The sequence below is a fragment of the Achromobacter sp. UMC46 genome, assembly GCF_014170335.1.
Lineage (GTDB): Bacteria > Pseudomonadota > Gammaproteobacteria > Burkholderiales > Burkholderiaceae_B > Achromobacter.
On sequence record NZ_LZZS01000006.1, the window covers coordinates 57,275 to 114,945 of the forward strand.

Annotated in this window: 49 protein-coding genes and 6 pseudogenes (1 of these 55 cut by a window edge); 33 read left to right on the forward strand and 22 right to left on the reverse strand. The window is 65.2% G+C overall.

Translation table 11 applies throughout. The features are described 5' to 3' along the window. Window positions 1-238: 238 nt before the first annotated feature. The 3 genes from A9973_RS11120 (at window position 239) to A9973_RS11130 (ending at window position 1,638) form a co-directional block, all read left to right on the forward strand. A complete protein-coding gene (locus tag A9973_RS11120; RefSeq protein ID WP_183013846.1) occupies window positions 239-748 on the forward strand; it encodes a DUF1993 family protein in 510 nt (169 codons plus the stop codon). 62 nt (window positions 749-810) lie between these two features. Continuing rightward, window positions 811-1,104 carry a hypothetical protein gene (locus A9973_RS11125; protein WP_220805463.1) on the forward strand — a complete coding sequence of 98 codons (294 nt, stop codon included), beginning with the start codon at window positions 811-813 and terminating at the stop codon, window positions 1,102-1,104. An 87-nt stretch (window positions 1,105-1,191) separates the two neighbouring features. Continuing rightward, a complete protein-coding gene (locus tag A9973_RS11130; RefSeq protein WP_183013847.1) occupies window positions 1,192-1,638 on the forward strand; it encodes an SRPBCC family protein in 447 nt (148 codons plus the stop codon). Window positions 1,639-1,744: 106 nt separating this feature from the next. Here the strand turns inward: A9973_RS11130 and A9973_RS11135 are convergent, their stop codons facing one another. Further along, entirely contained in the window at window positions 1,745-2,566 is an 822-nt protein-coding gene (locus tag A9973_RS11135) for an IclR family transcriptional regulator C-terminal domain-containing protein (RefSeq protein WP_183013848.1), read from the reverse strand. A 174-nt stretch (window positions 2,567-2,740) separates the two neighbouring features. Between A9973_RS11135 and A9973_RS11140 the strand changes: the two genes are divergently transcribed. Genes A9973_RS11140 through A9973_RS11175 form a run of 8 tightly spaced genes read left to right on the forward strand, consistent with a single transcriptional unit; the run spans window position 2,741 to window position 11,048 of the window. After that, the gene (locus A9973_RS11140; RefSeq protein WP_183013849.1) at window positions 2,741-3,724 is read left to right on the forward strand and encodes a tripartite tricarboxylate transporter substrate binding protein; all 984 of its coding nucleotides are present in this window, start codon (window positions 2,741-2,743) and stop codon (window positions 3,722-3,724) included. 46 nt (window positions 3,725-3,770) lie between these two features. Further along, on the forward strand, window positions 3,771-4,673 hold the full coding sequence (locus A9973_RS11145; protein WP_183013850.1) for an SDR family oxidoreductase: 903 nt from the start codon (window positions 3,771-3,773) through the stop codon (window positions 4,671-4,673). Window positions 4,674-4,681: 8 nt separating this feature from the next. Further along, window positions 4,682-5,557: a MaoC/PaaZ C-terminal domain-containing protein gene (locus tag A9973_RS11150; protein ID WP_183013851.1), complete on the forward strand. Its 876-nt coding sequence runs from the start codon at window positions 4,682-4,684 to the stop codon at window positions 5,555-5,557. Between the two features lie 19 nt (window positions 5,558-5,576). Beyond that, window positions 5,577-7,118 (forward strand): AMP-binding protein, encoded by a 1,542-nt coding sequence (locus tag A9973_RS11155; RefSeq protein ID WP_183013852.1) that lies wholly within the window; start codon window positions 5,577-5,579, stop codon window positions 7,116-7,118. 13 nt (window positions 7,119-7,131) lie between these two features. After that, entirely contained in the window at window positions 7,132-8,292 is a 1,161-nt protein-coding gene (locus A9973_RS11160; RefSeq protein WP_220805464.1) for an acyl-CoA dehydrogenase family protein, read from the forward strand. Between the two features lie 19 nt (window positions 8,293-8,311). After that, window positions 8,312-9,472, forward strand: a complete 1,161-nt coding sequence (locus tag A9973_RS11165; RefSeq protein ID WP_183013853.1) for an acetyl-CoA acetyltransferase — start codon at window positions 8,312-8,314, stop codon at window positions 9,470-9,472. Between the two features lie 2 nt (window positions 9,473-9,474). Next, on the forward strand, window positions 9,475-9,930 hold the full coding sequence (locus A9973_RS11170) for a Zn-ribbon domain-containing OB-fold protein (protein WP_183013854.1): 456 nt from the start codon (window positions 9,475-9,477) through the stop codon (window positions 9,928-9,930). Window positions 9,931-9,932: 2 nt separating this feature from the next. Next, entirely contained in the window at window positions 9,933-11,048 is a 1,116-nt protein-coding gene (locus tag A9973_RS11175; RefSeq protein WP_370539483.1) for a CaiB/BaiF CoA transferase family protein, read from the forward strand. A gap of 100 nt (window positions 11,049-11,148) precedes the next feature. Here A9973_RS11175 and A9973_RS11180 read toward each other — a convergent pair whose 3' ends face one another. Continuing rightward, window positions 11,149-11,733, reverse strand: a complete 585-nt coding sequence (locus A9973_RS11180; protein WP_183013856.1) for a YceI family protein — start codon at window positions 11,731-11,733, stop codon at window positions 11,149-11,151. Between the two features lie 130 nt (window positions 11,734-11,863). Then, window positions 11,864-12,631 carry a class II aldolase/adducin family protein gene (locus A9973_RS11185; RefSeq protein ID WP_183013857.1) on the reverse strand — a complete coding sequence of 256 codons (768 nt, stop codon included), beginning with the start codon at window positions 12,629-12,631 and terminating at the stop codon, window positions 11,864-11,866. Window positions 12,632-12,840: 209 nt separating this feature from the next. Between A9973_RS11185 and A9973_RS11190 the strand changes: the two genes are divergently transcribed. Both A9973_RS11190 and A9973_RS11195 read left to right on the forward strand, forming a co-directional pair. Continuing rightward, window positions 12,841-13,500 (forward strand): glutathione S-transferase family protein, encoded by a 660-nt coding sequence (locus tag A9973_RS11190; RefSeq protein WP_183013858.1) that lies wholly within the window; start codon window positions 12,841-12,843, stop codon window positions 13,498-13,500. A gap of 7 nt (window positions 13,501-13,507) precedes the next feature. Then, entirely contained in the window at window positions 13,508-15,241 is a 1,734-nt protein-coding gene (locus A9973_RS11195) for an alpha/beta-hydrolase family protein (RefSeq protein ID WP_183013859.1), read from the forward strand. Here A9973_RS11195 and A9973_RS11200 read toward each other — a convergent pair whose 3' ends face one another. Both A9973_RS11200 and argH read right to left on the reverse strand, forming a co-directional pair. Next, complete coding sequence (locus A9973_RS11200) at window positions 15,242-16,225, reverse strand: tripartite tricarboxylate transporter substrate binding protein (protein WP_183013860.1); 984 nt, start codon at window positions 16,223-16,225, stop codon at window positions 15,242-15,244. Between the two features lie 33 nt (window positions 16,226-16,258). Next, entirely contained in the window at window positions 16,259-17,791 is a 1,533-nt protein-coding gene (gene argH, locus A9973_RS11205; protein WP_183013861.1) for an argininosuccinate lyase, read from the reverse strand. Window positions 17,792-17,916: 125 nt separating this feature from the next. Here argH and A9973_RS11210 point away from each other — a divergent pair, with 125 nt between their 5' ends. The 3 genes from A9973_RS11210 (at window position 17,917) to A9973_RS11220 (ending at window position 21,778) form a co-directional block, all read left to right on the forward strand. Then, window positions 17,917-18,816 carry a LysR substrate-binding domain-containing protein gene (locus A9973_RS11210; protein ID WP_183013862.1) on the forward strand — a complete coding sequence of 300 codons (900 nt, stop codon included), beginning with the start codon at window positions 17,917-17,919 and terminating at the stop codon, window positions 18,814-18,816. Further along, window positions 18,813-19,529 carry a hypothetical protein gene (locus A9973_RS11215; RefSeq protein ID WP_183013863.1) on the forward strand — a complete coding sequence of 239 codons (717 nt, stop codon included), beginning with the start codon at window positions 18,813-18,815 and terminating at the stop codon, window positions 19,527-19,529. The genes A9973_RS11210 and A9973_RS11215 overlap by 4 nt, the downstream gene beginning before the upstream one ends. 179 nt (window positions 19,530-19,708) lie before the next feature. Further along, complete coding sequence (locus A9973_RS11220; RefSeq protein ID WP_255469122.1) at window positions 19,709-21,778, forward strand: PIG-L family deacetylase; 2,070 nt, start codon at window positions 19,709-19,711, stop codon at window positions 21,776-21,778. Between the two features lies 1 nt (window position 21,779). On the opposite strand, the gene A9973_RS11225 is transcribed toward A9973_RS11220, so the two are convergent. From A9973_RS11225 to A9973_RS11235, 3 genes are all read right to left on the reverse strand, one after another. After that, on the reverse strand, window positions 21,780-22,388 hold the full coding sequence (locus tag A9973_RS11225; protein ID WP_183013865.1) for a LysE family translocator: 609 nt from the start codon (window positions 22,386-22,388) through the stop codon (window positions 21,780-21,782). 128 nt (window positions 22,389-22,516) lie between these two features. Next, complete coding sequence (locus A9973_RS11230; RefSeq protein WP_183013866.1) at window positions 22,517-23,500, reverse strand: tripartite tricarboxylate transporter substrate-binding protein; 984 nt, start codon at window positions 23,498-23,500, stop codon at window positions 22,517-22,519. Window positions 23,501-23,577: 77 nt separating this feature from the next. After that, window positions 23,578-25,491, reverse strand: coding sequence for an alkyl/aryl-sulfatase (locus A9973_RS11235; protein WP_183013867.1), 1,914 nt, complete (start codon window positions 25,489-25,491; stop codon window positions 23,578-23,580). Between the two features lie 131 nt (window positions 25,492-25,622). Here A9973_RS11235 and A9973_RS11240 point away from each other — a divergent pair, with 131 nt between their 5' ends. From A9973_RS11240 to A9973_RS11255, 4 genes are all read left to right on the forward strand, one after another. Continuing rightward, window positions 25,623-26,585 carry a LysR family transcriptional regulator gene (locus A9973_RS11240; RefSeq protein ID WP_183013868.1) on the forward strand — a complete coding sequence of 321 codons (963 nt, stop codon included), beginning with the start codon at window positions 25,623-25,625 and terminating at the stop codon, window positions 26,583-26,585. A gap of 159 nt (window positions 26,586-26,744) precedes the next feature. Then, the gene (locus A9973_RS11245) at window positions 26,745-26,927 is read left to right on the forward strand and encodes a hypothetical protein (protein WP_183013869.1); all 183 of its coding nucleotides are present in this window, start codon (window positions 26,745-26,747) and stop codon (window positions 26,925-26,927) included. Between the two features lie 105 nt (window positions 26,928-27,032). After that, window positions 27,033-28,178, forward strand: coding sequence for a calcium:proton antiporter (locus A9973_RS11250; RefSeq protein WP_183013870.1), 1,146 nt, complete (start codon window positions 27,033-27,035; stop codon window positions 28,176-28,178). A 159-nt stretch (window positions 28,179-28,337) separates the two neighbouring features. Then, window positions 28,338-29,633, forward strand: a complete 1,296-nt coding sequence (locus A9973_RS11255) for a serine hydroxymethyltransferase (protein WP_183013871.1) — start codon at window positions 28,338-28,340, stop codon at window positions 29,631-29,633. Between the two features lie 33 nt (window positions 29,634-29,666). On the opposite strand, the gene A9973_RS11260 is transcribed toward A9973_RS11255, so the two are convergent. Both A9973_RS11260 and A9973_RS31125 read right to left on the reverse strand, forming a co-directional pair. Continuing rightward, window positions 29,667-30,017, reverse strand: coding sequence for a glycine zipper 2TM domain-containing protein (locus A9973_RS11260; protein ID WP_183013872.1), 351 nt, complete (start codon window positions 30,015-30,017; stop codon window positions 29,667-29,669). A 161-nt stretch (window positions 30,018-30,178) separates the two neighbouring features. Further along, entirely contained in the window at window positions 30,179-30,475 is a 297-nt protein-coding gene (locus tag A9973_RS31125; protein ID WP_255469123.1) for a hypothetical protein, read from the reverse strand. 406 nt (window positions 30,476-30,881) lie between these two features. On the opposite strand from A9973_RS31125, the gene A9973_RS11270 reads away from it, so the two are divergent. Continuing rightward, window positions 30,882-31,364, forward strand: coding sequence for a response regulator (locus A9973_RS11270; RefSeq protein WP_255469124.1), 483 nt, complete (start codon window positions 30,882-30,884; stop codon window positions 31,362-31,364). Between the two features lie 4 nt (window positions 31,365-31,368). On the opposite strand, the gene A9973_RS11275 is transcribed toward A9973_RS11270, so the two are convergent. Together A9973_RS11275 and A9973_RS11280 are read right to left on the reverse strand one after the other, a co-directional pair. Further along, a complete protein-coding gene (locus A9973_RS11275) occupies window positions 31,369-32,691 on the reverse strand; it encodes a hypothetical protein (protein WP_183013873.1) in 1,323 nt (440 codons plus the stop codon). Continuing rightward, window positions 32,688-33,737, reverse strand: a complete 1,050-nt coding sequence (locus A9973_RS11280; protein WP_183013874.1) for a hypothetical protein — start codon at window positions 33,735-33,737, stop codon at window positions 32,688-32,690. The genes A9973_RS11275 and A9973_RS11280 overlap by 4 nt, the downstream gene beginning before the upstream one ends. Before the next feature lie 486 nt (window positions 33,738-34,223). Here A9973_RS11280 and A9973_RS11285 point away from each other — a divergent pair, with 486 nt between their 5' ends. The 9 genes and pseudogenes from A9973_RS11285 (at window position 34,224) to A9973_RS11325 (ending at window position 41,737) form a co-directional block, all read left to right on the forward strand. Further along, window positions 34,224-36,737: a class I tRNA ligase family protein gene (locus tag A9973_RS11285; RefSeq protein ID WP_183013875.1), complete on the forward strand. Its 2,514-nt coding sequence runs from the start codon at window positions 34,224-34,226 to the stop codon at window positions 36,735-36,737. An 89-nt stretch (window positions 36,738-36,826) separates the two neighbouring features. Continuing rightward, window positions 36,827-37,024, forward strand: a pseudogene (locus A9973_RS11290) (modulator protein); the annotation flags it as partial. Window positions 37,025-37,192: 168 nt separating this feature from the next. Continuing rightward, a complete protein-coding gene (locus A9973_RS11295) occupies window positions 37,193-37,780 on the forward strand; it encodes a TetR/AcrR family transcriptional regulator (protein ID WP_183013876.1) in 588 nt (195 codons plus the stop codon). Between the two features lie 96 nt (window positions 37,781-37,876). Continuing rightward, window positions 37,877-38,371 carry a hypothetical protein gene (locus A9973_RS11300; protein ID WP_183013877.1) on the forward strand — a complete coding sequence of 165 codons (495 nt, stop codon included), beginning with the start codon at window positions 37,877-37,879 and terminating at the stop codon, window positions 38,369-38,371. Continuing rightward, window positions 38,368-38,736, forward strand: coding sequence for a hypothetical protein (locus A9973_RS11305; protein WP_183013878.1), 369 nt, complete (start codon window positions 38,368-38,370; stop codon window positions 38,734-38,736). Before A9973_RS11300 ends, A9973_RS11305 begins: the two co-directional genes overlap by 4 nt. 97 nt (window positions 38,737-38,833) lie before the next feature. Continuing rightward, on the forward strand, window positions 38,834-39,280 hold the full coding sequence (locus tag A9973_RS11310) for a YMGG-like glycine zipper-containing protein (RefSeq protein WP_183013879.1): 447 nt from the start codon (window positions 38,834-38,836) through the stop codon (window positions 39,278-39,280). 78 nt (window positions 39,281-39,358) lie between these two features. Next, window positions 39,359-39,889, forward strand: coding sequence for a GbsR/MarR family transcriptional regulator (locus A9973_RS11315; protein WP_183013880.1), 531 nt, complete (start codon window positions 39,359-39,361; stop codon window positions 39,887-39,889). Between the two features lie 121 nt (window positions 39,890-40,010). Then, window positions 40,011-41,267 (forward strand): SDR family oxidoreductase, encoded by a 1,257-nt coding sequence (locus tag A9973_RS11320; protein ID WP_183013881.1) that lies wholly within the window; start codon window positions 40,011-40,013, stop codon window positions 41,265-41,267. Beyond that, window positions 41,264-41,737: a DUF2269 domain-containing protein gene (locus tag A9973_RS11325; protein ID WP_183013882.1), complete on the forward strand. Its 474-nt coding sequence runs from the start codon at window positions 41,264-41,266 to the stop codon at window positions 41,735-41,737. Before A9973_RS11320 ends, A9973_RS11325 begins: the two co-directional genes overlap by 4 nt. 44 nt (window positions 41,738-41,781) lie before the next feature. On the opposite strand, the gene A9973_RS11330 is transcribed toward A9973_RS11325, so the two are convergent. Beyond that, complete coding sequence (locus tag A9973_RS11330; protein WP_183013883.1) at window positions 41,782-43,065, reverse strand: pyridoxal phosphate-dependent aminotransferase; 1,284 nt, start codon at window positions 43,063-43,065, stop codon at window positions 41,782-41,784. 229 nt (window positions 43,066-43,294) lie between these two features. On the opposite strand from A9973_RS11330, the pseudogene A9973_RS31130 reads away from it, so the two are divergent. Beyond that, window positions 43,295-43,483, forward strand: a pseudogene (locus tag A9973_RS31130) (hydrolase); the annotation flags it as partial. A 29-nt stretch (window positions 43,484-43,512) separates the two neighbouring features. Here the strand turns inward: A9973_RS31130 and A9973_RS11340 are convergent. Both A9973_RS11340 and A9973_RS11345 read right to left on the reverse strand, forming a co-directional pair. Beyond that, window positions 43,513-48,897, reverse strand: coding sequence for an autotransporter domain-containing protein (locus A9973_RS11340; protein ID WP_370539481.1), 5,385 nt, complete (start codon window positions 48,895-48,897; stop codon window positions 43,513-43,515). A 771-nt stretch (window positions 48,898-49,668) separates the two neighbouring features. Then, complete coding sequence (locus A9973_RS11345) at window positions 49,669-52,509, reverse strand: autotransporter outer membrane beta-barrel domain-containing protein (protein WP_255469125.1); 2,841 nt, start codon at window positions 52,507-52,509, stop codon at window positions 49,669-49,671. Window positions 52,510-52,765: 256 nt separating this feature from the next. On the opposite strand from A9973_RS11345, the pseudogene A9973_RS11350 reads away from it, so the two are divergent. Then, window positions 52,766-52,993: pseudogene (locus tag A9973_RS11350) on the forward strand (transposase); the annotation flags it as partial. Window positions 52,994-53,100: 107 nt separating this feature from the next. Here A9973_RS11350 and A9973_RS11355 read toward each other — a convergent pair. Beyond that, window positions 53,101-54,042 carry a LysR family transcriptional regulator gene (locus tag A9973_RS11355; RefSeq protein ID WP_183013885.1) on the reverse strand — a complete coding sequence of 314 codons (942 nt, stop codon included), beginning with the start codon at window positions 54,040-54,042 and terminating at the stop codon, window positions 53,101-53,103. Window positions 54,043-54,182: 140 nt separating this feature from the next. Here A9973_RS11355 and A9973_RS11360 point away from each other — a divergent pair, with 140 nt between their 5' ends. Next, entirely contained in the window at window positions 54,183-55,409 is a 1,227-nt protein-coding gene (locus A9973_RS11360; RefSeq protein WP_183013886.1) for an FAD-dependent monooxygenase, read from the forward strand. Window positions 55,410-55,442: 33 nt separating this feature from the next. Here A9973_RS11360 and A9973_RS11365 read toward each other — a convergent pair. From A9973_RS11365 to A9973_RS11390, 6 genes and pseudogenes are all read right to left on the reverse strand, one after another. After that, window positions 55,443-55,640, reverse strand: a pseudogene (locus A9973_RS11365) (chromate resistance protein ChrB domain-containing protein); the annotation flags it as partial. Then, window positions 55,613-55,828: pseudogene (locus A9973_RS11370) on the reverse strand (chromate transporter); the annotation flags it as partial. The pseudogenes A9973_RS11365 and A9973_RS11370, both read right to left, overlap by 28 nt. 163 nt (window positions 55,829-55,991) lie before the next feature. Beyond that, the gene (locus A9973_RS11375; RefSeq protein WP_183013887.1) at window positions 55,992-56,387 is read right to left on the reverse strand and encodes a hypothetical protein; all 396 of its coding nucleotides are present in this window, start codon (window positions 56,385-56,387) and stop codon (window positions 55,992-55,994) included. 25 nt (window positions 56,388-56,412) lie between these two features. Next, window positions 56,413-56,976: a hypothetical protein gene (locus tag A9973_RS11380; RefSeq protein ID WP_183013888.1), complete on the reverse strand. Its 564-nt coding sequence runs from the start codon at window positions 56,974-56,976 to the stop codon at window positions 56,413-56,415. A gap of 121 nt (window positions 56,977-57,097) precedes the next feature. Further along, the gene (locus A9973_RS11385) at window positions 57,098-57,256 is read right to left on the reverse strand and encodes an autotransporter outer membrane beta-barrel domain-containing protein (protein ID WP_370539484.1); all 159 of its coding nucleotides are present in this window, start codon (window positions 57,254-57,256) and stop codon (window positions 57,098-57,100) included. 104 nt (window positions 57,257-57,360) lie between these two features. Next, window positions 57,361-57,671 (reverse strand): annotated as a pseudogene (locus tag A9973_RS11390) (carotenoid oxygenase family protein); its annotated part runs 34 nt beyond the window's last position; the annotation flags it as partial.

Consider the following 57,671-nt stretch of genomic DNA (forward strand, 5'->3'; position numbering starts at 1 on the left):
TACATTCTGGCAATTTTGTTCCGCAGCCGGCCCCGCACCGCATAGCGGGCCGAGCGGGATGGCACCGCCGTCACTTTCACGCCGATCCGGGCGGTCATCGCGCGCTGCAGGTCAGGCAGGATCACCCCTGACCGCAGGAATCCTGCAAGCCGCCATCCTGTCGTCAATTGCTGGTAGTCTTGGGCCCAGCCGCGCGGGGCCACCCCGCGCCCGCCTCACCCATTCCGCGAGCCCCCCTATGACCACTCCCCTGTACGACGCATCTGTCCCTGTCATCAAGCAAATGCTGTCCGCCCTGTCGGACGTGCTGAAAAAGGCCGAAGCCCACGCCACCGACAAGAACATCGACCCGTCCGCCTATCTGGGCGCGCGCCTGTTCCCGGACATGTTCCCGCTGTCGCGCCAGGTGCAGATCGCCGCCGACTTCGCCAAGGGTATCGCGTCCCGCCTGGCTGGCGCGGAAGTGCCGTCCTGGCCGGATGGCGAACCGACGTTCGCCGAACTGCAGGCCCTGATCGCCAAGACCCTGGCGCATGTCGGTTCGTTCAAGCCGGAACAGTTCGAACAAAGCGCGTCCCTGGAAATCGTGCTGCGCCCGGGCACGCCGAAAGAAAAGAAGCTGTCGGGCAGCGCCTACCTGCTGCACTACGGCCTGCCGCAGTTCTTCTTCCACGTGACGACGTCCTACGCGATCCTGCGCCACAACGGCATCGAAGTCGGCAAGCGCGACTACATGGGCGCGTATTGATGCGACATCGGTGCGTGCGGGCCTGACCCCGCACAATTGAAGAAGGCCGCGGCGCTGTTGCCGTGGCCGATCAGGTGATGGCCTCGGGCGATGCCGCCGAACGCGCGCAGAGGGTCAAAGGGGCACACGCCCGCCGCGAACGGGATGCGGCGATCCGGACGGTCTTTGCCGACCCTGGCACACGGCACCATGAAGCGGTGGCAGAGGCCGAGCTTGATATCGACTACGCAGGATCTCCCATCGTCATGGGCGATCCGCACGAAGCGCTTTGGCCGGGCCAGCGGCTGCCTGATCAGATTCCCCTGCAAGGGCATGCCGAAGCGTTGTCGGCGTACGTCGGGCGGTTACAGAATTAGGGGTTTCTCCTGATCCCTGAGCTGTCGATTCCGGTATCGTCTGTTCGTCGTATCCATACCACCCACTCTATTGAAGGCGGATACACCATGACTACCGGAACCACTACCTTCCACCGCGTCCTGCGCGCCTCCCCCGACCGCGTCTACCGCGCTTTCCTTGAAGCCGACGCCATTGCGAAATGGCTGCCCCCTTACGGGTTCACCTGCCAGGTCCACCAGCTGGACGCCAAAGTGGGCGGCCGCCACAAGATGTCGTTCCGCAACTTCTCGACCGGCACCAGCATGGGCTTCGGCGGCGAATACCTGGAACTGGTCCCGTCCGAAAAGATCCGCTACACGGACCAGTTCGACGACGCGAACCTGCCCGGCCAGATGCAGACCACGATCACCTTGCGCAAGGTCGCCTGCGGCACCGACATCAGCATCGTGCAAGAAGGCATCCCTGCCGTCATCCCGCCCGAAATGTGCTACCTGGGCTGGCAGGAATCGCTGGCGCAGCTGGCGAAACTGGTCGAACCCGAAATCCCCGACTGATCCGGCCCGGCGGCGCTGCGCCTGCAAGCCAACCGCAACTTCGACCTGACGGACGGCCTGGGCAACCGCATGGAAAGTACCTGACTAGCGGGAAGCCCGTGCAAGGCTACGAGGCGCTGCGGCTGCCGGCTCGCGTGACGGGACGATTCGAAGGGCCGAGAAACGCGGGCGCCAGACCCGACAATTGTTGGGCGGCAGCGCGCAGTGCGGGCAGGATCGTCTTGATGGCGTCTTCCTGCGACATGTCGCCAGAAAGCAGATTGGCGCTGATGGCCGCCACGACATTGTTCTGCTCGTCGCGCACCGGCACGGCCAGGCCGCACACGTGCTGGTCGAATTCGCCGTCGACCCACGCATAGCCCTCGCGCAGCACCGTCTCCAGCTCGGACCGCAGCGCCGCCTTGCTGTCCACCGTGCGCGCGGTGATGGTGCCCAGCTCCGTCCCGTCTACGTAGTGGTTCAGGAATTCCTCGCTCTGGAACGCCAGCAAGGCGCGCCCCGGCGCGGTGGCGTACGCCGGTAGCCGGCTGCCCAGCCCCAGCCGCAGCGACATGATCTTCGGCGATGGGATCCGCAACACGAAAACCACCTCTTCGCCGTCGAAGACCGCCAGCGCGCACGATTCTTTCACTTGCGTGCACAGGTTCTCGAGCACGCGCTGGGCGTGTCCCCAGAAAGGCAGCGACGTCAGGTAGGTCATCCCCAGATTGAGGACCTTCGGCGTCAGCCGGAATCCCCTTTCGTCAGACTCGACCGCGAAGCCAAGCTCACACAGCGTCAACAGGATGCGCCGCACCACCGTGCGCGGCAGCGCGGTCGTCGCCGACACCGTCGCGACCGTGTGCGTCCCGCTGCGGCCCATCGCCTCGATGACGGCCAGTCCGCGCGCGAAGGCGCGCACGAAACCTTCGTTTTCTGGGGTTGCCATGGGGCATGCCTCTCCACAATGCGTCCCGGATTTTTTCGTCCGATAAGCCGAATCGATCATCCGAAACTTCGTTGACAAAAATTATAAAACGGATCTACAAAGCAATTTATCGGACACTAATATCCGCCAGGCGGTCATTTTAGAACACGCCGCCACAATAATCAGGAGACAACCATGAAGTTGAAGACACCTCTTCGGGCCGTCCTGGCGTCGTTCGCCCTGACCCTGCCGATGTGGGCCGCCGCCGCCGACGCGCCAGCCTTCCAGCCCACCAAGCCCCTGCGCATCATCGCGCCCAGTTCGCCCGGCGGCATCCTGGATCAGACCAGCCGGCTGCTGGGCAAGGGGCTGAGCGACCATTTCCGTCAACCCGTCATCATCGAAAACCTGCCCGGCGCCGGCGGCGTGATCGGCGTGCAGGCGATGCTCCGCGCCGAGCCGGACGGCTACACGATGGTCATGGGAAGCCTGGGCCCGAACGCGGCCAACTACGCGCTGCACGACAAGCTGCCGTACGCCTACGAGGACCTGGCTCCCGTGGCGCAGGTCTTGTCCATGCCCGACGTGCTGGTGGTCAACCCCAAACTGCCGGCGCGCACCATCGCCGAACTGAAGCGTTACGCAGCCTCGCGGCCCGGGGGGCTGTCGATGGCGGTCTCCACCAGCGGGTCGTCCGGCCACCTGGCCGGCGCATTGCTGAAACAGCGCGCCGGGATCAACGCGGTAGACGTGGTCTACCGCGGCGCGGCGCCCGCGCTGACCGATCTGGTCGGCGGCCAGGTCGACTTCATGGTCGACAACCTGATCACGGCGCTGCCGCTGATCCGCGCCGGCAAGCTGCGCGCGATTGCGGTCACGACAAAGGAACGCAGCCCGGAACTGCCCGATACGCCGACCGTCATGGAGGCCGGCTACGAGGATTTCGACGTCTCGGTCTGGCTGGGCCTGTTCGTATCGTCCAAGACGCCGCAGCCCGTCGTGCAGGCGCTTAACGCCGCCGTCAACAAGGCGCTGTCCGACCCTGCCATGCAGAAGACGCTGGCGCAGCAAGGCGGCCAGGCGGTCGTGGGAACGCCGGCGGATTTCGGCGCCTTCGTGCAGGCCGAAAAAACGCGCTGGGCCCAGGTCATCCAGACCGGAAACATCAAAAGCGAATAACCCCTCGATATCCATTCAAACCCACTCGCAACACCGGGAGCATTTCATGAAGGACAAAGTCATCGTCGTGACCGGCGCCGGCAACGGCATCGGCCGCGCCATCGCCATGCTGCTTGGCGCCCAGGGCGCCCGGGTCGTGGTCAACGACCTGGGCTCCAGCGGCAGCGGCGACGGCCGCGACAGCGGTCCCGCCAGCACAGTGGCGCGGGAGATCGCCGCCGCCGGGGGCATCGCGGTGCCGGACACCCATTCCGTGGCCGCCCCCGACAGCGCCGCGGCGATCGTGCGCACCGCGATTGACCACTTCGGACGGATCGACGGCGTCGTCAACAATGCCGGCATCCTGCGCGACCGCATCTTCCACAAGATGTCGGACGACGAATGGCAAGGCGTCATCGACGTGCATCTGAACGGCGCCTACTACGTCAGCCGCGCCGCCGCGCCGTATTTCAAGGCGCAGGAAAGCGGCGTATTCGTCCACATGACATCCAGCGCGGGCTTGATCGGCAATTTCGGGCAGGCGAACTATGCGGCCGCCAAGCTGGGCATCGTCGCGCTGTCGAAATCGATCGCCCTGGACATGGCCCGCTTCAATGTCCGCTCGAACTGCATTGCGCCCTTTGCCTGGAGCCGGCTGATCGGCACGTTGCCCAGCGAGACCGATGCCGAAAAACGGCGCCTGGCCCGCATGCAATCCATGACGCCGGAACAAGTGGCGCCGGTGGCCGTATTCCTGGCCAGCGAGGCCAGCCGCGACGTGAACGGACAGATCCTGGCGGTGCGCGGCAACGAATTGATCGTCATGAGCCAGCCCAGGCCGGTCATGTCCGTCCACCGCGCCGAGGGCTGGACGCTGGACAGCCTGGCGGAACATGCCGTGCCGGCGATGCGCAGGGCCTTCACGCCGCTGGACCGTTCCCCGGACGTCTTCAATTGGGATCCCATCTGAGGCGCGCCATGGCCATCGACTACCACCAACTCAAGCAATGGGAAATCCCCGAGCAGGTCACACGGTATCGCGAGGACGACTGCATCCGCTACGCGCTCAGCCTCGGCATCGCCTCGGACCCGATGGACGCAGCGGACCTGCGCTACGTCCATGAACGAGACACGCTGGTCGTGCCGACTTTCCTGGCAACCCTGGGTGCTCCTGGCGCGTGGGCGTCCGATCCGGGGACCGGCATCGACTGGATGCGGATCCTGCACGGCGAGCACCGCATGCGCTTTCACGCGCCATTGCCGGCATCGGGCAGCGTGCGCAGCCGCACCCGCGTCAGCCATGTCGTGGACAAAGGCGCCGGAAAGGGCGCGTTGGTCGTGACGCAGCGCACGGTCACCGATGCGGATAGCGGCGTGCCGCTGGCGACGGTCGACCACGTTTCCTTCTGCCGCGCGGACGGCGGCTTCGCGAACCCCGGGCAGCCGGCGGACGCTCCGCTTGACGCCCTGCCCGCCGTACCCGGGGGCCAGCCCGACATGCGCCTGGAAATGCCGACGCGCGCAGACGCCGCGCTGCTCTACCGCCTGAACGGCGACCGCAACCCCATCCACATCCTGCCGGCAGCCGCGCGCGAAGCGGGCTTCGAGCGCCCCATCCTGCACGGCCTGTGCACCTATGGCATGGCGGCCCGCGCCGTGCTGCGGCAAGCCTGCGGCGGCGCCCCTTCGCGACTGGCCAGCCTGGCCGCCCGTTTCTCGTCGCCGGTCGTGCCGGGCGAGACGCTGCGCGCCGACCTGTGGCGGGTTGCGGACCAAGTGCGTTTCCAACTGGTCGCGGTGGAACGCGACGCAGTCGTTCTCAGCCACGGCGTCGCAGACCTGCGCCATGAATAACCCGACGATGGAGACCGTCATGTCCGTACTTGAACGCCACGCCCGGCATATGCCCGACCGGATCGCCTATCGGATGGTCCCTTCGGGGGAAAGCGTTACGTGGCGCGAACTGGAATTGCGCTCGCGAAAATGCGCCGCCGCGCTGCTTGCCGCCGGCCACGTCGAAGGCGACGGCATCGCCGTACTGCTGGAGAATCACGTCCGGTACTTCGAGATCCTGTGGGCCGCGCACCGCATCGGCCTGTACTACACCACCATCAGCCGCCACCTCAAGGCGGACGAAGTCGCCTACCTGATCGGCGACTCCGGCGCGAAGACGCTGTTCTGTTCCACGCAGACGCTGGGCGACCTTGACCCGGCCATCGTGGACTGCCTGCCGCCCAACCGGGTCCTGCTCGACGGGGACAAGACGGGGTTCCGCCAGTACGAGACATGGATCAACCTGTTTCCAGACGACGTCGAATTGCCTCGGACCCAGGAAGGGACGGATTTTTCGTACTCGTCGGGCACCACCGGGATGCCCAAGGGGATCAGGCGTCCGCTGGCCGACGCCAACGCCTACTTCAAGGCACGCGCCGACCCGCGCACGCGCTGGAAGGATTTCGATGAAACCTCGGTCTACCTGTCGACCGCGCCCTTCTATCACACCGCGCCCGTGCGCTGGAACATGGCCGTCATGCGGGCCGGCGGAAGCTGCGTGCTGATGCAGAAGTTCGACCCGTCGATGGCGCTGGACGCCATCCAGCAGTATCGCGTCACGCACGCGCAATGGGTGCCGACCATGTTCGTCAGGCTGCTGCGCCTGCCGCCGCAAGAGCGGGCGCGCTTCGATTTGTCGAGCCTGCGTTTCGCCATCCATGCCGCCGCCCCCTGCCCGGTCCCCGTAAAGGAACAGATGATCGGCTGGTGGGGCCCGGTGCTATACGAGTACTACAGCGGCACCGAGCTGGTCGGGCGCACCTCCATCGACTCCGAAGAATGGCTGTCCCACAAGGGTTCGGTCGGAAAGCCGGAATTCGGACAGGTGCACATCGTGGGCGAAGACGGCGCCGAGCTGCCCGCGGGACGGACAGGCGTCGTCTATTTCTCGGGCGGCGGCCGCTTCAATTACCACAATGATGCGGAGAAGACCGCCCGGGCCTACAACGAACGCGGCTGGGCCACCTACGGAGACGTGGGGCACGTGGACGCCGATGGCTTCCTCTACCTGACGGACCGCCTGGCCAACACCATCGTGTCCGGCGGCGTGAACATCTATCCGCAAGAAGCGGAAAACGTATTGCTGACGCACGAGGCCGTGGCGGATGTGGCCGTGGTCGGCGTGCCCAACGAGGAATTCGGCGAAGAGGTGAAAGCGGTCGTGGAACTGCATGACGCGCAGCGCGCCGGGGACGCGCTTGCGCAAGAGCTGATGCAGCTTTGCCGCGCACGGATTTCCGCCATCAAGTGCCCGCGTTCCGTGGACTTCGTGCAGGCGCTGCCGCGCACCGAAAGCGGCAAGCTGCTGAAACGCACCGTCAAAGCGGCCTATTGGCCGTCCGAAAACCGCATTGCCCATTGATGGGGCCCCGTCCATGACACAGCACCACGCAAGCTACTCTCCGCCGCGCGCCATGTTCACGCCCGACCACGAGCTGTACCGGTCCAGCGTCGCCCGCTTCATCGCCGACCGGATCCAACCCGCCCATGCCGAATGGGAAGACGCCGGCATGGTGCCGCGCGGTCTCTGGCGCGAAGCGGGCGAGGCGGGCCTGTTGCTGCCCAGCATCGCGGATACCTACGGCGGCGGCGGTGGCGACTTCCTGTACAGCGCCATCGTCGTCGAGGAGATCGCCCGCGCCCTTGTCAGCGGGGTGACCGGCTTCACCACGCACTCTGAAAATGTGGCGCCTTATCTGGCGGAATTCGGCACGCCCGCGCAAAAGCAGTCGTTCCTGCCGAGAATGGCCACGGGCGACGTGGTGGGCGCCATCGCCATGACCGAACCCGGCGCGGGCAGCGATCTGAAGGCCATCCGCAGCAGCGCCGCCCGGGTCGACGGCGGCTATCGGCTCAATGGACAGAAGACGTTCATCACCAACGGCTATCACGCCGACTACGTGCTGACGTTCGCCAAAACCGATCCGTCACGCGGCGCGCACGGCATCAGCCTCTTCTGGGTGGACGCAACGTCGCCCGGCTTTTCGCGCGGGCGCCTGCTGGACAAGGTCGGGCAAAAGGCGCAGGACACCGCCGAGCTCTTCTTCGACAACGTCTTCGTTGCCGACGACATGCTTGTCGGCGAGGCCAACGCCGCCTTCGGCTATGCCATGAGCGGCCTGGTACGCGAGCGCCTGCTTATCGCCCTGCGTTGCGCGACCGCCCTGGAAGTCGCCCTGGAATGGACGCTGGACCACGTCAAGCAACGCCGCGCCTTCGACAAGACGCTTATCGAGAACCAATTCATCCGCTTCCGTCTGGCCGAGATCAAGACGCACGCCTGTGCCACCCGGGCCTTCGTCGATAGCTGCCTGGCGCAGTACCTGGCCGGCGCATTGACACCCGACGGCGCCGCGATGGCCAAGCTCTGGGCCAGCGAAGCGACGCGGGCGATCGATGACCTGATGCAGTTTTTCGGGGGCTACGGCTACATGCGCGAATACCCGATCGCACGCGCCTACACGGACGTGCGGCCCAACCGCATCTATGGCGGCTCGTCTGAAATCATGCGCGAAGTGATTGCCCGCGCGCTCTGAACCATCGACCGGATTATTCATGACGCAAAACCTTTCACGCTCCATCGCCATCGCCGGTGTCGCGGAATCCGACCTGGGAAAAGTCCCGGGCAAGACCGCGCTTGAGCTGCAGGCGCAAGCCGCCGGCCGCGCGCTGCGCGACGCAGGGATCGCCTTGAGTGAGGTCGACGGCGTGTTCGCCCACACCGACGACCGCTTCTCCAGCCTGCAACTGTCGGAATACCTGGGCCTTACGCCGCGCTATGTGGATTCGACCAATGTCGGCGGCATGTCGAACATCCTTCATATCCGCCATGCGATGGCCGCCATCGCGGCCGGCATGTGCTCGGTGGCGCTTGTCACCTATGGCAGCACCCAGCTCTCGGACGGCTCGCGAAAAAGCGGCGCGGGCACGGCCGACAACCCGGCCTCGCCGCGCGGCCAGTTCGTCGCGCCCTATGGGCAGCTCAGCCCCATCGGCTATTACGCCATGGTCGCGCAACTGCATATGCATCGCCACGGCACCACGCCGCAAGACCTGGCCGAAGTCGCGGTCGCCGCGCGCCGGTGGGCCCAACTGAATCCCCAGGCTTACCGCCGCGAACCGACCAGCATTGATGAGGTCATGGCGTCGCCCGTCATCGCCTCGCCCTTGCGCCAGCGCGACTGCTGCCTGGTGACGGACGGCGGCGGTGCGCTGGTGATCACGTCCGCCGCGCGCGCCAGAGACCTGCCCGGCAAGCCCGTCTACGTCATGGGCATCGCCGAATCCCACGCGCACCACTACACACCGTTCGACACCGCCGACTGGTTGGACACGAACGTCGCCGGAACCGCCGAGGCCGCCTTCCGAATGGCGGACGTTTCACGCGAAGACATCGACGTGGTGCAGATCTATGACCACTTCACCATCGGCGTGCTGCAGTCGCTGGAAGAACTGGGTTTTTGCGGCCGCGGCGAAGCCGGCGACTTTGTCGCGGACGGCGCCCTGGCGCCAGGGGGCCGGTTCCCGATCAACACCTCTGGCGGTGGACTGTCCTATGGTCACCCCGGCATGTTCGGCACTTTCCTCGTCATCGAAGCGGTCCGGCAGCTTCGCGGCGAATGCGGCGAACGCCAGCTTCCGAAGGCAGAGCTGGCGCTATGCCACGCCCCGGGGCTGGTCTTCTCCTGCAACACCACGATGATTCTTGGAGTATGACGATGCGCGCACCCGAACGCCTCTTGCCGCAACCGACCGACCTGACCCGGCCTTTCTGGGATGCCGCGCAGGACAACCGGCTGACCGCGCAAACCTGCCTGGCCTGCGGGCAAGCCCAGTTCTACCCCAGACCCTTCTGCGTGAAGTGCGGATCAGAGCAGCTCGAATGGAAAACGCTCTCCGGCAAGGGCCGCATCTACACCTACACCATCAATCACCGTGCCTCCAACGCTTTCATGAAAACGCGTGTGCCCTACGCGGTGGCCATCGTGGACCTGGATGAAGGGGTGCGCATGATGGGAAACATCGTGGAGGGGGACCTGGCCGACATCCAGATCGGAAAGCAGGTGCATGTCGTGTTCGAGGCGCTGTCCGAGACCTTGAAACTGCCGCAGTTCGCACTGTCGCCCTCTCACATCAGTGAGCCTGCCCTGCTGTCCAACCCCTCCCGGCAATAGGAATCCCCATGCTGTCTGGCATCAGGATCGTCGAAATCTGCGGCATCGGCCCCGGCCCGTTCTGCGCCATGCATCTGGCTGACCTGGGCGCGGACGTCATCGCCGTAGAGCGACAACTGCCGCCGGGCGTGGCGGATCCGAATGGCGACGGCTACGTGCTCAATCGCGGCAAGCGTTCCATCACGGCCGACCTCAAGACCGCCGAAGGCCGCGACCTGGTCCTGCGGCTGGTGGACCAGGCGGACGGATTGATCGAAGGCATGCGACCCGGCGTCATGGAACGCTTGGGGCTGGGGCCGGAGGCCTGCATGGCGCGCAATCCCCGCCTTGTCTATGGCCGCATGACGGGCTGGGGCCAATCCGGCCCGCTGGCTCAGGCCGCAGGCCATGACGCCAACTACGCCGCGCTGTCCGGCGCGCTGTACTACAGCGGCGGCGGAAAAGAACCGCCCGTATCGCCCTTCACGCTACTTGGCGATATCGGCGGCGGCGCGCTCTATCTGGCGGTGGGGATGCTCTCCGGCATCCTGCGCGCCCGGTCCTCGGGCATCGGCGCCGTCGTGGACGCCGCGATCGTCGACGGGTCCGCGCACATGCTGCAACTTCTGCTCTCGACGCAACGAAAGGGCTACATCTCTGGCCAGCGCGGCGCGAACCTTCACGACGCCTCGCACTTCTATGCGACCTACCGCTGCGCCGACGGGCACTTCATCACCGTAGGCGCCATCGAGCCGCAGTTCTACGCGCTGCTGCTCCAGAAGCTGGGGCTGGACAAGACGGCGGGCTTCGCCGATCAATGGAATCGCAATCAGTGGCCGGCGCTACGCCAGCAGATGGCCGAGATCTTTGCAGCCAGGACCCGCGACGAGTGGTGCACGCTGATGGAAGGCACGGACGTTTGCTTCGGCGCGGTGCTAAGCCCCGAAGAGGCCACCGCCCATCCCCATCATGCGGCGCGGGGGACATTCTTCAAGGCGCAAGGCCATGCCCAGGTGGCGCCGGCCCCGCGCTTCGACGGCCGAACGGCGACACCTGGATCCATCCCCGGGCGCGGCCAGCACACCGCCGACATCATGACCGCCCTGCGTAGGGATCCCGCCGCAAGCCCCTGGATTTGAATCGCACTGTATCCGCGCTTATCGACGCCCAACGGCGCGCCGCAAGCGTTCGCCGAAGCGGTGCTTGACGTCGCAAAACGCTGAAGACCGCTTCCTGGCATCAAGGGCGCCGACCGGCTTCCACCTGGATCTTCAGCTCCACTTCCGGCTTGAACCCCATGTCCAGGCCGAAGTCCAGCCCGAAGTCTTTACGGTTGAACTTCGTGGACACGTCGGCGCCGCAGAACTCGCGCTTTTCCATCGGGTGCTGGATGCACTTGAAGTCGTCGATCTCCATCTTGACGGGCCGGGTGACGCCGCGCAGGGTCAGGTCGCCGGTGGCCTCTTCCGGGCGGTCGCCGTCGAATTTGGTGAACGTGCCCTTGAAGGTGGCCGTGGGATAGCGGGCGGCGTCGAAGATATCGGGCGCGACCGCGTGCTGGTTCATTTCGTCATGGCCGAAGTCCACGGAATTGATGTCCACCGTGACATCCACCGTGCCGGTGCGCGCCTCGCGGTCCAGCACCACCACGCCCTTGGACTTGTTGAACTTGCCGCGCCACGTGGACAGGCCGCCCATGTGATCGGCTTCGAAGCTGGGATAGGTGTGGGAAGGATCCAGATCGTAGGTTACCGGCGCGGCGGCAGCCGGCAGGGTCAGCATCAGCGCGGTGGCGCCCAGCAGCAGGGTCGGTATCGACTTCATCAACGCTCCTTATGAAAGGGGTTCCGCGCAAACAGCCGCAGACACCCGTTGGAACCTCGACCTTAGCATTCAGTTCCGCGTCAGCCCAGACAATGCGGGCCGACCCTGCCGCCTGCGCTGCCCGCGCCGCCTAGTCCGCGTAGCCCGGATTCTTCCGATCCAGCCGGCGCAGCAGGCCCGGCCAGGCCAGCGCCGCCTTGTGCGCCCGGTCCGCCGGGGATTCCACCGCTGCGCGCGCCAGGACTTCCGGGGGAATGAAGATCAGTTCCCCGCCGCCCGCCTGCGCCCGCACCTGCGCCATGCAGGCGGCTTCCAGGCGGTGCATGGCCTGGAACGCTTCGGCCATTGTCTGCCCCACCGTCAGCAAACCGTGGTTGCGCAGGATCAGGTAGTTGTTGCTGCCCAGGTCGCGCACCAGCCGCGGCTGCTCTTCCGGGTTCAGCGCCAGGCCTTCGTAGTCGTGATAGCTCAGCGAACGCAGCGCGATGAACGCGAACTGCGACAGCGGCAGCAAGCCCGCCTTCTGCGCCGACACCGCCACGCCATTGATGGAATGCGTATGCAGCACGCACATCGCGTCCTTGCGGGCCGCGTGGATACAGCTGTGGATGGTGAAGCCGGCCGGATTGATGTCGTAGTCGGACGCCATGACCTTGTTGCCGTGCAGATCGATCTTGACCAGGCTGGACGCCGTGATCTCGTCGAACATCATCCCGTAGGGATTGATCAGGAAATGCTCCGTGCCCGGCACCTTGGCGGTGATGTGCGTGAAAATCAGGTCGTCCCACCCGAACAGCGCCACCAGCCGATACAGGGCAGCCAGATCGGTGCGGATCTGCCATTCCGTCGCGCTGACTTGGTCGCGCACGCTGGCGCCCTGCTTGCTTATCGTGTCCATCCCGTCTCCAGTCTTGGTATCCAGACTTCGTTTGTTGTCCCAAGGCGACGTTGCCTTCGGCTTATCGAATACTGTATTGGTTTTGCGCGGATCCGGCATCACGGCAACGCCCGCCGTCCGTCTGGTGGAAACAATTATCAAACCCTGGTTTGCCCAAAGGCCGGCTTCCGCTTGCATAATAAAGGCCGTCTGACTCAGGAGACTCCGCCATGTCGCTTGCGCTCTACGGCCATCCCTTTTCCTCGTACACGCAGAAGGTGCTGATCGCGCTGTACGAGAACGGCACTCCCTTCGAATTCCGCTGCATCGGGCCCGACACGCCGCAACACGCGGCCGAGTGGCTTCGGCGCTGGCCGTTGCGCAAATTTCCGCTGCTGGTGGACGGTACGCGCAACGTCGCCGAAACCAGCATCATCATCGAGCACCTGCAACTGACGCGGCCCGGGCCAATCGCCCTTCTGCCCGCCGATCCGGCCGCCGCGCTGGAGGTGCGCTTCCTGGACCGCTTCTTCGACCTGCACGTCATGAACTGGGTGCAGCACGCGGTCAATGGCGCACTGACGGGCGACGACACCAAGCGCCGCGAAGGCCTGGCGCTGGCGGCGGAAAAACTGGAACTGGCGTATGCCTGGCTGGACGCGCAACTGGGCGGCCGCGCCTGGGCCACCGGCGCGGATTTCACGATGGCGGACTGTGCCGCCGCGCCGGCGCTGTTCTACGCGGACTGGACGCACCCCATTCCCGACACCTGCCGCGTGCTGCACGCGTACCGCGCCAGGCTGCTGGCCCGGCCGTCGTTCGCGCGCGCAGTCGACGATGCGCGGCCGTTCCGCCCCCTATTCCCGCTGGGCGCACCGGATCGGGACTGACAGGACGATGCCCTTGCCGCCGGCCCCCGGCAGCCGTCTGCCCGCGTTTGTCCAATCGCACCTGGAATCGCTGTCCGGCGTCGGCCTGCTGCTGAGCACGCTGTTCTTTGCGGCCTCGCTCACGCCCACCCTGGTGCCCCGCACCTACGTGACCCAAGGCGTGCTGGCGGGCGCCTGCCTGGCGGCCGGTTACGGGCTGGGCGTGCTGTGGCACTGGCTTTGGGCCTACCTGGAACTGCCGGAACCCCGCGCACGGGCCGCGCGCGTGACCAACGCGCTGATCACCGTACTGTGCGTGTCCGTGCTGATGCTGTTCCTATGGCGCGCGGCGGACTGGCAGAACACGATCCGGGCCCTGATGAAGATGGAACCCGTGACCAGCGCGCACCCCTTCAAAGTCTGCGCGACGGCGGTGGCTACCTTTGCCGTGCTGCTGGCGCTGGGCCGCCTGTTCAAACGGCTGGCCCGAGCCGTGTCCGCGCAGGTTCACCGCGTGGTGCCGCGACGCGTCGCCAATGTGGCGGGCGCGGCGATCGCGATCCTGATCTTCTGGTCGTTGGCCAACAACGTGCTCTTCCGTGCGGCGCTGCATGTGCTGGACGCCTCGTTCCGCGAGTACGACGCGTTGATCGAGCCCGCGCGCCCGCAACCCGTCGACCCCGCCAAGACAGGCAGCCCGGCCTCGTTGATCGCATGGAAGCAGCTGGGCCGCGCAGGGCGGGAATACATCTCGTCCGGCCCTGGCGCCAGCGAGATCCGCGCCCAGACCGGACGCGACGCGCAAGAACCCATCCGCGTGTACGTGGGCTTGCCGGGCGCCAGCACGGCCCAGGCCCGGGCCAGGCTGGCGCTGGAAGAAATGAAGCGCGTGGGCGCATTCCAGCGTTCCGCCCTGGTGGTCGTGACCCCCACGGGTACGGGATGGATCGACCCGGCCGCCATGGACACCGTCGAATACCTGCTGCATGGCGACGTGGCCAGCGTCGCCATCCAGTATTCCTACCTGTCCAGCCCGCTGTCCCTGCTGGCCCAGCCCGAGTACGGCGCGGAAGCCGCACGCGCGCTGTTCGCCGAAATCTACAACACCTGGACGGCGCTGCCCAAGGACCGGCGGCCCAAGCTGTATCTGCATGGCCTGAGCCTGGGCGCCATGAACTCCGCCCGCTCCGCCGAACTTTTCGAAATGATCGGGGACCCCATCCAGGGCGCGCTCTGGAGCGGTCCGCCCTTTGAAAGCCGGGTCTGGCGCACGATCACCGACGCCCGCAATCCGGACTCGCCCGCCTGGCTGCCCGAACTGCGCGACGGCGCCTTCGTGCGGTTCATGAACCAGAATGGCTCGCCGGTGCCCGCCGATGCCCCGTGGGGACCGATGCGCATCGTCTACCTGCAGTACGCCAGCGACGCCGTCACGTTCTTCGACTACCGCGACCTGTACCGGCGCCCGGCCTGGATGGATCCCCCTTATGGGCCCGACGTATCGCCCGACCTGCGCTGGGTGCCGGTGGTGACGATGCTGCAGCTTGCCTTGGACATGTCCGTCAGCACCCACACGCCGATCGGCTACGGCCATGTGTACGCACCGCAGCACTATGCGGATGCCTGGCTGGCCGTGACCGGGGCACAGGATTGGCCGGCCGATGCGCTGGCCGCCCTGAAGCGGCACCTGATGGAACGGACCCGCGCGGCGATGGACGATGGCGACAGCAAGGAAGCCCCGTACGACAACCGCGGCGGATGATCAGTTGGTCTGGACGTCGGCGCTGTCGATGATGCGCTTCCAGCGCTCGGTCTCTTCGCCGGAAAGCTTGGCCAGCTCGGCGCTGCTGCCCGGAAACGGCACCGCGCCTTGCTCGGCCAGATGGGCGATCATCGCCGGGTCCTTGGCAAGCCCGACCACCGTGTCCTGAAGCTTGCGGATCACGTCCGGCGGCGTTCCCGCAGGCGCCATGACGCCGTACCAGGACTCGACGACGGCATCCTTCACGCCGGCTTCCGCCAACGTCGGCACATCGGGAATCGCCGCGCTGCGCTGGTCGCTGGCGACGGCCAGGACGCGCACCTTGCCCGGCTTGATGTACGCCAGCACGTTCGGCAGATTCGCGAACAGCACCTGCACCTGCCCCGACAGCAGGTCCGCCGTCGCCGGACCCGCGCCGCGGTAAGGCACGTGCTCGAACTTGGCGCCCGAACGGTACATGAACAGTTCGCCCGTCAGATGGTTGACGGACCCCATGCCCGCCGAGGCCATGTTCAGCTTGCCGGGATTCTGCTTGGCGTACGCCACCAGTTCCGCCACGGTCTTGGCCGGCAGGTCGGCCGACACGGCCAGCACGTTCGGCACCGTGGAGAACAGCGCGACCGGTGCGAAATCCTTGATGGCGTCATACGGCAGGTTCTTGGTCAGCAAGGGCTGGATCGACTGCTGGCCCATCGTCGCTAACAGCAAGGTGTAACCGTCGGCCGGCGCCTTGGCGACGAAGTTCGCGCCGATGCTCCCGCCGCCGCCTGGCTTGTTTTCCACAATGACGGTCTGGCCCAGCGCTTCCGACATCCGGTTGGCCAGCAGGCGCCCCATCAGGTTCACGGTCCCGCCCGGGGCGAACGGCACGATCATCGTGATCGGCCTGGAAGGATAGGCCTGGGTTTGCTGTTGGGCCTGCGCTTGGGCTTGGACGCCTATCCCGATGGCGGCGGCCACCGCCACAGCTGCGAATTTCAGCATGATTGAATTCCCCTTGATTGTTTGTGTGGCCGTTCAGGCTTCCTGGACGGACGGCACCGCGGACTCGGACGAAACAAGCGCCTGCACGCGTTGCCGCAACAGGTCCTGCGCGTCGGCCACGCGCTGGACCGTATCGGCGATCACGCTGCGTTGCCTGGCCAGCAGTGCCCTCTGCTGGCCGATACGGCCGGTCACCAGACCCGGCGCCGGCCCGCCGAACGATTGGCGCGCCGCCACATTGCGGACCGGGTCCAGGCAAGCGGCGATATCGTCTTCGCAAAGCGCGACCTGGCGGCCAAGCTGCTGGACCGCCGCGGCGTTGACCATTTCCGCCGTGATGTCCTTGGCGGGGATCCCCGCTTCCAAGGCTTGCCGGACCACCGCGCCGATGATGTGGTGCGCGTCGCGGAACGACGCGTCCGCGTTGCGCACCAGCAAGTCGGCCAGGTCCGTGACGGTCGAGAAATCCTCTGCCGCGCGCGACGCCATGCGCGCGCGGTTCGGCTCGACGCGTTCGACCAGCAGCTTGATCAGCGCCAACGACCTCAGCGCTTCCTCGCAGGCCTCCCAGCACGTGCGGGTGCTTTCGCGGCTGCTGTCGCCGGAATGCGTGAAATGGGTGGATTTCACCGTCGAGAACGCGGCCGACGTCAGCCCGATCAAATGGCCGGTCTTGCCCCGCAAGTACTCCAGCACCGCCGGGTTCTTCTTCTGCGGCATGATGCTGGACGTGCTGGCGATGCTGTCCGGAAAAGACAGATAGCCGAATTCGGGCGTCGACCAGATATAGAAGTCCTGCACCATCCGGCTGCTGGTGATCATCATGATCGACAGCGACGCGCTCAGTTCCAGCGCGAAATCCCGCGACGCGACGCTGTCCAGCGAGCTCGGCAGCGGCCGGCTGAATCCGAGCATCGCGCTGGTAGCGTCGCGGTCGATCGGGAACGATGTGCCCGCCAGCGCGCAGGCGCCCAACGGCGAGGCATCCACGGTTTCCAGCGCATGCAGCAAGCGGTCGGCATCGCGCGACCAGGCATCGACCAGCGCCGACAGGTAATAGCCGTAGGTGATCGGCTGCGCGGCCTGCATATGCGTGTAGCCGGGCATCACGCAGTCCGCGTACTGGCTTGCCTGTGCCAGCGCGGCATCCGCGACGTCGATCAAGGCAGTCGCGATCCGGGCGATGAAGTCCCGTGCGCGGATGCGGTCGACGGTGGCGCCGATGTCGTTGCGGCTGCGCGCCGTATGCAGGCGGCCGCCCAGCTCCTGCCCGACCAGCTTGATCAGGTGCGCCTCGTAGTTGAAATAGGCCTCTTCCCGCGCGGGATCCAGCTCCACGCCGTCCGGGCCGTCCGCCTGCATCTTGAGCAACGCGTCCGCCAACCGGACCGACGCGTCGTGGTCCAGGATGCCCTGCTCGTGCAGCATCACCAGATGTGCAAGGTTGATCTGATTCAGCATCTCGAAGTTGGCGAAGAACTCGCGGTTCAAGCGCGGAAGGAATAGGTATTGAAGCACTTCCGGGGCTAGCGGTTGCTTCAGGCGGCTGCTGACTTTGGATTCCATTTCAGTCCGATGGGCACAGGAAAACTGTAGTCTCCGCCTGGGCCAACTTATGCGTCAAATCAGATATTTACGGCATCAAATACGAAATTGATATGATTAATCCTGCGATGTTTTTGGACTGACCGATGAATTTCAAGCAAGTCGAAGCCTTTCGCGCCGTGATGATGACGCGTTCCATGACCACGGCGGCCGGCCTGCTGCATACCTCGCAGCCGAACGTCAGCCGATGGATCGCGCTGCTTGAAAGCACGCTGGGCTTCGTGCTGTTCAAACGCGTGGGCACCCGGCTGATCCCTACCCCCGAAGCCGACGCGTTCTACGCCGATGTCGAACGCGCATTCATCGGCCTGGAATCGCTGAACGACAGCGCCAGCTCCATCCGCCGGCGCGGCACCGGCCTGCTGCGGGTCGGCGCGGTGGGCTCCATCACGCAATGCGTGCTGCCCGACGCCATCCGGCTGTTCAGGGACACGGTCTCGGACATCCCCGTCGTGGTCAGCACGGGCGGGTCGGACGTGGTGGCGAAATGGATGGCCACCGGCTTTTGCGACATCGGTTTCTCGTCCATCCAGGCGGACATTCCCGGCTTGAACTTCGCGCGGATCAACGCCGCGCAAGCCGTCGGAATCGTGCCGGCCGCGCACCGGCTTGCCCGCAAGAAATTGCTGAAACCCGCCGACTTCAACGACGAGAATTTCATCTCGTTGCCGGCCGGCAGTTTCAACCGCGCCTCGGTCGACCGGCACTTTCCCGACGACGCCAGAATACTGTCCATCGAAACGCCCTACGCCACGACCATCTGCTCGATGGTCGGCAAAGGGCTGGGCGTGTCGATCATCAACCCCGTCGTGTCGCGGGCGCTGAACATGCCTGAATTGCGCGAGATCCCATTCTCGGAAAAAATCGAATTCCCCAGCTATGCGGTCACGTCCGACCACTTTCCGGTCGGCACGCTGGCCAGGAAAATGAGCGAATGCATGCAGGAAGCGTTCGCCTCGCTGAACCTGGGCAAGGCGGCGAAATGACCCCGGCCCCTCTGACCTCGTATTTCTGGAGCGGCGACTCCCTGCGCAGCCGCAGCGTCGGCGGCAACGTGCTGTCGGGCAAGGTGGAGGTGCCCCCGCCCCCCGCGCGCCTGCTCGCCGATTGGAACCGCGAGATCACCACGCGGTTGCTGCTGGAGCCCGGCGATGTCGAACAGATGCCGTTGGCGCGCACGCAAGTGCGCTGGCCCGACTACGATCGTTGCGTGCAAGCCATGGCCACCTGGACGCGCGCGCAGGGGCTTGGCGACACGCTGGCCGACAGCGATATCGCCCTGATGGCGTGCCGCGGCGCGCGGTATCACCACGATGGCGAACAATACGGCGGCGCCGCCTTCTGCAACGTTTTCTTAAGCGAAGACAAAGGGCTGGACGTGCACTTCCCGTCCTCCGGCCATCGCATCCCGCTGGTCCGGGGCACGGCCATCGTCTTCGACACCTGCCAACCCCACGCCGTGATCCGGCGCGGCAGCAATGGCTTTCACGCCGCCGATTTCGCCTCCGATGAAGACCTGACCCAACTGTTCCTGACCTGGGAACTGCCCGTCGACACGCCATGCGTGGCGCAGGCGCTTGGGGTGGCGTTCGATGTGGACCCGGAAGGCGCCACGCGATTGGCCGAAGAGGAGGTCTGGAAAAACGGGGTACGAGTGCAGGTGAACCCGGCGTCCGGGCACTGGGAGCCCGCCGCATAGGCGCTTAGAAAAAAGTGACGGACCAAATCGCTTGTCTGCGCGCCATTGCAGTCTGACACCCTATCCAACACTCTGTTCCGGTTCGCTCGACGGCGCGAAACACCTGCCCGCTATACTCGTTTCACCAAAAACACATTGCCGCGCCGCACCTTAAGCGACGCCTCTCTATGCCAGCTTTGATGGCCTTTACGCGCCCCGTCTGCCGGGCGCTATTCTGCGCAGTCACCCTTTTCGTCTCCGCCTCGGCGTTGGCCGCCCCGCCAACGCTTGCGCAATGCCACGGCATCAAGGACTTGGCCTTCGTGGCCCACATGGATGACGATCTGCTGTTCATGAACCCGGACATCGCCTCGAATATCGAGGCGGGCGGCTGCGTGCGGGTGGTCTACCTGACCGCCAGCGATGCCGGCGAAGGCGACGGCTACATGCTGGGCCGCGAGCGCGGCATCCGCGCCGCCTACGCCTACATGGCGCACAAGCCCGACCAGTGGAAGGAAGACGCCGGCACGGCGGGCGGACGCAGCATCGCGCGCTTTACCTTGCAGGACAATCCGCGCGTGCAGCTGTGGCACATGCGCCTGAAAGACCCCTGGCTGGGCAAGGGCTGGGGCAGCCTGACGCCGCTGAGCCGCACCGAATCCGAACCCGGGCAAAGTGCCGACACGCTAGGCCCCTACCCCCAGGTCTACACGCGCGAACAACTGATCGACACCTTGGCGGATCTGATCCGCCAGTACAAGCCGACGACCGTGCGCCATCTGGACGACACGATGGTCGTGCCCTACACGCAGCTTTGCTGGCGCTGCGCCGGCCACGGACACCCGGACCACATCGCCAGCGCGCGGCTGGTGCGCGAAGCCATGCTGCGCGTGCCGGGCAACTACGCCGAAACCGGCTACATCGACTACCCCAGCCAGGAACGCGCCACCAATCTGGCCGAAACAGAAATCGCCAGCAAGTCGGTGATCTTCCAGCACTACGCCTGGAACGACTATCACTATTGCGCCGGCCCGACGGGTTGCAAAGAGCCCGCCGGCCCCGCCGCCGCCTGGGTGCAGCGCGCCTACTACGTGTCACGTCAGGACATCGCGCCGCAGTTGTACCCGGACGGGCGCGGCGGCCTGGTGGTGTTCGCCGCCGGCGAAACCAATGCCGCCGTCAACCGCTGGGACTCCAGCCAGCGCCGCTGGCAGAGCCTGGGCGGCCGCACCAGCGGGCCGCTGGTCTCGTTCTCCCACGCCGACGGCACAGCCGGCTTGATGGCGCGCGATCCGCTGGGCGGCGTGTGGGCGAACAAGCAGCGCCACGATGGCACCTGGCAAGGGTGGCAAGCGCTGGGTGGCCTGCGCGTGACGCAGATACCGGCCGTCGCGCCGCGCGGCGAAGCCGCCGCCGTGGCGCTGGGCTATGACGGCGTGCTGCATTGGATCACCCCGTCCGGCATCGACGGTAGCTGGAGCACGTGGCAAGACCTGCCGCCGCTGGACGGCGCCACCGGCGCCCCCGCCGCCGCGCGCGGCGCCGACGGGCGCTATGTCGTGTTCGCATCGGCCGGCGCAGGCGAAATTTTCTACACGCGCCAACTGCCGGCCGCCAAAGGCCATCGCCCCGAATGGCAAGGCTGGCGGCGCGTCCAGGCGCCCGAAGCCGCGGGCGGCCTGGCGGCGATCCGCAACCACGAGGATCGCATCGAACTTTATTTCCGGCAACGCGGCGACAACCATCTGACCAAGCTGGTGGAAGCCGGCGACACCACCGACCTCGACATGGACTGGAGCGCTGCTGCCGACATGGGCATGCCCTACATTGGACGCCCGGCCATCAGCGCCGATGCGCAAGGCAATGTCGTCCTGGCGCTGCTGGAACGCGCGGGCGGGCCGCTATGGCTGGTTGAGCATGGCAAGCCGGTCAAGCTCGACGCATTGGCCGCATCGCCGCCCGCGATTCATATCATCGACGGCACGCTTTACGTGGTGGCGCGCACCGCCGGCGCTCCGCAGCAGTATCAGGTGCTGTCGCGCCACGACGGCAAGTGGGCGGGCACCTTGACGTTGGACGGCGTGCCGTCGACCGGCGGCGGCCCCTTCGCTACCGTGGCCGCCCGTCCGGTGGACCTGCCCAACCTGGGCGCCAACAGCACCAACAACGCCGTCGTGGTGCGGCCCTCGCCCAGCGACCCCGGCACGCTGACGCGCGAACGCATGCCCACGCAGTCGTCGCGCGCGGCCACGCCTACGACGGTGCAGTAAGTCAGGAACCCGGCAGCGCGGCGCCCATGGCGGCGAACAGGCCGCCGCAGACTTTGTTGAAGCGCCGGCCGGTACGCTCCAGCCAAGGCCGCACGCGATGCGCCAGCCGCGCCAGCACATACTCGACCAGGAATTCGATGACCGCGAACGTCCCCGCCATGATCACGAACTGCGTGAACAGGCTACGCGACGGATCGATGAATTGCGGCAGGAACGCGCCGTAGAAGAGCAGCGCCTTGGGATTGGAGATCGCGGACAAAAGGCCCTGGCTGAACATGCGGGTCCGGCGCGGCCGGGGCATGTCGGGCGCCGGCGTCAGCTGCACGCCCGGTGCGCGCCACAACTGGATGCCCAGCCAGATCAGATAGGCGCCGCCCGCCCATTTCAATACCGTCAGCGCCGGCCCCCAGGCCTTGAGCAGCGCACTGATGCCCAGCATGGACAAGGCGATCAGGGCAATGAAGCCCACCGCGCCGCCGGCAATGGTGCACAAGGCCTTGCGATGGCCATGCAACGCCCCATGGGTCAATGCAAGCAAGGTATTGGGGCCGGGCGTGATCGACAGGCCGATGACGGCGATCAGATAGATGAGCCAGCTGTGGAGGGCCATGGCGACAGTGCCGAAAATTGGAGGAAGGACGGCCAGTCTAGCGCCGACGACACCGGCCGGGCAAATAGCCGTCGACCTTCCTTCACGGCTTGGCGCCCGCGGGGGAAAATCCCCTCAGCTTGCCGCTTCTAAGAATCCAGACTGAATCCCGAATTCCTAAGATACGCGCTCCAGTAATCCGAAGATTTCTTGATCACACTCCCAAATTCCTGCGTGCTCATCAGGGTGGGCAAGCATTGATACTGTGCGATCCTTTCCTTGAACGCTTCGGTTGCAAGCACCTTCTGCGTCGCCAGATGAAGTTCCACGACGTCTTTTGCTGGCGTCGACGCGTTCGCAACCACACCGATCCATTCCGCCTGACCGACGGCGGCTCCCAGGCCCAACTCCTCGAAAGTCGGCGTATCGGGCAGATCCGCCAACCGCCTGGGCGCCAATACCGCCAGGATCTTCAAGCGGCCGGCTTTGTTCAAGACCGTGAAGTTACTGACGATATTCAGGCATGCCGCGACCTCACCGGAGACGACCGCCTGCGTCAACGCCGGACCGCCCTTATACGGAATGATGCGGAATGGCACCCCCGTTTGCGCCGTCAGCATTTCAGCGATGAATTGCAGCGACGTGCCGGCGCCGGGCGTGCCGATCGTGGCCTGATCGGGATTGGCCTTGCACCATTCAAGAAAGGCCGGCAATGAGGTGGCGGGAACGTTGTTGCTTATCACCAGCGCGTGGAAGTAGTCGCACACCGCGGTAACGGGCATGAGGTCCTTCGAAACACTATATGGAAAAGTTTTGTAGAGATGCGGCCGTATCGTCAGAGCGGCCGGTGTCGTCACGGCGAAGTGGGTACCGTCCGCCGCAGAATTCATCAGCGCCTGCACCGCGAGCTGCCCGCCCGCTCCGGTTCGATTGGATACCACGATCGGACGGCCGAGGGCTTTCTGCAGGCCTTCCGCCAACGACCTGGCCACAATGTCGGGAATGCCACCTGCCGGAAAACCGACATGCAACGTTATCGGCGGTGCCGCAGCACGCGCCCAGATCGGCATGCCGGCTATCGCGGCGCCCAACGCCAGAAGCCGCTTGGCGGTGCTACGTCGATTCCTGTCCACGTATTCATCTCCCCTGTCTTCTGTCCCCGCACGTGAATGCAGGGGCTTATGGCCTGGAGTGCCCCAGCCGCTCTGGCTCAAGGTTCAAGGATGTGGAACATCGGGTTGAAATCATCCATGTGCCTGAACAATTCGATGACCAGATCCACATTCCCCGTGATCTTCATCCGCCCCTCCGTTGCCGCGCGATACAAGCCTTTTTCCCCTTGCAGCAATGACCACAGCTGCTTGCGCGGAACATGGATCCGGGCATCCGCCCTTTCACCATGGGATCCCGGCAGGTGTGACATCGCCCCATTCGAAACAACCAGCCGGTGGCAGGACCCCTCATCCGGCGTCAACCAGTCAATACTGCCTTGCAAGGCCTGGATGGCCAGTCCGTCCAGGCGAATGGCGATCGAGTCAAGGAAGCGGGAGATCGGCAGCATCGTCATCATTGCGACCGATACCGTGTTGCCCGTGGGCGGCGCGGCATCCACGCCGTTCCGCAATTCAAGCGCGCCAAGCAGATAAGCGTTCCGCCACGTCGCGGACTCCGCCTGGTAGCCCATCTGTTCCATCGCATTGGCACCAAGTTCCCGCGCCGCCCAGCAACCGGGATCGGCGAACACCACATGATTCATGACCTCAGCCACCCACCGGAACTGGCCGGCGTCCATGTCTGCGCGTGCGCGCTCCAGGATCGCGTCGTTGCCTCCCATGTACTCGACGACCTTCTTCCCAAGCTCCACTGGCGGCAGGCGATGAAGGTGTGCAGGATTGCCGTCATAAGGCCCCAGGTAGTGAGCGTAGATAGCCTCGACGTTGTGCGCTATGGCGCCGTAATAGCCTCGCGCACTCCAGTTCCTGGAGAGCGCATTGGGCAGCATCAGCTGTTCCGCGATCTCCCTCGGAGTCAGGCCATGACTCATCAGCCGCAACGTCTGGTCGTGCAGGAAGCGATAGAGATCACGCTGTACGCGAATGAACTCGACGACGCGTTCACTGCCCCAGGTGGGCCAGTGGTGCTGGGCGAAGACCACGTCCGATTTGTCGCCATAAAGATCAAGCGCTTCGTCAAGGTAGCGTGACCATGCCAGCGAGTCGCGCGTTTTCGCACCGCGCAAGGGGCAAAGGTTGTGCATCGTATGACAGGCGTTCTCCGCCAGGTTCAAGGCCCTGTGGCCTGGAAAATAGAAGTTCATCTCCGCTGGCGCTTCGGTGCCAGGGGTCAACTGAAAGACAATCTTCACACCGTCGATGACATGCTCTTCGACCGTCTCGGTGATGAGCATCGTTGGCGGAATCATCGAATAGGTTCCCTGGCCCGCGTTCTTACCCAAGCCGCTGTCCACTTGCGACATCGGGCCTGGCATCAACGACGGGCCAAACTGGAACGCCGCCCTGCGGCGCATCGGAACGCCAGCCATCACCATTTCCGACACGACTTCATCCATGAACCCCGTCGGCGCGATGACAGACACGCGGCCTGCAGCCACGTCTTCAACGCTTGTCACGCCCAGCACGCCGCCGAAATGATCCCGATGGCTGTGGCTATAGATCACTGCCACAACCGGTCGGTGGCCGCGGTGCAGCCAATACAGATCCAAGGCTGCCCGCGCCGATTCCTCGTACGTGAGGGGATCGATGACCACGATCCCTTTCTCGCCCTCTATGAAGGTGATATTGGCCAGGTCGAAGCCGCGCACCTGATAGATACCGTCGACTACCTTGAACAATCCATGATGCATGTTCAGCCTGGCTTGACGCCATAGGCTAGGGTTAACCGTATCCGGGGCGTCCGACTGTTCAAGGAAGTGGTATCGACCCAGGTCCCAGACCACTTTGCCGTCGGCACCGATGATGCGCGCATCGGGAATCGTCGCGATGTAGCCACGGGCGGCATCGCTGAATGCCGTCGTGTCGCTGAAATCAAGCTCGCTGCGGAACCGGCCGTGGCTTTGAATGGTGCTGGCGCTTGCCGGCTGAGGCTGTGCATATGCATTTCTCATAGGGACTCTCGATGTTCAGGAAATAGGCGAGGCAACGCAGCGACGCGATCAATGCCAGGCAGATTACCCCGCATGTCAATCGATGAAAACGGAATAGAATCCACATCGTTACCGCTATTTGGAATAGATCGATGCGCTCTGACAGCTACAGGCAAGTGGTACGCAGGCTACGTCTGCGGCATCTTGAATTGCTGGATGAACTGGGCACTTGCGCTTCGGTCAGCGAGGCCGCGCAGCGGCTTAACCTGTCGCAATCGGCGGTCAGCAAGATGTTGGCCGACATCGAGCAGGCCTATGGAATGGTGCTGTTCGCCCGCAGCAAACAGGGCATCACGCCATTGGCTCAAGGCCTGACCGCCATCCAGGGGGCCCGGCTGGTGCTGAACGATCTTGCCGCGATCAGCGAGCGCATGGAAACGATCCAGGAAGGCAGCGTAGGGCTCTTGCGGGTCGGAACGTTTTCCACCGTCGCGCTGATGGCGAATGGTCTGACCGCATTCCATGCGAAGCGTCCGGGCATGATGACCCGCATTCGCGAAGGATCCCCCCGCGAATTGCTGCCCCTGTTACTGGCGGGAGAACTCGATTGCATCGTGGGAACGCTGCCCATTGAAGCGCTTTCCGAATCCGAACTGGACACGCTGTCCTTTGAAGTCCTTGCAGAAGACCGCATCTGCGTGATGGCGGCACCGGACCACAAGCTGCGCGCGCTCAAGAAGATCAAATGGAAGCAGGTGCAGAACGAAAGGTGGATGCTGCCGGTCCACGGCACATTGATGAGGTCCGCCTTCATCCACGCGTTCCTGAGCAATAAGCTTCGCCCTCCGCATGCCGAAGTGGAGGTCACGTCGCCGATCACGATGCGCTGGCTTATCCGGTCTAATCCCGACTGCCTGGGCATCATGCGGTGGCAGCAGGCAAGAGAAGAGATCGCGGAGGGCTATCTGTCGGAACTACCCATGGAGTTCAACCCGCCGCTTGCCCCGCTGTCTCTCATCGCGCGCAAGGTCATATCCAGCGAGAACGAGGTTCTGGATGCGTTCAGATTGGAGCTGCTGGCGGAAGCGCGGCGATTGGGCGCGGCCAGACCCTAGCGCGACGGCGGAAAGGCTCGTCACGGACCGTTTTGCCATCCTCCCATGGCGTCACCATTAAATCCTTGCTCTACCCCCTTCACAACACCTGCCGCGGACGCCTTCTGGCCATTGGGCGGTACGACACAATCCTCGGCTCCTTGAAAGAGGCCGGCGTCGATGCGCTCATCCATCGGCCGCGGGACCTTCACCGTGCGCTATGCGGCCGAATCGCTGCCGCTGCTGGACAAAGGGAAGGCACCGGTGCACGTAACCGGACACAGCATGGTCCAAGCGTATTACGGCTTTCGGCAGAAGCTGTCCAACGGGATCAGCGACAGGGCGGGTTGCCCGATCGGGTAGAATTCCAGCGACCGAGCCACCGCGGCTCCCGCAGGCCAGGACGACCTGACCGGCGCGTGTCTTCACCGGGGACGACCCCGCTTATCTTTCATGGAAAGAACAGCGATGCGCGTCAATGGCATTCCCAAAACCACCTGGTTGAAGCTCGGCTGGGCCTGGCTCGTCGTCATAGCCTTTACGGTCTACGGCGGTACATGGCTCGCCGAACCGCTGACCCCGACCGCCGCGATCGCCTGCTTCGCGGTGCTCTTCTTCACCATCGTCGCCGCCTCTTTCGGCGTGGTCCACGAAGCGGACCTTCTGGCCCACAAGCTGGGCGAACCCTACGGCACGCTGATCCTCACGCTTTCCATCGTCTCGATCGAGGTGATCCTTATCGCGTCGGTGCTGCTTGGGCCGGGCGAATTCCCCACCATCGGCCGCGACTCGATCTTCGCCGTGATGATGATCATCGTGAACCTCGTCATGGGCATCTGCCTGATCATGGGCGGCTTGAAACATGGCGAGCAGGAGTTCAACGCCCAAGGCGCCAACGCGTACCTGTCGATGATCGTGCTGCTGACGGGCACCGCCCTCGTCTTGCCCAACCACCTGTCGGGCGCGGGCGAATTCGCGCCGCTGCAGGCCTGGACGATCGCGGCCGTCACCGCCACGCTGTACGCGGTATTCCTGCTGCTGCAGATGCGCAGTGAAAGCCGGCTCTTCATCCAACCGCCTTCCGGCATGATGGCCGTGGCCGCGCGTCCTGGAAATGCCAGCGCAGCGGCCCCGGACAAGACCGCCGGCCCCGGCGACCGGTCCACCATCCTGCGCAGCAGCCTGCTGCTGCTTGGCATGATCATTCCGATCGTGCTGCTGGCGCACCATCTTGCCATCGTCATCGACTATGGCGTGGCGACCGCTGGCGCGCCCGTGGCGGTCGGCGGCGTGCTGATCGCCATCATTGTCTTCACGCCGGAATCCCTGACCGCCGTCAAGGCCGCCCTGAACAATGAAATGCAGCGCGCCATCAATCTCTGCCTGGGCGCGTTCGTCTCTACCGTCGGCCTGACGGTCCCGGCCGTGCTTGTCATCGGGCTCGTGACCGGTAAGCAAGTCATCATGGGGATATCCGCGCTGGAAACGGTGCTGCTGGCGCTGACGGTGTTGCTCGGCATGCTGTCGTTCAACGGCCAGCGCACATCCGTCGTGCAAGGCGCCATGCACTTGGCGTTGTTCATCACTTACGGATTTCTCTTGTTCTACCCCTGACGCAAGCAGCCGCCGGTCCCGCGTGGGCGGGTGGGGAAAGTGGTCTGCTCGGGGCGTCGAATGTGGCATGAATGCCTATGCCACTCCAATCCTAGACTTACGTTTTGGCCGCGGGCCGGCGCCTGACCGCCCGCTTTCTTCGACCCCCACGCTTCCACCATGACGAACCTTGCTCCCTCCGACGGCCCGCTGCCCGTCGTCAGCGCCCTTGCCTTGCCCCTGGCCGACCGCGACATCTGGGCGGCCATCGACGCCGAACGGCACCGGCAGATGCATTCCATCGAACTCATCGCGTCGGAGAACTTCGCCAGCCGCGCGGTGCTCGACACACAAGGTTCGGTGCTGACAAACAAGTACGCCGAAGGCTACCCGGGCCGCCGCTACTACGGCGGCTGCATGAACGTCGATGTTGCGGAAGACATCGCGATCGCGCGGGCGAAGCTGCTTTTCGGCGCCGCCCACGTCAACGTGCAGCCCCATTCGGGCAGCCAGGCGAACCAGGCCGTCTATCTGGCCCTGCTGACCCCCGGCGACAAGATCCTGGGCCTGGACCTGAAGGCCGGCGGGCACCTGACGCATGGCGCCAAGGTGAACCTGTCGGGCCGGTGGTTCCAGACCTTGAGCTACGGGGTGGACCCCGTGTCGCAACGCGTGGACATGGAGGACGTGGAACGCATCGCCCGGCAAGAGCGGCCCAAACTAATCGTCGCGGGCGGTTCGGCCTATTCCCGGACGCTGGATTTCGCGCGGTTCCGCGCCATCGCCGACGAGGTGGGTGCGATCTTCATGGCCGACATGGCGCACTTCGCCGGGCTGGTGGCAGGCGGCGTCTACCCGTCGCCGGTGCCGCATGCGCACGTCACGACGACCACGACGCACAAGACGCTGCGCGGGCCACGCGGCGGGATGATCCTCTGCAACGACGGCGACATCGCGAAGAAGATCGATTCGGCCGTGTTTCCCGGCCTGCAAGGCGGACCGCTGATGCACATCGTCGCGGCCAAGGCGGTTGCGCTGGGCGAGGCCCTGCAACCGTCGTTCCGCACCTATGTGCGGGCCGTGGTCAGCAACGCGCAGACGCTGTGCGACCGACTTGCGGCAGGCGGACTGTCGATCGTGTCGGGCGGCACCGACTGCCACCTGGGCGTGGTTGACCTGCGGCCATGGGGGCTGGCGGGCAATACGGCCGAACACGCGCTGGAGCGGGTCGGCATCACGTTGAACAAGAACTCCGTACCGTTCGACGACGCCAAGCCGACCGTGACCTCGGGCATCCGCGTGGGCAGCGCCGCGTGCACGTCCAGGGGCATGGGCCCTGATGCCTTCAACACGATCGGCGACATGATCCTGACCGTGCTTGGCGACGTGCGCGCGGGCGCGATCAGCCATCGCACGGAAACCGCCATATGCGCAAGCGTGACCGACCTGGCCAGGCGCTTCCCGCTGCCCTACTAGGCGGGCCGGGCATCGTCCTGGCGGGGGTTAAAGTCAATCACGGTGATGGCGCCCATTTGAGCGGGAGTGGCCCCGGTACCGGTCATGGTCCCGATAGCCCGCGCGGCGGTAGGAGTGGTCGCGCCCGCGGTCGCGGTCCCAATCGTGGCGGCGTCTTCCCCGGTCGTCATCCCCAGTGATGACGTGGCCCAGCAGGCCGCCGGCAGCGGCGCCTCCCACGGTCGCCCAGGGATCGCCGTCCGACAGCAACGCGCCGGCCACGCCGCCCAACCCGGCGCCGATGACCGTATTGCGGGTCTGCTTGTCGGCCTGCGCCGTCATGCTGAAACCCAATGCCAGGACACCTGCAAGAACCGCTTGGACAAGTCGCTTCGTAATCGCCATCTTTATTCTCCTGTAGCGGGCCGCCCCCGCGATGCGGCCGTGCCTGACGGCTTGAATCAGACGTCATTCGTCTGGAAAGCAAGTTATCACTTCAGGTGTGTGTCAGTCTTGCCAGCTGGGATACGGTGTGTATAAGCGGTTTCAATTGCTTTCTGCGCCACTCACGCCGAGCGCCCGGGTGTCCGGGGAAGCAAGCCGGCCTGTTCCAGGCGCCAGCGCGGGATCTCGTATTCATAGGAGGCGGCTTCCAGCGTCTCGTACTGCTTGAACCACGCGACGACATGCTGCTCGATATCGCTCGGAAGCGTCCCGATCCACGCCGCCAATTCGTCCGGCGACGTGATGGCCAGCGTTGCGCCGCTGGCAAAGGTGGGCTCGTTGGTCAGACCTTGCCCGGGCACCAGATACGTCCGGCGGTACAGGCGGCCCTTGTCCCAGACCTCTGTCGGCACGTACACCGGCCACTCCCGCTCGCAGCGGCACCGACACGTACATGGCCAACGACACCCGCTGGCTGTTTTCGAAGGAAGCTTTGTAGCGGATCAGTTCGACGCCCTGCTCCACGTCGCCCAGCGCACGCCACAAGCAACGCTTGCGCTTCTGCTTCCAGCCCGCGAATGCGGACTGCGACCGCAACGTATCCATGAACGCTTTTTCGATCGCATCAAAATCGATGGGCATGTCGGCCTCCAGGAGGGTTGTCGCGCGATGCGGCGCGCGGATCAACACGGATTTAAGCATGGGCCTGCCGCGGTCAACTCCCGATACAATTGCGACACGCGTGCACGCCGCCCATGCCCTAGGATGCGGCTTTCCACGGCCCGGCCAGAAATACAAACGCCGCAGTACGTGGCATTGAATCCCATGAAAAAAATACTATTGGTCGACGACCAGCCGATGCTGGTCGACATGTTGCGCGAGTTCCTCAGCATTGAAGGCTATGACGTCACGACGCATACCGATGGCTTGACCGCGCTTCGACAGATGCTTGACGTGCGCCCCGATCTTGTCGTCACCGACTTCTCCATGCCGGGCATGAACGGGGCGGCCCTGCTCACCGCCATGCGCGAAAACGCCTATCTGGGCGACACGCCCGTGCTGGTGCTGAGCGGCCGGCCGGAACATGAAATCAGCGAAACCTGCGACGGTTACGCGGCCTACCTTCGCAAGCCGGCCGAACCGGCCGACGTGCTGGCGATCATCCGCCGTCTGACGCCCGCGGCCGACCGGCAGCCGCATTACCCGGCCACGCCCGGAGCTATGCCGGAAGAACGCGCCGAAAAGCTGGCGGATGCCGTCGGCAAGACCATTGGCGTGCCGATGGCTTACAGCCACCAGCCCCTTTGAAGGTTCACGCCGGATCGTAGTGCGCCAGCAAGCGGGCGATCGCGTCGCGCAAGGCCCGCTTGATCATGCGTGCTTCGGCGTCATCGTTTTCAGGCCTGGCATCGCGCACATGGCGTTCGCGCACCGGGGCGGTCAGATGCGCCACGCGCAATGCGATCGTCCCGCCCGCGACGGGCTGCGTGGCGCTGATGCTCACGTATTCCGAATGATCGATCTGCCGCACCAGCTCGCGCGCGCCCTCCGGGCTTTCGGAATACCGGGCATGGTTCGCTGAACCAGGCCCAAGGCGCACCGACAACTGCGCCGGCCCCGCCGTGCGCAACAAGGCCGACAAGCGATCCATGGCGCGTTCGAGTTCACCAGGATAGCCGCTGTATGCGCCATCGACCTCCCCGCGCGGCCGCAGCAACGCCTGCGCGTCGGCAAGGTCCGCAAGATGCGGGGCCAGCCGGGCGGCACCGCGCGCATCGCGCCGCAACCAGCGCGGCGCCACGATGTCCTCGATCCCATGCGTAGGCGGATGGAACCGATAGCTGCGGCCGTGGCGCGACATGACGCGGCTGCGATTGGGATCGGCGTCGTCGGTGGCAAGCAGGTCGACATGCGGCGCGTCGGTGCAGTACACGTCATTGCCCGCGGCGATCACGCATCCGGCGCGCAAGCCGCCGCGCACCAGCACCTGGCAACGGTAGTGCCGGCACAACATCGCCGTGGCGTCCAGGCCCTCGGTGAATGCGTGCCGGCCTGCGGGCAACATCAACAGGCCGATCCGCGCCGGACCCAGCACGGCAAGCATCGTGCCGGATTCAGGATCGGCCTCCAGTGCGCCGGTCTCGCCATTCGTGCCCGTATCGCTCGTATGCCTGTCCGCGGCTACGCCCACCCGCAGCGTATCGGCGGCCAGGCCCGCTGTGAATACCCAGCCCGCCACCCGCAGCTCCGGGTGACCGGGCAGTTGCGCCGGCAGCGCCAACGCCTTTGCCCTCACCGGATCATCCGCCACCAGAAACACCCATTGCTGCCCTTCGGTGCCGGGCAGCCGCGCCGCCGCGTCCTCATCCAGCAACGCGTAATACGCGCCATTGTCGGTATCGCGGATCCGTCCCAGCAGAGCCTGGGCGTGCGCCAGGTTCAACACCCGCAGCGTCAGGCCCTGCCACGCCACGCTGGCCACAGCGGGCGCCAGCCTGGCGCGTTCCGTCCAAGCCTGCTGCCCGGCCGCCTGGGTATCAAGCGCGGCGCGCTGTTCGCCGGCCTGCTCCAGCCGCTGCGCACGCTGCTGGTCGCGCCAGCGTTTGCGCGGATCGCCGTCGCCAGGGCCGCTCACTTGCCCTTGCGCATCGACACAGGAACGCCCCAGACCGGATCTTCCATGCCCTGCTTGCCCAGCGTCGTGATCTGCATCGGTTCCAGCTTGGACAGCAACTGCTGGTGTTCCGCGCTGACGTTCTTACGCTGCGCAATGAGCTTCTTCGAAAACTCCATGGGCGCCGGCCGGGTATAGACCGTCAAGTCTTCGAGCGGGCATTCGATCATCTTGGGATCGACCGCGCGGCAAGCCGACTGCTTGTACTGGTAAGCGGGCGTCTTCAAGTGCATGCGCTGGCTCAGCACCAGCTGGCCGCTTTTGAGCGTGAAGCTTGCCAGCGCCTGCTTGGGCGGAATGCGCGACTGCACCTTGATCGCGGGGATGTCGCGATACTTCGTATCTTCGCGGTAGCCCGCCGCCGAGGTCTGCGTGGTGTCGCTGTATTGCTGCTCGCCCCAGCTCACGCAGGCGCCCGAGGCCGCGTGCACGGCGGTGCAGACCGTGCGCGTCTTGGTCTGCGTGCCATAGCTGGCATCTTGCCATGTGGTCTGCTTGTAGAACTCGCGATAGAGTTCGGGCGACAAATAAGACGTGCCGTTAGCGCCACGGCCCGATCCAACCGGGCCTTTCTGCGCGCCCACGCCGTCCAGCAGCGCATTCAGCTTGTAATCGTCGCCGCCCGTCAGCAGGTACTTGCCAGGCGGCAGGATATGCACCTCGAACGATTTGAACAGATGGGGCATCTTGGTATCGTTCTGCAGCGAATTGGTCTGGAAGCTGCGGCTGAAGGTCACCTGCGGCGCGGCTTCGTTCATCCAGATCACACGCGTGGTGTACTTCGTCATGGCCAACGCATCGCCCAGCGTGGGATGGGGCGTCAAGTCGGCCACCAGCACCACGGCCATGTCCGACTTCAGCGCTTCGTCGATCAGGTCCAGCAGCTGCGAATAGCGCGGATCGTCCCGGGTGCCCTCGTCGCTCGATAGCGAAGGCGACGCGCAGCCCGACAGGGCAATCGAAAGGGCCAGGGCGGACAGGGCAAGTCGCGGTCGCGGCAAAGTCATGGATCGGTCCTTAAATGAGGCTGAATCAGATCATTGAGCGCGCATACTACCGAGCCGGTACCGCACCGCAATGCCCGCTTGGAGGCTTGAAACATGGCGCGACACGCGACTGCGCACACTGCGGCCGGCTACGCGCCACCGCCTGCCCCTCCCTTGGGGCCGAACCATCAGCAATGGTGCGGGTTCCCACCACACCCCGCCCGCGCCCGGCCCCGCCGTCCCTGCACTCGCCACCGAAACAGCGGCGAAAACTATTGTTGCGATTGTTTCCGGTCCTGGTGCTGTGATAGAGTCAATCCACAACGTCAACACGCCATCAGCCCATACCCGTGTCCAGATTCCTGTCGATCGTGATTATTCGCTCCTCCGCTGCCATTGGGCGCCGGGGGCGAATTACGTTGGGCAGCTAAGCCCCACCTTCGCACCTCGCCTTCCAAAGGGCAGCGTTCAAAACGCTGCCCTTTTTGCATTTCTGGACTCGAAAAAATGTACACGCTGAATCTTTTCAAGCATGAATTCCCGCTGACCACCCTGCACGCCGAAAAAAACGAAACTCTGCAACGCTGGTCCAGCCCGCCGGTCGTGGATAGCCTGCATCGCACGCAAGGCGCCCGCCCGCTCTTCCTGTTGCACGACGGTCCGCCTTACGCCAATGGCGCTTTGCATCTGGGCCACGCCGTCAACAAAGGCCTGAAGGACTCGGTGGTCAAGTTCAAGCGGCTGCAGGGCTATTTCGCGCCGTATGTCCCCGGCTTCGACTGCCACGGCCTGCCCGTTGAACTGGAGGTCGAGCGCCTGGGCCACGGCAAGGACGACGCGCCGGCTTTCGTGGCGGCATGCCGGTCCTACGCCCGCTCGCAAGTGGACCTGCAGACCGCCCAATTCCGGGAACTGGGCGTGGCCGCCGATTGGGACCAGCCCTATCTGACCATGGCCCCCGCCTTCGAGGCCGGCGCGGCGAAGCTGTTCCAGACGCTGCCCGGCGCCGTCACGCGGCTGCGGCCGGTGCATTGGTGTCCGGCGTGCGCCTCGTCATTGGCGGAAGCCGAGGTCGAGTACAAGACCAAGGCCGGCGACAGCCTGGTCGTGCTGTTTCCCGTCAAGGGCCAGCAGGACCTGTTCCTGGACGTATGGACCACGACGCCGTATACGCTGCCCGCGAACAAGGCCGTCGCCTACAACCCAGCCCTGAGCTATGTTGCCGCGGCGGACGGCCTGCGCACGCGGGTGCGCTTGCGCCAGGCGGGCGACGACCATCTGCCCGACTTCGACCTTGCGGGCCTGACGGTCACCAGCCCCTATACCCGGGATACCGTCCCGGTCGTGCCGGCGGACTTCGTCAGCCGCGCGGGCACGGGGCTGGTGCATATGGCGCCGGCCTTCGGCACGGACGATTTCCGGGTCTGCGAGCAATACGGCCTGGCGGTCGAGCAGTACCTGGACATGCGTGGGCGCTTTGTCGCGCCGGGCATGGGGGGCATGGATCTGGCGCAAGCCAGGACCCACGTACTGGAACGTGTCGCACCCCTGGTGGTCTCCTTGTCCACGCTGGAACATGAATACCCTCACTGTTGGCGCCACAAGACGCCGGTATTTTTCCGCGCGTCGCAAGAGTGGTTCCTGGATTTGGCCGAGACCCGGCAGCGCGCCGTGCGCGCGCTGGAGGATGTGCAATTCGTGCCCGCCTCCGGCCGCGAACGGCTGACTAGCATGCTGGCCAGCCGCGGGGCCTGGTGCGTATCGCGCAACCGGCTGTGGGGCACGCCCCTGGTGGATCCGGCCAACCCCGACGATGTGCGCCTGGCCGCGCGCGTCGCCACGGAAGGCGTTGAAGTTTGGCAAAGCGAAGGTCCGCGCCGCACGCTGGACGTATGGTTCGATAGCGGCGTGACCCATCAGCTTGTGTTGACGCAGCGCTTCGGCCGCACCGCCGACGTGTATCTGGAAGGCTCCGACCAGCACCGCGGCTGGTTCCAGTCGTCGCTGCTGACCTGCGCTGCGACGGGCGGCGGCGCGCCCTACAAGCAGGTCGTCACCCACGGATTCGTGGTGGACGGCGCGGGCCAGAAGTTCTCGAAATCCAGCAAGAACTACCAGCCATTGGACCAGATGCTGAAGACGCTGAGCCCGGACGTGCTGCGCTTGTGGACGCTGCAGCAGGACTTCACGCGGGAACTGAAGTTCTCGGGCGAGGCGCTTGCGCTGACCAAAGAGCGCTTTCGGAAGCTGCGCAACACCATGCGTTTCTGCCTGCAGAACCTGCAGGATTTCGATTGGACGGCGCCACCGCTGACGCATCCGCTGGACCGGGTCCAGGTGGCCTTGCTGCGCAAGCTGGGCGCCGACGTGTGCCAGGCGTCCGACCGCTATGATTTTGCCGCGGCCGTGTCCCACCTGCTGCGTTACGCAGAAAGCGCGTCCAGCGAATATTTCCCGGCGGTTAAAGACGCCCTGTATTGCGACCGGCCCGACGCGCCACGCCGGCGGCAGGTCCAGCATGTGCTGGGCTTGCTGGTGCGCACGCTGGTGCGCCTGCTGACGCCGGTACTGGCCTTCTCTTGCGAAGAAGTCTTCCAGCACCTGAAAGCGGCGGGCGCGGAACACGCGGACAGCGTGTTGCTGGCCACGCTTGCCGACGTCCACCTTCCCGCCTCCGACGATGACGCCCACAACCTGGCGGCCTACGACGAAGCGCTTCTGACCAAGGGCGCGCTGCACCGTTGGGTGCAAACTTGCCAGGACGGCCGGGTCAAGGGTGCCCCGCAGGTGGACGTCCGACTATCGCGGACGATGGCGCAGAGGCTGGGCGCGTTCGCGGACGTGCTCGGAGCCGCGGATGTGCGTGCGGACGATTCGTTGGCCGAAGGCGAGGCGGCGTGCTTCCGGCCGACGGTATGGCGCGCTTGCCCCTGCTGCCGGCGACACGAGCCGTCCGTGCCGGACGAGGCGGGCCTGTGCATGCGCTGCAAGGCGGTCCAGGGCGCGTTCAGCCATCCGTGACCCGGCGTGGCGGGATTCATCATCCCGTCATTCCGCATTCCTATGCTTCCCACTTTTTCGGATGGGCGGCAAAAATGGCGCACGGCAAGCTCGAAGGCGCGCCGGTGCTGCGCAACGCGTCCGACGCCCCTGGCCTGGCGACGCTGGCGGCAGACATGCCGTGGATCATCGGCGCGGGCTCGTGGGACGGCGCGCGGGCCGACGGATTTTTCGGCAGCATCGGCGAAGTGCGCATCGTGGGCAAAGCGCTCCAGCCTGCGCAGTGGTTGACGGCTCGCAAGGGTTGAACAGTAACCGGCGGTGCCGCTTGGCGCCGCCGCAAAGGTCCCCGGGGTTGCCTTGACTTCCAGCCGACCAACTAGTAGATTGGCTGCCATACCAGCGCAACGGCGAGACTTCCGCTGCGCACTGCCGACAGCCGCCAGGCTATTTTTGCCACCCAGGATGGATTCACAATGCGTTTGGAGCTTTCCCCGAGAGCCGTCGAGATCGTCGAGCAGACCCGGCTGCTGCTCGCCGCCGGGGGCTATCATGGGTTCAGCTACGCCGATGTCTCCGAACGGGTGCATATCGGCAAACCCAGCATTCACCATCATTTCCCAGCCAAGTCGGACCTCGTTCATACCGTGGTCGTCCATCATCGCGAACAGGCCCGCAACGGGTTGGCGGCGCTGGACCAACACTTCCCGGACCCGTTGGTGCGCTTGACGACCTACACGGATTATTGGGCCAAGTGCCTGCGCGACGGCTCGATGCCCATGTGCATTTGCGCCATGCTGGCCGCCGAACTGCCCATGCTTCCCCAAGTGATCGCGGACGAAGTGCGGGCCTATTTCGGCGAACTGACTGCCTGGATCGGATCGGTGCTGGAAAGTGGCGTCGCCGCCGGGCGGTTCCGGTTGCGCGATGGCGTCCAGGTGGAAGCGCAGGCCTTCATGTCGACCGTGCATGGCGCGATGCTGACCGCGCGGGCATTGGGCGACCCTGAAGTATTCGCATCAATTTCGCGGGCGGCCATTCGCCAATTGACCGTATCGGATTGATCACAGCATGACGCGCACCTTCGGGTGCGCCTTTTATTTTTTTCAACTACCGACCAACTAGTTGGTTGTTTAATGGTTTTCACGGAGCCACCGACCATGCCACATCCTATTTCCACCTTGGGGGCCGCGCATACCCTCATCAGCCTGGTGCCCGCTATCGTTGGTCTATACAGTTTTGCGCGGTATCGCAGGATCGACAGCAGCACGCAAGCCGGCAAGATCTATCTGGGCGGATTGCTGCTGGCCGTGATGACGTCGTTCGGGCTGTCCAGCTCCGGCGGGTTCAACGCCGGACACGCGCTGGGCATCCTGGCGCTGCTGTCGGTATCGGGTGCGCTGCTTGTCTCACGGATGCCGCTGCTGTCCCGGGCGCACCCCTATCTGTCCCAGCTCGGGTTCTCGTTCAGCTTTTTCCTGATGTGGGTCCCCGGGATCGCGGAAACGCTGACGCGCCTGCCGGTCTCGCACCCGCTTGCGGACGGGCCGCAATCGCCCTTGGTGCGCGGCGCGCTGGCGGCGTGGTTCGGGATTTTCGTGATCGGCGCCGTGATGCAGCAGTTCTGGATCCGCGCACGCAAGAAGTCGTCATGAATCTCCGCGCCATCGAACCGATCAGGGCTGCCCGCATTGACGATGCCCCGGATGGCTACCGGGCGGAGCGCTTGCGCGCCCAGGCTCAGACCCAGACCCCAGCCGATCGTGTGGCGCGCCCGCAGGCGCCGCCGTTCGCCCATTGCCTGAAGAACGCCATCCAGGCATACCACGATCAACTGGCGGCGCTGGACGCGCATTCGCTTGCGACCCATCAAGCCCTGCGGGACGAGCAGACCGCGCAACAGGTACGCGCCGAAGCGGCCAACGACCTGGGCACGATCCAGGGCCTGCTGCCGCTGCAGCCCTATCGCTTCTCGGTGGGGCTGCCGCTGATCTTGCCGCATCGGACCTCAGGCAGATAGCCATACCCCATTTGAGGTACGCCGCATTCGCCCATGGGCGCGACGCGCCAAGCTAGACTCAAACGCAGCGGGCTCCTGACCGCGAATGGAGTTTTCAATGAAAAAGTCCATCTTTCCCTGCGCCGCCCCCCTCCTTTCCCTGTTCTGCTTTTGCGCTGCCGCACAGACGGTCACGCCGCTTAAAGGGCAGTCTGCCGAACTCACCCAACAAGACATCAGCGCCTGCCAAGCCCAAGCCGGGACGCCAAGCACGGATAGCACGCCGTCCGGCGGACGCGCGCGCGGCGCGGCGACCGGCGCGGTGGCGGGCGCGGCAGTCGCGGGCGCACGCGGCCGTCAACACGAAGAGATCTCTGACCGCGTAGACGATGACGTCAAGCAAGAGTACCGGCAAAACCAGGCGAAGGATGCCGCGGTAGCCGGAATGGTGGTGGGCGGCTCCCGGCAACGGCAAGATCGCCGCGAGACGGCGAAGACCAATTCGGCCGTCTCCTCCGCCTACAGCAGTTGCATGCAGCAGCGCGGGTATCAGATCGCGCCCTGAGCGAATCCATGCAAGGCCCATCTTGTTTCTGTTATTTCTGTCTTGACAGAAATAACAGAAACCTCCTACAGTGCCCCCATGACACTGACGCCGATCGCCGAACGATTCATCCTTCATTGGGGCGAGATGGGCTCGCGCTGGGGGGTGAACCGCACGGTCGCCCAGATCCACGCCCTGCTCTATCTGTTGGGCCGCCCCGTGCCCGCCGAAGAAATCGCCGAGACCCTGGGGGTCGCGCGCTCGAACGTCAGCAACAGCCTCAAGGAACTGCAGGCCTGGCGTCTAGCCCGGGTGGTGCACGTGATGGAAGACCGGCGCGACCATTTCGAGACGTCGACCGATATCTGGGAATTGTTCAAGCTGATCGTCGAAGGCCGTCGGCAACGCGAGATCGACCCCACGCTGACGATGCTGCGCGACAGCCTGGCCAGCCCCGAGATCGAAAACGAAAGCCGCGCCACCGAACAGCGCGTGCGCGAGACCCTGGAATTCCTGGAAATCCTGACCACCTGGTCCGACGAGATGCTGCGCATGAAGCCCGAAACGTTGATGAAGACGCTGGGCATGGGCGCAAAGATCAGCAAGACCATGCGGCGCACCAAGTCTTGATATCCGCAGGCGGGCCCGGATTCCCGCCTCTTTTTTGGCCACTAATTTCTGTCTATACAGAAATTGCAGAAACCAAAGAATCAATAAACATCATGAACGGCTTATCCATCGAGGCAACGGCATGAACATCCTGGTCTGCGGTGCAAACGGTTTTGTCGGCCGAGCCCTGTGCGAAGCCTTGTCGCAAGATGGCCATCGGGTACTGAAAGGCGTACGGACGCCCACCCAGCCGGACGAGGTCGCCGTTGACTACTTGGCGGACACCGACCCGGCCGCCTGGACGGACCGGTTGCGCGGCATCCACGCGGTGGTCAACGCCGTCGGCATTCTGATCGAAGACAGCGGCGCGACCTTCGACAAGATTCATCGGGCGACGCCGATCGCCTTGTTCGACGCCGCCTGCAGCGCGGGCGTCCGAGACATCGTGCAACTGTCGGCGCTGGGCGCCGAGCACGGCGACACGCCCTATTTCCAAAGCAAGCGCGCGGCCGACGACCACTTGCGGACGCTGCCCCTTGCGCACCACATCCTGCGGCCGGCGCTGGTCTACGGCGCGCAAGGGGCGTCGGCCCGGTTCTTCCGTGCCCTAGCGACCTTGCCGGTCCATCCATTGCCGGCTGGCGGTCTCCAGCCGCTGCGCCCGATCCTGGTGGATGAGCTGGCCGAAATCGTCGTCCGGTTGCTGCGCGGCGACGCGGGTCTTCCGTCCGTGCTGAATCTTGTCGGCGGCACCGAGGTCGAGTTCCGCCAGATGCTGGCGGTCTATCGGGCATCGATGGGCTTCGCGCCGGCGCGGCAAATGCCCGTGCCGGCGTGGCTGGTAGCGGCCGGCGCAAGCATGCTGAACCGGCTGCCGGGGTCTTTGTTGACGCGCGACACCTGGCGGATGCTGTGCGCCGGCAACACGGCCGCCGCCGCGACGACGACCCAGGTACTGGGGCGCGCGCCCGCCGGCATCGATTCCTTCATCGAACCCGCGGACGCCCTGGCGATGCGCCATCAGGCGCTGGCGGCGTGGCGGCCGGGCTTGCTGCGCGGCGCGCTGGCGTTGATCTGGCTTTGGACCGCCGTGTGCAGCGCCTGGCTGTATCCCGTGGCCGGCAGCCTGGCGCTGCTTGAGCCGGTCGGCCTGCGGGGCGCCGCTGCGCTCGCGGCGCTGTACCTGGCCGCCGGGCTGGATTTCGCGCTAGGCATCGCCACGCTCTGGCGGCCCGGCCGGCGCCTGTGGGCCGCGCAACTGGCGCTGGTGCTGGGCTACACGGCCGTGATCGCCGTGACCTCGCCCGAGTTCCTGTTGCACCCCTTCGGCCCGGTCCTGAAAAACGTCGCCGTCATCGCGCTTCTATTCATCCTGCTTACCGAGGAACCCAAGCCATGAACCTGTACCTGACGGTCAAGACCCTGCACATCCTCTCGTCGGTGCTGCTGGTGGGCACCGGCTTCGGCACGGCGTTCTACCTGTTTTTCGCCAACCGGACCGGCTCCATCCCGGCAATCGCCGCCGTCTCGAAACTGGTGGTCCGCGCCGACCTGTGGTTCACCACGCCGGCCGTGGTCTTCCAGCCCCTGTCGGGGCTGTGGCTGGCGCACGCCGCCGGCTGGCAATGGACCACGCCATGGGTCAGCCTGTCGATCGCGCTGTATCTGCTGGCGGGCGTGTGCTGGCTGCCGGTGGTGTGGCTGCAATATGAAATGGCCAAGATGGCGGCCACGGCCCACACCACCGGCCAGACCGCGCTGCCGGCGCGCTACTGGCGCTTTGCGCTGTGGTGGGAAGGCCTGGGCTACCCGGCCTTCCTGGCGATGGTGGCGGTGTACTTCCTGATGGTGCTGAAGCCGGTGCTATAGGGCGCCGAACGCAGTCTGACGCCTTAACGGGACACCTTGAGGATTCAGCCAGCCTTTGCCGCAAGCTCGACGGGCAATTCGGCATCCCCGGCAACCAGCCGCGGCTTCGCATGCTTGGCGCGGTAATCGCCCAGGAACTTGGCGATGCGGCCGATGGCTTCCCGCAGGTCCGTCTCGTGCGGCAGGAACACGATGCGGAAATGGTCGGGGCGCGACCAGTTGAAACCCGTTCCCTGCACCAGCATCACGCGCGTGGCTTCAAGCATTTGCAGGAAGAACTGGCGGTCGTCCTCGATGGGATACACCTCGGGGTCCAACCGCGGGAACATGTACAGCGCGGCTTGCGGCTTGACGCAGGTGACGCCCGGAATAGCGGTGATCAGCTCATAGGCCAGTTCGCGCTGGCGGTGCAGCCGGCCGCCTTCGCGCACCAGGTCGTTGATGCTCTGGTAGCCGCCCAGCGCGGTCTGGATCGCCCACTGGCCCGGTACGTTCGCGCACAGCCGCATGTTGGCAAGCATGTCCAGACCTTCGATGTAATCGCGTGCGGCGCCCTTGTCGCCCGAGACCACCAGCCAGCCGGCGCGGTAGCCGCAAGCGCGGTAGCTCTTGGACAGCGAGTTGAAGGTCAGCGTCAGCACGTCGGTGGACAGGCTTGCCAGCGCGGTGTGCTGGACATCGTCGTACAGCACCTTGTCGTAGACCTCGTCCGCCAAAATGACCAGTCCGAATTCGCGCGCGATATCGACAATACCCCGCAGGACGTCATCGGGATAGAGCACGCCGGTCGGGTTGTTCGGGTTGATGACGACGATGCCCTTGGTGCGCGGCGTGATCTTGGCGCGGATGTCGTCCAGATCGGGAATCCAGCCGTTCGCCTCGTCGCACAGGTAGTGCACGGGCGACCCGCCCGACAGGCTAGTCACCGCCGTCCACAGCGGATAGTCGGGTGCGGGCAGCAAGAGTTCGTCGCCATCGTCGAGCAGCGCGTTGGTCGCCATCGCGATCAGGTCGGAGGCGCCGTTGCCCAGGTAGATGTCTTCCAGCGTCACGCCCTGCGTGCCCTGCGCCTGGGTGTAGTGCATGACCGCCTTGCGCGCCGCGAAGATGCCCTTGCTGTCCGAATACCCCGCCGAATTGGGCAGGTTGCGGATCATGTCCAGCTGGACTTCCTCAGGGGCGTCGAAGCCGAATGCGGCCAGATTGCCGATATTGAGCTTGATGAGCTTCTGGCCTTCGTCTTCCATCTGCTTGGCCCGATCCATGATGGGGCCACGGATGTCATACAGGACGTGCGCGAGTTTGCTCGATTTTTTTACGGTCTTCATGGACGGTTTCCCGTGAAATGCGCGCCTCGCAGGGTCGGGCGCTTGATCAACCAGGGTTTTGTTGCTGGATCGCGACCAATGATAGCCGCCAGACGCGGGGTGGCTGTCGAAGTTCATTGGAGGTGGAAACTCGACACCTTTTAGATCAGAACAGTCGGCCCGAAATTCGGCACTATACGCGTTCGAAGCCGGCCCATACACTGGGCCTTGCCGGGATAGCCCTTCGCACTTGCAGGCCGGCGTGGTGCCCATCGATGTGGCTGCCGTAGCGTCCGAGCGGCAACGGACGTGAAACCGCGAAGATGCGGCGGAGTGGGCGCGGGCCTACACGGGCATCTTTCCCAATTACCAGCTGCTGATCGAGAGCTACACCAAGGCCCAGGAAGTTGCGAACAATAACGAGCAGTTGGACTCATAACGCGCTTGACGGCAAGCGGCCGGCCCCGATCAGAACCGGTACCGCACGTCCAGCGTGCCCGAGTGCTGCTGGTTACCGTCGCCGAACTGCCCGCCGTAGATCACACCCACCGTGGTGCGCTTGCTGACGGCCATGTTCACACCCAGCTCCACCAGCGCGGCGTCGCGTGCGATCGGCACGCCGTTGGCGGTGAAGGACTCGCTGCCCTGCACGAACGACATCGTGCTGGCCGGATCGACATCGCCAAAGGCGTGGCGCCAGCCCAGCGTGCCGAACAACTGGCCCTGGGCGCCCGCGCTTTCAAAGGCGCTGCGGGCGTGCAAGCCCACCGTAGCAGTGGTGACGTTGTTGCGGCCGGCCTCGCCGCGCAATGCCGCGTCGCCGCCGGACTCGGTGAAGGCTCGGGTGCGCAGGCTGCTGAAGCCGGCGCCAATGAAGGGTTCAAGCGTGACGCGGTCGGTCAGCGGCATGGCGTAGCCTAATTCGCCGAACACTTGGGACGTGTTGCCGTCGTACTCGGCCTTCAACGTCTGCGGCAAACCTGCGGCGTCTGCGTAGCGCTGCGTCTTCATCTCGTGCCACGTGTAGGACGCGCCCAGGCTCAGGTTGAGCTTGGCACTGCCGGCGTCGAACGCTTTGCCGCCGTAGACCGTCAGGCTATAGCTGTCGGCCTGCGAGCTGGATGCGCGGTCGCCGGTGCGGCTACGGCTGTTGGAATAGCCGACCGCGCCGCCCAGGCGCCAGCCGCCACTCACGGCGACGTCGCCACCTGCCGACACGCCGCTGTCGCTTTGCGTAGTGCGAGCGGCATTGCCGTTGCCGCCCAGCGCGCTCCAGTTGCCGAAGACCTGTGCCCATACGGGTTGCGCGGCCGATTGCGGCAAGGCGGCGGCATTGCCCAGGCCCAGCTGGGCCGTGGGCACGCCTGGCAACATGCCCGCCCCCAGGTTGGCACGCAAGCGGTTCATCGGGATCTGCACAAAGCTGTTGGCCACGCCCTGCGCCACCGATAACGTGGTCGCGTGCGCCTCGCCGGACAGGCCATCGAACACATCGGCCGGCGCGCCATTGGGCAGGTTCAGCACGCGACGGAACAGCCCGCTGTCGGCGGGCAGGCTTTGCAGCGCCCGAGCGACCGAACGCTGGTTGCCCGTGAAAGCGGCGTCAGCGAACTCGATCGGCCGCATGCCGCCACCGTTGCCGTTATCAGGCACCTGCTTGAACTGCACCGTTAAATCCACCTGGTTGCTGCCGTAGGCCAGCGACGGCGTCAGGAAGGCAAAGTCGCTGGAGACCGAATCAAACCGCCCCAGCAAGCCGCCGCCAGCCGTCAGAATGGTGTATGTGGTGGACGGCGCATAAGCGCCGTTCTGCCCCATGTGCAGCACTGTTCCTGCCACGTTGGCAATACCCGTGACGTTGACGCCGCTGTGCTGGCCGTCTGCCAAGGCAGCCACGCGATACGACGCGCCCGGCGCCATGGTCAGGTTGCCCAGCACGCTCAAGCGGCCAAGCGGCGTCGCGGCGTTGCCGGGCGCCAACGTGGCGCCCGCCCCCACCGTCAGATCATTCAACGACCCGATGCCGGACACCGTGGTGCCCTTTGTGGCCGCGACTAGCGTACCGCCCAGCCAGCCGTCGACCTGCAAGCCGCCGGCCGACAAGGTGGTGGTGCCGGTGTAGGCACGGCTGTCGCCGGTCAGGGCCAGCGTGCCCGCCCCCCGCTTGGACACCGCGCCCGTACCAGCGAACACCCCCGCGAACACCGAATCGGTGGCTCGGTTGAACACCAGGCTGCCGTTATTGATGACGGTGCCGCCCAGCGTGCCGTGATTGGCGCCGTCGCCGACCTCCAGCGAGCCCGAGGCGATGGTGGTAGTGCCGGTAAACGTACTGTCGCCTGTCAGCACCAGCGTGCCGCTGCCTTCCTGGCGCAAGTCGCCCGATCCCGAAATCGCGCCGCCGTAGACCACGCGATCGCTGCGCTTGAACGCCAGCGTGCCGTCGGACCGGATGTCGGCGTTGCCGGTAATGCTGCCGGCGGTGGCGCCGTCGCCCACTTGCAGCCTGCCACCGGCCACCGTGGTCGTACCCAGGTAGGTATTGGCGCCGGTCAGCACCAGCGTGCCCGCGCCCAGCTTGGCCAGACCGCCATTGCCCGACAAGGATTGCGTCACCGTGAAGGTGTTGCCCGCATCGGCGATGTCCAGCCCGCCGCCCCCCCCGCCCAGCGAGATCGCACGGGCCGTGTTCTGGAAGGCGGTGCCGGTTATCCGCAACGTGCCGCCCTGGAAGTCCAAGCCGCCCGACGCCGCGCCCAGGTTGGCGTCCGTCGACACTGACAGCGTGCCCGCGGATAGGCGCGTCTGCGCGTAGATGTTGACGCCCGTCAGCACCAGCGTGCCCAGGCCCGTCTTGTTGACGCCGTTGCCAGCCACAACGTTGTCGAGCGTCGCAGTCCAGTTTGCCGATTGAGCGCTACCGTTGCCCACGCGCAATTCGCTCAATGCACCACCCGGCGGCGCCACCAGATTGAGCGCGTCACCATTCAGGCGGTAGCCGTCGCTGGCGAATTGCACGCCATTGGCCATGATGGCGCCTGCGGCGGAATCCACGGTGACCGTGCCCGCCGTGCCGCCAAAGATCGCGAACGCATTGGCAGGCGAAAACGTCGAATTCAAAGTCGCCGCGGCATCCGTCCAGTTGAAATAGGTCTTGGACCAGATGCCGGACCCGCCGCCCAGCTGCGACGGCGTGGCCGTACGGTCGGCGTTCCAGATATTGAGCGTCAGGCCTGCCGAATTGATCAGGTTGATCTGCCTGGATGCGCTCAACATCTGCACGGCCTGTCCCGCCGACAAGCCGGTGATGCCGCCATTGGCCAGGAGCAGCGAACCGGTGTAGTCAAACAGGCGGTACAGGCCGGCGCCGTAGCCGCCCGCGTGGTTGATGTTGAGCTGGGTGCCGTTCAGGGCCAGGTCACCGTTGACCTGCACGCTGTGGCCGGCGCCCGCTACTCCCGAGCTGCCCGGCGCGCCAAACGAATAGTCCATCTGGCTGCCCTGCGCCAGCGTCAGGTTGCCGTTGACGGTGAAGGTGCCGCCCGGAGCGCCGGGGGCCAGGCTGCCGCCGGACCGCACGGTCACGTCGCCGGTCACCTGGCCAAAACCGCCGAGCGACGCGCCGTTGGCCACCGTCACAGAGCTGAGCAGCCGCGCGCCGGCGTCGGCGGACGTGCCGCCTACCCATAGTGCTCCCGCGTTCACCTGGGTCGCGCCAGAATAGGTGTTGACGCCGTTCAAGGTCAGCACGGCGGTTGTGCTTTTGGTCAAGCCGCCGATGCCGGTGATCGCGCCGTTGTAGGTGCCCGCGCCAAGCGTCAACATGTTGGCCCCCAGGGTCACGCGGCCGCCGGCGGCGCCGTTGAGCGTGCCCAGCGCGGTATTTGCCGCGGCCGAGATGTCGAACTCGCCATCAGCCCCGACCTGCACCGTGGAACCGGCCGCCAGGCTGCCGCCCGCGCCCAGCGCCAGCGTGCCCGCCTGGATATCGACGCCGCCGGTGAAGGTATTGGCGCCAGTCAGGGTCTGCCTCTGGAGCCCGCTCTTGATCACCCCGCCAGTACCTTCGATCACGCCGTCGAAGGTACTGGCGCTCAGGTTCTGGAGGTTCAGCTTATTGGCGCCCAACAACACCGAGCCACCCGTGCCGGACAGGCCATTGACGGCCTGATTGGCGCTGTTCGACATGTCCAACACCGCGTTCGGGCTCAATGTCAGGCGTGACAGCCCGCTCAGTATCCCACCCTGAGCAACCCGCAGGGTGCCGGCCTCGATGGCCGTGGCGCCCTGATGGCTGAGCGGACCGGCTATCGTCAGAACGCCGGTCCCTTGCTTGGTCAGGTCGCCTGAGCCAGACAGCGCGCCCGTATAGGTGCCGTTTGCCGCGCTGGAAAAGACCACCGTGCCGCTATTGTCGATAGCGCCCTGCAGGCTGGTGCTATCGCCCTTCAGCGTCGCTCCTGCGACGACCGTGGTGCTGCCGGTGTAGTTATTGGCGCCTGTCAGAGTGACGGTTCCGGTAGCCGCGACCTTCAACGGACCGGTGCCCGTCAACACGCCGGACAGCGTGAAGGCGTTGGTTCCACCCGCGGTCAGGCCGCCGTCGCCCAGCGTGAAGGTGTTGCCCACCAACACGCCGGCGGCGGACGCGCCGATGCTGCCCCCCCCGGCATTGATCGCGCCGACGCCCAACCCGCCGCTGGCGTCGACCTGCACCGTGCCGCCATTGAGCGCAATGCTGCTGCCGGCGGGCATCAGCGGACCGTCCGACAGGCTCCAGGTGCCGCCAGTGACGGTCAGACTGTTGAAATTCAGGTACGTGCCGGCGGCGACGCTGGTCGTCAGGCCACGGTTGGCCGTATCGGCGAACGTCAGTGAATTGGTGCCGCCCGCGCCGCCATCTACCGTGCCCGGCTTTGCAAAGAGCAGGCCCGGCACCGCGGTGATGGTGATGGTCCCTGTGGTCAGGCCCTGCGCGCTGATCGACGAACCCGACTCGGCGGTGAAGCCGTTCTTGCTGTTCGCCCCCATCGACACGCTGCCGTTGATGGCGCCGGCATTGGTGAAGCGATTACCCAGGAACGCGCCGGCCGATTCAAAGGCGACGCGGCCATTGATAGTGCTGCCGATGCCGTTGGTGAAGGTGGCCACGCCGCCGCCATAGATTGCCACGGCCGCCATATCCGCGCCGAGGCGGGAGCCGCCGGCCAGCGCCTTCATATCGATGGTGCCATTGTTGGTGACATTGGTCACCCCGCCCGTGCCGTTGTGGATGGACAGCGCCATTCCCGTCAGGTTAGGCGCTTGCGCAAAGTAGGTATCGGGGCTCGAACCACGAATCAGGCCGGTCGCATTGTTCTCGACCGCATAAGTGCCGAGTCCCGCCGTTGTCGCTTCCGGCGGCCCCATGACCAGGCCCGACGACAGCACGCCAAGGCCAGAGCTCAATGCGTACACGTCGATCTTGCCGCTGTTGGTCACGTACACATTCCTGCCCGACAGTTCCATGGCCGTGCCGCCGATGCCCAGCAACGTGCCCACGCCGGCGCCCGGGTTGAGCGTCAAGTTCAGGCCGTCCAACCCGTTGGCGTAGCTCGGCGACAGCGGATTGGCCGCCCCGATGCACGTCACCGTGATGCCTGCCAAGGAGCAGGCCGCCTGCGCCGCGGCCACCGCGTGCAATCGCCACCGCACCGGCGCGTACACCGCCGTCGGCGCCGCGCCGCCGCGCGGCTGAGCCGCCAGCTCAGACACAGGCTGCCACATGCGCATAGCGCGGTTCCATACCAAGCGGTACACGTGATTCAAGGCCTGCTCCTCTGGACTAAGCTGCAAATGATGCGGGGCGTCCACGACGCGGAACGACCCAAGGCAGTGACGGCAACGATGTGGCGGGAGCCTGCCCGGGGCGACACCATACCACTTTGCAACTTTCTTTTACAGACCAGAAAAATACCGCCCAACGCCCGGTCAGCGGACGACGCTTGCCGTCGAATCGTTAAACGACGGCGTCGTGCAGGCCTATGCGAGCGATTGGTTTGATGGCAGTAATCTGACGATCCGCCTTAGAGGTCCGCAAGCGGCCTACATTCAAGCGTGGCGCCTGTCTACCGACAGGACTACCGTACAGGTAGATCACTTCGCGCTTGAGCCGGCCTTAACCGGTCAAGGCTGCGGTAAAGCGCTGGCCGAGGGATTCGCAGCAGCCCTGCGCGACGCGCCCCCCTGCGTGCACACCATCGACCCCTCGACCCATGGAGTGTTTTTCGTCAGTTGGGCGCTGCATCGGTTGAATTAGACCAACGGAGCACCCGACACCAGAATCGCCCAGATCTAGCCACAACTTGACCGAATTTTCGGCGCGCATGTTCACGTTGAATGAACTTTTTGAGGCAGAAACCAACTTGAATGAACCCGAAGTCTGCCATGAGAGGCACAAGCTGTGGCGGCGGCCCTCGCCGTCGTGCTGTTCTCCGCCGTACAGCGGGGCCGACATGGCAGGATCGCGGTGCCGCGCAGCGCCAGGTCATGCTTCCACAGTCCAGGATGAAGCGAGCGTTCGGGAAGCGACCCGGGCCGCAAGCCGGGTGGCTATTACAGCGATGCTTTGACTTCATGCCAGCGTCAGAACGCCCAGCGCCAGGACAGCGTGGCGCCATGGTCACGGTTGCCAGCGCCGAATTGGCCGGAATACGCCAGGGCGAGCGTGGCATTGCGGCCCACGGTGGCATTCAGTCCGGCTTCCACCAGCGCCGCATCACGGGCTATCGGTGCGCCCGCCACGGTGAAGGAGTCACCGGTGTCGAAGGCCAGGCGAGACGCGGGACGCACATCGCCAAAAGCATGGCGCCAGCCCAGCCCGCCAGTGACCGAGCCCCGCACCGTTCCCACCAGCAGTTCCTGGCGCGCACGCACGCCCAGCGTGGTGGTCGTGGTGTTGTCGGTCTGGCTGGCGCCCGACAGCGCGGCGCTGCCGCCGCTTTCGGCGAAGCTGCGGGTGCGCTGCCCTGCCCAGGCCACGCCGGCGTAGGGTTCCAGCGTAAGCGCGTCGCCCGCCCGCCAGGCATAGCCCAGTTCCGAGAACAGCTGCGTGGTGCTGGCGCCGTAGTCGGCGGTCAAGGTCTGGTCCAGGCCGCCCATGGCGATGCGCCGTTCGCTGCCCATGTCGTGCCAGGTGTAGGCGCCGCCCAGCAGCATGTTCAGCTTGCCGGCACCGGCCTGGAGAGATTTGCCGCCGTAGATCACGGCGCTGTAGCTGGACACGTCGGTGTGCGCGTTCACGCCGTCCAGGCTCAGATCGCTGTCCGTGTAGCCAATCGCGCCGCCCAGCCGCCAGCCGCTGCCGACGGCGTGGTCGGCGCCGGCAAACACGCCGCCCGTATGCTGGCGCACTGCTGCAGTGTTGCCGGTGGCGCCCAGGCGCTGCCAGTTGCCTACGAGCTGGGCCCAGGCCGGCTGCGCGGCGGAAGCAGGCAGGGTGGCTCCCACTGGTGCCGCGTCGCTCAAGCCCGCCGCGGCAGTGGGCGCGCCGGGGCGCATGCCGGCGCCCAGGCTGGCGCGCAGATGGGCCAGCGGCAAGTTGCGGGTCTGATTGCCGATGCCTTGCAGCGCGCTGACAGTGCTGGCGTGCACCTCGCCAGACAAGGCCGAGAAGAAGGCGGGCGGAGCGCCCACGGGCAAGTTCAGCGCAGAGCGATAGACCTCGTTGCCGGCTGGCATGCTGTCGACCGCGTTGGCGGTGGCGCGGGCGTTGGGCGTGGAGACCAGGTCGGCGTAGCGGATCGGGCGTGTGCCGGGATCGCCCGGTCCGGCGCCCGGCTGCGTTCCAGGTTGAGTCGGAGGTTCGGGTTCCGGCTGCGGTTCCGGATCGATCTGCTTGCGCGTCAGCGTCAGGATCGCGTCGCGGTCGTCGGCCGAGTAGCTCAACGACGGCACCAGATAGGCCAGGTTGGACGTCGCCGAAACAAAGCGCGTTCCGCTGAAGGCGCCATCGGCATGCAGGATAGTGTGTTGCGAGTTCTCGGCAAAGGCGCCCGGGGTGGCCGCGATCTGCACGGTTGCCCCGGAAAGCTTGGCGGCGCCGGTCACGTCCAGGCGGTCGGCCTGCGTGGCCGTGGCGCGCACGACATAGATGCCGCCGCTGCCCAGGTCCAGTCCGCCGGCCATCGTCACCGTGGCCGGCGCGCCGGAATCGCTGCCCAGCGCAAGCAGGTTGCCGGCGCCCTCGAAGCGCACGTCGCCGGTGGTGGCCGATCCTTGCCACAGGACCAGCTTATTGCGGTCGCCTTCGAAGACCACGGCCGCCACGCTGCTGCTGAGCGCGCCCTTGTTGATGACCGTGGTCTGGGTACCGGCCCGCAGCGCGGGGGCATCGAAACCCCGCTCCGCCAGAGAGCGGGCAGCGCCGGCGGCGCCGCCTGCGATGCTGCCGTTGTTGACGACGGAACCCGAGCCGATGGATACGCCGGTGCCGCCATCTCCGCTGAGGGTGTCCGTAAAAACAAATCCGTTCGCACTGATGCCTCCGCCGGCCCCCCCCGATATGATGGCTTGCGGGCCCACTGTGATATCGCCGGCAGCCAGCACGACGGCATCGCCGCCGCCGCCGCCCCGGTAATAGGACATGCCGCCTGCGCCGCCGGATACTGGGCCGTTCAGCGTCAGCGCGCCTGAGCTGATGGCAATGGCCGCGCCGCCACCGCCGCCGCCGCCGCGGCTCCGTCCTCCAGCGAAGGACACAAAACCGATGGCATCCGAGCCGGCGCCGCCGCGTACGTCGATGTTGGCGCCCAGGAACAAGTTCACGTGGGATAAGCTGACGATGTACGTGCCGCCGCCGCCGGCGCCGCCCGTGAAGGCGTTCACGCCGTCTTTGCCCGCAGCAGTCATTACGCCCGTAACGTTGTACGCTAAAGAGCCCGTGAGATTGAGGGTCTGGCCGCCGCCATTGCCGCCCCTGTCCACAAAGCCCCATTGGCCCGCGCCGCTCGCGCTGCCGCCGCCGCCGCCCGCGCCGGCCACGCCTCCACTGCCTCCGCCCCCGCCCAACAGCACGATGACGCCTGACGTATCTCGATAGGGCGCGCCCGCGCTCCCTCCCGTGCCGCCGGCACCACCGGGGCTTTCGCCCGCGTTACCACGGCCGCCGCCGGGGATGCGGCCAGGGAGGCCAGGGACCGGGAGAGGGGCGTTCCAATAGTCGCCGCCGTCCCCGCCCACGTCGCCGGGCGCGACCGAGTCGGGGATGGCCTCACCGCCTTGGCCTCCGTCACCGCCCTTCAGGCCGCCGCCGCCACCTCCCTGGCCGCCCGCGTAGATGCCCATGCCGCCCAGGCCGCCGCCGCCCTGGCCGGCAGCAGCCAGCGCATTGGCCGGAATGAACAGATAGAGGTTCAGGGCGAGGGTGATGGCCTTCGCTTGATTTAGCCGCAAGGGCGGGCGGCATTCGTTCGGGCGTAACGGCATTTGACCTATCCGGTGAATCTCTGAGTTAGCGGCTTCAATAACGACTTCCGCCTGCCGGAGGGCCGGACAATTTGCAACTGCGCCGTCGCAGCCGGTCGGCTATCCCGTGCGGACAAACTTGCTTCCGGCCTCAAGTCGTCGCACCTTATTCGTTAAATGCTGTCGGCGCATCGGACTTTAGTCGCAGGCGTAAGCTCCCCTTCCAGGCAGGCACCCGCCGGTAGAATTTCGGAGTCTCCCCAAGTCGGAGATTCCCTTGAAGAAAAGCAGATTTACAGAGAGCCAGATCGTTGCGGTGTTGAAGGAAGGCGAAGCCGGCGTGCCGGTCGCCGAACTGTGTCGCAAACACGGCATCAGCAACGCCGCGTATTACCTATGGAAGAGCAAATGCTCAGGTGTGCAGGTGTCCGAGTTGCAGCGGCTGCGCGAGCTAGAGGCTGAGAACGCCAAGCTCACACGCATATTTGCAGACTTGGCGCTGGATCCGGCCACGGAGCCCAATCGCTGTTGGGCGTTGGACTTCATGCATGACGCGCGCTACTGCGGACGACGTTTCCGGACGCACTTTGAGCCCGGTGCACCACTTCGATCCTAGACCGCCCCACGGGGTCTGGGGTCCATGGGAGGGCACGCCAATCCAGCCAACCGTACCTGAATCAATTCCAGCAGCGCCCGAACACGCGCAGTCACGGAATGGCGATGGCTGTATGCCCCCAGCAATTGCAGGGGTGCGGGACACAGGTCCAGTGGTACCTCCTGCAATCGGCCCGTAGCAAGGTCTTCCTGGCAGGGATAGGCCGCCACAATCGCGAAGCCGATGCCTTGGCGTGCGCCTGCCACGGCCAACTCTCCGCTGTTGACGCGGTAGCGGCTGCGTACCGGCACCTTGACGATTTCGCCTGCGGCGCCTTGAAACTGCCAGGGCTGGCCCTTCAGCGCACTGAGGGTAGTGATACAGGGCAGAGACTTCAGCTCGCGAACGTGGCGTGGCATGCCGGTCCTGGCCAGCAAGGCGGGGGCAGCAACCACGATGCTGGGCAGCGTGGCGAGTTCGCGGGTGATGAAGGCACTGTCCTCCTGATGGCCCCGGTGGAAGACGATGGAAAGGTCAACGTCCTCTCGAAGCACTTCCAGTCCGGTCATCCGGGTATCGCATTCCAGCTCGATGCCTGGATGGAGGCTGCAGAATTCGGCGAGGATGGGAGCCAGCAGCCTTGGCGCTTCGCCGGGCATGCACATTTTCAGAGGACCACGCAGTTCGTGCTGTACCGCACCAAGCTCTTCCTGCGTGGAGAGCAGCGTGTCGAGCAAGGGCTTGGCGCGTTCGTAGAGCAGTCGACCGGCTTCAGTCATACGCAGATGGCGGGTGCTTCGTTCCAGCAGGCGTGTCCCGAGTTGGCGTTCCAGTGCGGCAACGTGGCGGCTGACGTTGGATGAGGGGATAGCCAAAAGACGCGATGCGCCAGCAAAGCTCTGCTCGTCAACAACGGCTGTGTAGACGCGGACGGTATTCAGATCGAGTGCATCGCGCATTAATTATCCCGCCTGAGGTATGAAAACGTCCCATTTTTGCATGCTAGTTCTCGTTTATGGCGAAATCTAAGATGCCATTTTGTTCAATGCGAGGGCGGTGAGCCCGGCATCGAGCACCGTATGGACAGGGGAGATTCAGCGTGGAAATTGGAATACTTGGCGGCGGCATCGCGGGCCTGAGCGTGGCATTGGCGTTGCGCAAGCAGGGTTACAACCCTCGGGTCTATGAGCGCCGAGCGGAGCCGGCAACCATGGGGGCCGGCGTGACGCTTTGGCCCAATGCCAGCTTTGTGCTCGAAGAACTTGGGCTGTTGCAAGACATCGACGCCATTGGCGGTCGACCGCTGACCATGCGCCGCCAGGATGCTGTGGGCAATGCACTGGGAGGCCTCGATATTGCCTTGCTGGACCGGACGATGGGATACCCGACCTACACGGTGCTACGCCGGCACTTGCAGGAGGTGTTACTAGATCATGTGGTCCGGGCCAGGATACCGGTGGAGTTCGGACACCGGGCGGTGGGTATAGAGCTGGATGCCAATGGCAGGGCTGTGGCCCATTTCGAGAACGATGCGAGCATCCGCCCGGATCTGCTTATTGGCGCCGACGGCCGCATGGATTCGGTGGCTCGCAAGTTTGTCGCGGGTGACAACACACCTGTCTATCAGGGCTTCGTGAACTGGATTGGTGTAGCGCAGGGGCAGCATGCGCTGATGGACGATATTTCGATTCAGGATTTCTGGGGGGCAGGCGAGCGCTTTGGTTGCGTCGCGATCCGACCCCAACTGGTGTATTGGGCTGCAGCCCAGGCTCGGCCCCTATCTGAAGCCATACCGACCGCAGATATACGCAAGGAGGTCGAAGATCTGTTCGCTGGATGGCCCGAACCGGTCGCGCATATTATCCGTGCCACGCCCGCAGATGCCATCCGGCTGATTGCGGTGCATGACCTGGAGCCGCTGCATACGTGGAGTCGGGCGAATGTACTGCTCGTTGGAGATGCCGCACACGCGCCGTTGCCGACGTCGGGGCAAGGGGCCTGCCAGGCGTTGGAGGATGCGTGGCATTTGGTCCGGTGCCTGGATGGCGCAAGCGGCAGCCTAGATGAGGCTTTTCGGGCGTTCACGAAGATCCGCAGCCCCAAAACTGCAAAGCTGGCGGAGCAAGGTCGGGGCTTCGCTCGCGGGCTATTCGCCACCGATCCTGAAACCTGTCGCATGCGCAACGAGCGGGCCAAAGCCTCCGATCCTTGGCGTGACGTGCAGGTATTGGCCGCCGGGTGGGGACAGGGCCTGCCAATGCCAAGCTGCAGCGACAGCACGCCAGCGCAAGAGGGGGGCTTCGGCAGCCTGTACCGTATTGAATGACGTGCGCTTGATGCGCTTCCCGGAGATCGCGCCTTATGCCGTCGGCATCACCGGTGGCCATCGATGCGTTTCTCCTTGGCACGACTGACACCAGGCATACAGGGCGTCGTACATGACCATGCCATGGCCGAGCATGACGGGGTCGTCGGTGTAAAGGTGCGACAAGCCCAGCGACAGTGCGTACAGTCCGCCTGACTGCGGGGTCAGGTCCAGGCGCGACGTGTCGGCGCCGTGCCAGTAACGATCATCGGCTCGGACAGCTTTTTGAATCGCAGCAGCAACAGCACCGCTGCTATTGCCAACATCGATGTCGGCACATCGACGATCGTGCGTCGGGCGATAACAATGACCGCGCCCACGATGGCGCCGATCGCCGCAGCCGTCACGCCATCAACGAATGCGAGAATGCCGGGCAGCTTGTCCATAGGGAGCAGAATACGAAGGCGTTGCGACCTCTGCAATCATGTGGAGATCACTACAACCGCGTTTTCAAGGCTTCCCCGAATGGGGATGACTGGATGGCTTGGCATCCGCGGCTAGTGATGACGCCGCAAACCACAACCGCCCGCTCCACACCCCCTATTAATCGGGGCTCAAACTGACGCTGCCGCAGTTGGTTCCCCTGGCTTCAAACGAATCCACCAGTCTGGCTCTATTGATGGCGATGCGCACTTCGCATCCCGCCGAATGCTGTACGTCTCCCCAGGTCTCGGTATGGACGATCTGCCCATTCCGAGGGCCCGTCGAGGCGCCAAGCGCTTCGCGCGTGGTGTAGGAGGTATCGTAGTTATACACGAGCACCACCAAGTCCTTATCGGGCATGCCGCCGATTTGCCTGGGCACGCCGAAATGATCGATGACTTCCGCGACAGGGCGATTCTTCCAGGCACTGTTGGCCATGGCGGCAGGCAGACTGGGAAAACCAGCGCATCCGCTAAGCGCGATGGCCATCGTTCCGAGTGCGAGCGTCCTGATCATTGCACGTTCTCCATCCGTAGCGCTTTCATTGCTTGGCCATTCTGTCAAATGCCTCATCGATTTTCTTCAGGACTTCCGCCTTGACCTGTACGCGCCCCAGGGCGTTGAAGCTTGCCTGGGATTCATTGATCATCTGGGGTATCGACATCCTGCCCATCGGGCGCATGCTGTTTGACGCGCGCTCGCTCGGTTTGCAAACAAAGACCCTGCTCTGCGCCAACCAGCCGCTGGGCTTCTCCTGCCATGCATGGGAAACCTTCACGGCGGTCCAGCTGACGGTGAGCCCATGAAAGTCCTGAGCATCCTTGATACGCACCCGGTTCCTGGCGCAGTCCACCTCCACATCGTAGGAGGTCAACGTCGCCTTTCCGGCGTTCTCGTATACCTGGTACACGCCAAGCGACTGGACTCCGCCCGAGCGCTCGAAGATGTGCGCGGGGTCGCCATCGGCGACGAATAGTTCGTTCGCCGAAAGCTTGCCCTGATGATGGATGATCCAGAAATCGCCATTAAGGACATTGTCCGCTTGGGCAGATAACGGGCCACATAGCAGCAAGGCGGGCAGCAGATATCTAAAAGAAGAATGCATGGCAGGGTTGATCCTTGTGCCGTTATGACAGTCACACGAATCACGCGTACCGTTCATGTGCACTGTCACGGAGAGATGCCAGATATTAATGTAGGCTGCGCGCTACTCGACGATTCTTTAATCACCAGGTCCACCGCATTCCGACGCCGCCCGCCCACGGCATCTCGATCTTGCTTCCCTTGGCGTAGCGCAGGTCCGCATAGAACTGCAGGTTCTTCGTCGCCTGGGCCGATACGCCTGCGCCGAACTCGGCGCGCGTGCCCGACATGTCGTTATTGATATGGTTGTCGTTGCGAGGGCAGTGCCGTTCGCTTTCGGCCGGGTGTCGCTGTAATAGTGGCGATGCGCCGTCCGCCTATCACGTCTGCCCAGAGAAATTCATGATCAAGAAGGGCATGGTGACCAAGAAGTCCCGGGCAGCCACGCCCCATGGAACCCTGCCGGAATCCGCCGGGGCAATCGCACTGTCGCCAACGGCCCCGCATCCAGATCACGCCCGTCCAGCACGACCACGTCGCTGGTGTCGCTGGCCTGGCGATACACGCACGCGAGCACCCAGCCGTCGTCCTCGTCCCGCGCCGCCGGCCGCGGCACGAATACCGGTTCGCTGTTCTGGTCGCCCGGTGGCACGCGATACTGCTGGGTTGTGCCGTTTTCCATGTCGTAGCGCACCACGCCGCGCATTTCCACGTTGG

Coding starts and splice junctions, on each gene's coding strand:
- A9973_RS11185 (WP_183013857.1), bottom strand. CDS start 12,631: ATGGACACGATAAGCAAGCAGGGCGCCAGCGTGCGCGACCAAGTCAGC.
- A9973_RS11145 (WP_183013850.1), top strand. CDS start 3,771: ATGAAGGACAAAGTCATCGTCGTGACCGGCGCCGGCAACGGCATCGGC.
- argH (WP_183013861.1), bottom strand. CDS start 17,791: ATGGAATCCAAAGTCAGCAGCCGCCTGAAGCAACCGCTAGCCCCGGAA.
- A9973_RS11215 (WP_183013863.1), top strand. CDS start 18,813: ATGACCCCGGCCCCTCTGACCTCGTATTTCTGGAGCGGCGACTCCCTG.
- A9973_RS11225 (WP_183013865.1), bottom strand. CDS start 22,388: ATGGCCCTCCACAGCTGGCTCATCTATCTGATCGCCGTCATCGGCCTG.
- A9973_RS11165 (WP_183013853.1), top strand. CDS start 8,312: ATGACGCAAAACCTTTCACGCTCCATCGCCATCGCCGGTGTCGCGGAA.
- A9973_RS11295 (WP_183013876.1), top strand. CDS start 37,193: ATGCGTTTGGAGCTTTCCCCGAGAGCCGTCGAGATCGTCGAGCAGACC.
- A9973_RS11220 (WP_255469122.1), top strand. CDS start 19,709: ATGGCCTTTACGCGCCCCGTCTGCCGGGCGCTATTCTGCGCAGTCACC.
- A9973_RS11250 (WP_183013870.1), top strand. CDS start 27,033: ATGCGCGTCAATGGCATTCCCAAAACCACCTGGTTGAAGCTCGGCTGG.
- A9973_RS11235 (WP_183013867.1), bottom strand. CDS start 25,491: ATGAGAAATGCATATGCACAGCCTCAGCCGGCAAGCGCCAGCACCATT.
- A9973_RS11255 (WP_183013871.1), top strand. CDS start 28,338: ATGACGAACCTTGCTCCCTCCGACGGCCCGCTGCCCGTCGTCAGCGCC.
- A9973_RS11380 (WP_183013888.1), bottom strand. CDS start 56,976: ATGCATTCTTCTTTTAGATATCTGCTGCCCGCCTTGCTGCTATGTGGC.
- A9973_RS11315 (WP_183013880.1), top strand. CDS start 39,359: ATGACACTGACGCCGATCGCCGAACGATTCATCCTTCATTGGGGCGAG.
- A9973_RS11240 (WP_183013868.1), top strand. CDS start 25,623: ATGCGCTCTGACAGCTACAGGCAAGTGGTACGCAGGCTACGTCTGCGG.
- A9973_RS11200 (WP_183013860.1), bottom strand. CDS start 16,225: ATGCTGAAATTCGCAGCTGTGGCGGTGGCCGCCGCCATCGGGATAGGC.
- A9973_RS11170 (WP_183013854.1), top strand. CDS start 9,475: ATGCGCGCACCCGAACGCCTCTTGCCGCAACCGACCGACCTGACCCGG.
- A9973_RS11345 (WP_255469125.1), bottom strand. CDS start 52,509: ATGCCGTTACGCCCGAACGAATGCCGCCCGCCCTTGCGGCTAAATCAA.
- A9973_RS11375 (WP_183013887.1), bottom strand. CDS start 56,387: ATGATCAGGACGCTCGCACTCGGAACGATGGCCATCGCGCTTAGCGGA.
- A9973_RS11180 (WP_183013856.1), bottom strand. CDS start 11,733: ATGAAGTCGATACCGACCCTGCTGCTGGGCGCCACCGCGCTGATGCTG.
- A9973_RS11355 (WP_183013885.1), bottom strand. CDS start 54,042: ATGCGCGATGCACTCGATCTGAATACCGTCCGCGTCTACACAGCCGTT.
- A9973_RS11135 (WP_183013848.1), bottom strand. CDS start 2,566: ATGGCAACCCCAGAAAACGAAGGTTTCGTGCGCGCCTTCGCGCGCGGA.
- A9973_RS11320 (WP_183013881.1), top strand. CDS start 40,011: ATGAACATCCTGGTCTGCGGTGCAAACGGTTTTGTCGGCCGAGCCCTG.
- A9973_RS11155 (WP_183013852.1), top strand. CDS start 5,577: ATGTCCGTACTTGAACGCCACGCCCGGCATATGCCCGACCGGATCGCC.
- A9973_RS11325 (WP_183013882.1), top strand. CDS start 41,264: ATGAACCTGTACCTGACGGTCAAGACCCTGCACATCCTCTCGTCGGTG.
- A9973_RS11285 (WP_183013875.1), top strand. CDS start 34,224: ATGTACACGCTGAATCTTTTCAAGCATGAATTCCCGCTGACCACCCTG.
- A9973_RS11150 (WP_183013851.1), top strand. CDS start 4,682: ATGGCCATCGACTACCACCAACTCAAGCAATGGGAAATCCCCGAGCAG.
- A9973_RS11245 (WP_183013869.1), top strand. CDS start 26,745: ATGCGCTCATCCATCGGCCGCGGGACCTTCACCGTGCGCTATGCGGCC.
- A9973_RS11140 (WP_183013849.1), top strand. CDS start 2,741: ATGAAGTTGAAGACACCTCTTCGGGCCGTCCTGGCGTCGTTCGCCCTG.
- A9973_RS11330 (WP_183013883.1), bottom strand. CDS start 43,065: ATGAAGACCGTAAAAAAATCGAGCAAACTCGCGCACGTCCTGTATGAC.
- A9973_RS11260 (WP_183013872.1), bottom strand. CDS start 30,017: ATGGCGATTACGAAGCGACTTGTCCAAGCGGTTCTTGCAGGTGTCCTG.
- A9973_RS11195 (WP_183013859.1), top strand. CDS start 13,508: ATGCCCTTGCCGCCGGCCCCCGGCAGCCGTCTGCCCGCGTTTGTCCAA.
- A9973_RS11310 (WP_183013879.1), top strand. CDS start 38,834: ATGAAAAAGTCCATCTTTCCCTGCGCCGCCCCCCTCCTTTCCCTGTTC.
- A9973_RS11280 (WP_183013874.1), bottom strand. CDS start 33,737: ATGACTTTGCCGCGACCGCGACTTGCCCTGTCCGCCCTGGCCCTTTCG.
- A9973_RS11130 (WP_183013847.1), top strand. CDS start 1,192: ATGACTACCGGAACCACTACCTTCCACCGCGTCCTGCGCGCCTCCCCC.
- A9973_RS11120 (WP_183013846.1), top strand. CDS start 239: ATGACCACTCCCCTGTACGACGCATCTGTCCCTGTCATCAAGCAAATG.
- A9973_RS11300 (WP_183013877.1), top strand. CDS start 37,877: ATGCCACATCCTATTTCCACCTTGGGGGCCGCGCATACCCTCATCAGC.
- A9973_RS11305 (WP_183013878.1), top strand. CDS start 38,368: ATGAATCTCCGCGCCATCGAACCGATCAGGGCTGCCCGCATTGACGAT.
- A9973_RS11160 (WP_220805464.1), top strand. CDS start 7,132: ATGACACAGCACCACGCAAGCTACTCTCCGCCGCGCGCCATGTTCACG.
- A9973_RS11190 (WP_183013858.1), top strand. CDS start 12,841: ATGTCGCTTGCGCTCTACGGCCATCCCTTTTCCTCGTACACGCAGAAG.
- A9973_RS11210 (WP_183013862.1), top strand. CDS start 17,917: ATGAATTTCAAGCAAGTCGAAGCCTTTCGCGCCGTGATGATGACGCGT.
- A9973_RS11270 (WP_255469124.1), top strand. CDS start 30,882: ATGAAAAAAATACTATTGGTCGACGACCAGCCGATGCTGGTCGACATG.